Consider the following 52,535-nt stretch of genomic DNA (forward strand, 5'->3'; position numbering starts at 1 on the left):
TGGTCGGCCTGGTCGTGGGCGCGCTGGTGCTGGGCGGCGGCGGCTTCGCCGCGTGGAAGTTCCTCGGCGGTGACCAGGGCGGCCAGTACAAGGTCTCCGCGCCGCAGTCGCTGCCGGACGGCTACGTCCAGAAGTCGGCCAGGGAGGAGGCCGTCGACCCGAGCAAGCCCGAGGCGGCGAAGTTCGGCAAGAACCTCAACGCGCTGGCGGCCAGCTACAGCAAGGGCTCCGACGCGCTCGACACGCTCTCGGTGATCGGCGTCTACGGGGAGCTCAACGACCCCGACCAGATCATCGCCGACTCGAAGAAGGACAGCGGCGGGCTGACCTGGTCCACGCCGATGACGGACTTCCCCGCGAAGGACGGCCACAGCTCCTCGGCGAAGCTCGCCTGCGGTGTCGCCAGCGTCATCGCGGGCAAGGCCGGCCCCACGGTCTGCGCGTGGGCGGACAAGTTCACCACCGGCCGGGTCACCTTCAGCAAGATCAGCCTGACCGGCGACGCCCAGGGGCTCACCCCGGCCCAGGCCGCCGAAAAGACCCGGGCGATCCGCGACGCCATGGTCGTCGCCAAGTAACCCGGGCACCGTCCCCGCCACGTCACCACCACGTCCCAGCGCCGCCCGGTACCGCCGGGCGGCGCGTGGGCGTCACCGTCAGAAAGGCCCCGCGTGACCGAGCAGAACCCCTACGGCCCCCCGCCGCAGCCGGGGTACGACGCCCCGCCGCCGACCGCGCCCGGCTACGGCGGCATCCCGCCGCAGAGCCCGCCGCCCGGCTACCCGCCGGTCGGTGAGCCGGGTGCCTACCCGGGGTACGGCGCCTACCCGCCGGTGCCGCCACAGCGCAAGTCCCGCAAGACGCTCTGGACCGTGCTCGGCGTCGTCGGCGCCGTCGTGCTGCTGGGCGGCGGCGCGCTCGCCTACTTCGTCTACGACATGGCCAGCACCGCGGGCACCCAGAAGATCGTCCTGCCGGCCACCTTCAAGGACATGAAGAAGAGCGACGACCCCGAGGTCGCCGACACCATGGAGAAGGAGCTCGCCTCCAGCTTCGGCAAGGGCGACGGCAACTGGAGCCCCACCGGGGTGGGCGCCCTCTACCAGAACGCGCAGTCGGAGCCGCAGCTGGTCGCGGTCGGGGCCTACGGCAAGGTCCTGGCGCCGAAACAGGAGCTGAACCAGGCGTTCCAGGGCATCACCACCAGCGGTCAGAAACTCAGCGACCGGCACGTGGTGGACGCCGGCACCAAGGGCGGTGCGATGGAGTGCGCCGTGGCCGTCGACAGCGAGACCACGATGGGCATCTGCGCCTGGGCCGACAACAGCAGCATCGTCATGGTGATGCAGGCGGTCGAGCAGGGCACCCAACCGGACCTGGACAAGCTCGCCGCCGACACCCGCGACCTGCGCGCGGTCGCCGAGGTTCCCAAGTAGTCCGCCGGGAACCGCCGGTGGCCCTCCGCCACCCGGAAACGCCGAAGGGCCCCGCACCGGTCGGTGCGGGGCCCTTTCGGATGCGGCGGGCGCGGTCAGGCGCTCTTCTCGCGCCGCTCGCGCTTGATCATGTCGCGCGGGACGAGGGTGGGGATGGCGTGCTTGGAGACCACGTCACCGGTGACCACCACGCGGGCGACGTCCTGACGCGAGGGCACCTCGTACATCACGGACATCAGCACCTCCTCCATGATGGCCCGCAGACCACGCGCGCCGGTGCCGCGCAGGATCGCCTGGTCCGCGATCGCCTCCAGCGCGTCCCGGGAGAACTCCAGCTCCACGCCGTCCAGTTCGAAGAGCTTGCGGTACTGCTTGACCAGCGCGTTCTTCGGCTCGGTGAGGATCTGCAGGAGCGCCTCGCGGTCCAGGTTGTGCACGCTGGTGATCACCGGCAGCCGGCCGATGAACTCGGGGATCATGCCGAACTTCACCAGGTCCTCGGGCATCACCTGGCGGAAGTGGTCGCTGGCGTCCGACTCCCGCTTGGAGCGGATGTTGGCGCCGAAGCCGATGCCCTTGGCGCCGGCCCGGCCCTCGATGATCCGCTCCAGGCCGGCGAACGCGCCGCCGACGATGAACAGCACGTTGGTGGTGTCGATCTGGATGAACTCCTGGTGCGGGTGCTTGCGCCCGCCCTGCGGCGGCACCGAGGCGGTGGTGCCCTCCAGGATCTTCAGCAGCGCCTGCTGCACGCCCTCACCGGAGACGTCCCGGGTGATCGACGGGTTCTCGCTCTTGCGCGCGACCTTGTCGATCTCATCAATGTAGATGATCCCGGTCTCGGCCTTCTTGACGTCGTAGTCGGCCGCCTGGATCAGCTTGAGCAGGATGTTCTCGACGTCCTCGCCGACGTACCCGGCCTCGGTCAGCGCGGTGGCGTCCGCGATCGCGAACGGCACGTTGAGCATCCGGGCCAGGGTCTGCGCCAGCAGCGTCTTGCCGGAGCCGGTGGGGCCCAGCAGCAGGATGTTGGACTTGGCCAGCTCGATGGCGTCCTCGCGGCCGTTGCCGCCGCTGCGGCCCGCCTCGCCGGCCTGGACCCGCTTGTAGTGGTTGTAGACCGCCACCGACAGCGCCTTCTTGGCGAGGTCCTGGCCGACCACGTACTGGTCCAGGAACTCGTAGATCTCCCGCGGCTTCGGCAGCTCCTCGAAGCGCACCTCGGAGGTCTCGGCGAGTTCCTCCTCGATGATCTCGTTGCACAGGTCGATGCACTCGTCGCAGATGTACACGCCTGGGCCGGCGATCAGCTTCTTCACCTGCTTCTGCGACTTGCCGCAGAACGAGCACTTGAGCAGGTCGCCACCGTCTCCGATGCGTGCCACGAGGTGCTTCCCCTTCGCCAGGGGCCCCGCAGGGGTTCCGGGGCCTGGTGCTGTGGACCGTCAACGCCGACGGCGATCGGTCTCGCTATCCGACGGTACTCTGCCGGGCCCCTGATTCCGTCCTCTTCGCCGGGTCTGCCCTACGCCCTGGGCGAATTGATACCGAACAGATGCCGTTGCGGAGGCCGCCGACGACCCGGAGCGGAGCGCGCACGCAGGATGCGCGCCCCGCCTCGGAGGGTGCCGGCCTCAGGAGGTCAGCGAGGTCTTGCGGGTGGAGATGATCTGGTCGATCAGGCCGTACTCCAGGGCCTCCTCGGCGGTGAGGATCTTGTCGCGCTCGATGTCCTCGCGCACCTGCTCCACCGGCTTGTTGGAGTGCTTGGAGAGCATCTCCTCCAGCTGCTCGCGCATCCGGAAGATCTCCTTGGCCTGGATCTCCAGGTCGGACACCTGGCCGCGGCCGGTCTCGGTGTACGGCTGGTGGATCAGGATGCGGGCGTTCGGCAGCGCCATCCGCTTGCCGGGGGTGCCGGCGGCGAGCAGCACGGCCGCGGCGGAGGCCGCCTGGCCCATGCAGACCGTGGTGATGTCCGGCTTCACGTACTGCATGGTGTCGTAGATGGCCGTCAGGGCCGTGAACGAGCCGCCCGGCGAGTTGATGTACATCTGGATCTCGCGGTCCGGGTCCATCGACTCCAGGCACAGCAGCTGCGCCATGATGTCGTTCGCCGAGACGTCGTCGACCTGCGAGCCGAGGAAGATGATGCGCTCCTCGAACAGCTTGGCGTACGGGTCGTACTCGCGGATGCCCTGCGTGGTGCGCTCGACGAAGCGCGGGACGATGTAGCGACCCTCGGCGCGCATGTCCTCGACGCGGGCCTGGGCGGCCGACAGGCTGGGGATGTTCATGGGGGTTCTTGTCCTCCGGGGCGTTGTGGCTGTGGTCTCGTGGGCCGGGCCGAGGCTCAGGCGCCCGTGCCGCCGCCGCCGGGGACGTCCGCGGCACTGTGCATGATCGCGTCGATCAGGCCGTACTCCAGGGCCTCCTCCGGCGTGAACCAGCGGTCGCGGTCGGAGTCCCTGGTGATCTGCTCGAAGGACTGGCCGCTGTGGAAGGCGATCAGCTCGGACATCCGCTTCTTGGTGCGCAGCAGCTGCTCGGCCTGGATGCGGATGTCGGTGGCGGAGCCACCGAGGCCGGCGGAGGGCTGGTGCATGAGGATGTTCGCGTTCGGCAGCGAGAAGCGCTTGCCCTTGGCGCCGGCGGTCAGCAGGAACTGGCCCATCGAGGCCGCCATGCCCATCGCGATGGTGACGACGTCGTTCTTGATGTACTGCATGGTGTCGTAGATCGCCATGCCCGCCGAGATCGAACCGCCCGGGGAGTTGATGTAAAGGAAGATGTCCTTTTCCGGGTCCGCGGCCAGCAGCAGCAGCTGGGCGGTGATCTTGTTGGCGATGTCGTCGTCGACCTGCTGGCCGAGGAAGATGATCCGCTCGTTGAGCAGCCGGTTGTACACCTGGTCGCCCAGGCCGCCGAGCACGTCACCAGAGGCGGCGTGCGGCGCCATCGGGCCAGGCATCTGCATCTGCGGGAACGTCACTTAGCCACCTGCTCAGTCGATTTGGACGGTCGCTCCACGGCCGTCACGGTGTCGCACAGCTTCCGGGTATCACGTTGTGATTGTTGCTGTCCAAGGACCCTAACGCGCAGGCCGGGCCGCAGAATCCCTCACGCAGAACTGTTCGCTGTGAGCGCAGGGTCGGGCCCGCTCCGGGGGACGACGACGGGCCCGGACACCGTACGGCGTCCGGGCCCGTCGCAGACCTCAGGGGCTACCGGAGCACTCAGGCCCCGGTCTTCTCCTCGGCGGCGGTCTCCTCGGCGGCGGGGGCCTCGACGGTCTGGGCCGTCTCGTCCTCGTCGTCGAAGTTGATCTCGTTGCCCTCGGTGTCGGCGACCTTGGCGGCCTCGACCACGGTGGCCAGCGCCTTGCCGCGGGCGACCTCGCCGACCAGCAGCGGCACCTGGCCACCCTGGACGACCTGCTGCGCGAACTGGTCCGGGGTGAGACCCGAGCCGGCGGCGCGGCGGATGAGGTGCTCGGTCAGCTCCTCCTGGTTAACACCCAGCTCCTCGTCGGCGACGATCTGGTCCAGGACGAACTGGGTCTTGATGCCCTTCTTCGCCTGCTCCTCGATCTCGGCCTCCCACTCCTCGCGGGTCTTGCCCTGGGTCTCCAGGTAGGAGTCGATGTCGAGGCCCATCGGCTGGAGCTGGTGGTGCTCCAGGTTGTGCTTGCGGGTCTCGATCTCGTCCTTGAGGAGCTTCTCCGGGAACTCGATCTCGACCAGGCCGAGCAGGGCGTCCAGCACCTTCTCCTGGGCCTGGGTGGCCTGGTCGTACTCCTTCATGCGCTCCAGGCGCTTGCGGGAGTCGTCGCGCAGGGCCTCCAGGGTGTCGAACTCGCTGGCCAGCTGGGCGAACTCGTCGTCCAGCTCGGGCAGCTCCTTCTCCTGGACGGCGGTGACGGTGACGGTGACCTCGGAGGTCTGGCCCGCCTGGGTGCCACCCTTGAGCTCGGTGGAGAAGGTGGCGGTGCCACCGGCCTCCAGGCCGGTCACGGCGTCGTCGATGCCGTCGATCAGACGGCCCGAGCCGATCTCGTAGCTGACGCCGTTGGCGGTGCCGTCCTCCGGCACCTCGCCGTCGACCTTGGCGATCAGGTCCACGACCACGATGTCGCCGGCGGCCGCGGCGCGCTCGACGTCCTTGACCGAGGAGAAGCGCTCGCGCAGCTGCTCCAGGGACTTCTCGATGTCCTCGTCGGAGACGGCGATCGGGTCGACGGTCACCTCGATGGAGGCGAAGTCGGGAAGGGTGATCTCCGGACGGATGTCCACCTCGGCGGTGAACTTCAGGTCACCGCCATCGGCGATCTTCTCGACACCCTCGATGTTGGTGATGTCGGGCTGGCCGAGGACCTCGATCTTGCCCTCATCGACGGCCTGCGTGTAGAAGCGCGGCAGGGCGTCGTTGACGGCCTCTTCCAGCACGGCACCGCGGCCGAAACGCTGGTCGATGACGCGAGCCGGGATCTTGCCCTTGCGGAAGCCCGGAACCGTGACCTGCTGGTTGATCTTCTTGTACGCCGCGTCGAGGCTGGGCTTGAGCTCCTCGAAGGGCACCTCGACGGTGAGTCGAACCCGGGTCGGGTTCAGAGTCTCGACGGCGCTCTTCACGGTTTGGTCTCCTATGGGCTTGCGGTCAGGTTGCCTCCGCCCGTCCCTGCCGCCAGGCCGAAGCCGGTACGAAGTGGGTCGGGCGAGACGAGCGATGAGCGGTTGGAGCTGCATCTCCCGTGGGGGGTGGACGGTGAGCGTGACTCCTCGCCCTCGTGCGGTTGACCTGGGTTGAAGCCGCAGGGACGACCGCCAGCGCCCCATCCTACCGGTACCACGAAAGGCGGACGCCAGGCGCCACCGTCGGGCCCGAACAGAACAGGGCCCCGCCACGGTGGACGAGACCCTGCCGCACTGTCGGGGTGACCGGATTCGAACCGACGGCCTTCCGCTCCCAAAGCGGACGCGCTACCAAACTGCGCCACACCCCGTGGTGCCGAGAGGAAGCGTACACGTCGGGCCCTGGCGGCTCGCCGACATATTCGGGGGCGGTCCGAGGGAGCGCGCGGAGAATCCGGTGTGCGCGGAAGCGGCCGGACCAGGTACGCTGTTCCCCGAACTTCCGGCCGGCAACGACCGGGGGATCACGCGGGCGTAGCTCAATGGTAGAGCCCTAGTCTTCCAAACTAGTCACGCGAGTTCGATTCTCGTCGCCCGCTCATCGGCCCGGCCCCGGTGCGTCTCCACGCACCGGGGCCGTCGGCGTTTCCGGGCGGCCCGGCGCCCCGGCGGGGCCGGCGTCCGCGGGCGGAGTCCGGGAGGGCCGGTTCAGAGCCCGAGCCGGCCGGCCCGGGCGGCGGCCCGGTCGAGCAGCAGCCGGACGTCGACCTCCCGGGTGGTGGGGCGGTCGTTGTACTCGTCCGGGGAGTGCACCGGGCGGCCGGTCGCGTGCAGCACCTCCATCAGCTGGACCCGGGCGGTGCGGACGGTGGCCGGGGTGCCGTAGCCGTGCGCGAGGACGGCGGCCTGGGCGCCGAGCAGGCAGACCCGGCCGCACGCGTCCCACATCGCGCCCTGCAGCCAACCGTGGGCGCCGATGTAGCGGGAGGCGAGCCGCAGGTGGTCGGCGGCGCTGACCGGCACCGGGCGGGCCGGGCGGCGCAGCGCCCGGTCGAGCAGGGTGACCCGGGGGGCCGGGTGGCCGGCGCACCAGGACCGCACGGCGGTGCCGTGGGGGCAGACGTACGGCACCGGGTGGCGCGCGGAGGCGGGCAGCGAGGCGAGGTAGGCCTCGATCTCGGCGACCAGGCCGGAGCCGTCCGGGCCCGCCAGGAGCGGAGGGGGCACCGGAGGGGCCGTCAGGAGCGACGGCGGGGGCGTCGGGGCGGTGCGGGTCATGCGGGCTCTCCAGGCGGGCGGCAGGGCCCCGGCCGGCGGCCACAGGGCGGTTCCGCTTCCCAAAATGGTGCATTCAGGACATTCCCGCGACTGGAGGACCATGGAGGCCGGACGGTTTCCCGCCCGGCTGCCGGGCCGATAGCCTCGGCGGCGTTCGAGCGCAGTTCGAGCGCGAGCTCACCTGCCGCGCTCCGAGGTGGAGGAGTCCCGGTGGGTCCCCAGGAGCGGCTGGCCGTCATACAGCGCTGTGTGGTCCGGGAGATGGCACGCCTCGGACAGGAGTTCAGCGCCGACGGCGAGGTGGTGCGCGGCCCGGGAACGACGGCGGTGGCGGTGCGCGAACACCCCGGGAACGACGGCGCCGGCCACGTCGACCTCGGCTACGTGCTGCACCTGGGCCGGGCGGACGCGCCGGTGGTGTGGGACTGCGCGGCCGGCCTCGGCAAGACCGAGGAGGAGAAGCTCGCCAGCGCGGTGAAGATGTGGGCGACCACCACCGCCTCGGTGCTGGTCGAGCTGACGGACGGGCGCGGGGTGCACGCCGACCACGCGGACCACGCCGAACTCCCGGGCTGGCACGCCGTCCAGGGACCGGCGGCGGTGTTCGGCTTCGGCAACGAGCACCTGGCGGGCTGGCTCGCCGAGCACCGGGTGCTGCCGGCGCTCGCGCCCGCGCTGCGGCCGCAGTTGGCCGGGCCGGGGCCGGTCGGGGTGAAGCTCTTCCTGGGCGGGAAGGCGGGCGACGACGTCGCCGAGGTCCGGGTCGACGGCGAGGTGTCGGAGGCCGCGTCGGCGGCGCTGCGCGCGATGGACTGGCCGCGGGGCGAACGGCTGTGCTGGGCACGGCTGTTCGTGCTGTTGACGACCGAGCGGGCGGCGGCGGGGCAGGCCGCGGCGGCAGGTGCCGTGGCACCCGCACCGATGCGTGCCCCCACCCCGGCGGCGGGCCGCCCCCGGGGACTGTTCGCTCGCTGGCGGGAGGCCAGACGGGCCGGCCGGTGATCCCCTCGCGGGGGTTGCGGACGGCCCGGCCGGGTCAGCCGCCGGTGATGCCCGAGATGCTGTGGGCGAGGTTGGCCAGCAGGGAGTTGATCGAGCCCGCGACCGTGGTCTCGTGCAGCATGAAGCCGAACAGGGCGGCGATGATGCCGTGCGCGATCTTCAACTGCTTGTTGCGGATGAAGATGATGCACAGGATCGCGAACAGGACCAGCGCGGAGACGGAGAGTGCCACCCGGACTCACTTCCTCGTTTCATAGCGTGGTGCCGCCGCCCGGCGGCACCTGCGAAGCCGGACCCCGGCCTGTCCGACGGTCCCGAGGCGGAATCGCGGATCGACCGGCACACCACCGGCGAGGGAGCCCGGCGCGCTCGAACGATGTCTGTCGTGCCGCACGTGACGCCCCCTATCCCCCGAATCCTGAACAGTCCCGCCCGGACTCAGTGTGGTCGACCGTGCCGATTGCGTAAAGGTCTGACAGTCAGCCCAACGCCGATATCCTGCGATGCGAGACGAGTTTCCGCCGACCGGGACGATAGCGGAGCCGTTCTGACGAATCGTCGGCGGGGCGGCGCTGAGCGGCCGGAAGGCGGCCGGGGCCGGGTACCGGAAGCCGCAGGTCCGGTCAGTGGACGGGGCGGCCGATTTGGCCGAAGATCGGCTGCCCGGCTTGACAGCACGTGCCCGCGGCATGTGCCGATCCGTCGGGTGACGGACGGCCGGGGCGACCGGGCGTCAGTCGCGCCAGAGCAGCAGGACCGCGCGGTCGTCGTTGATGTCCCGGGCCACCGTCTCGATCAGCGCGCCCGCCGCGCCGGCCCCCGCGCCCGGACCGCTGCCGGGCACCAGCCGGTCCGCCTCCCCCATCAGCCGGTCCATCCCCTCGGAGAGGTCCCGGCCCGGCTCCTCGACCATGCCGTCGGTGCAGAGCATCAGCACGTCGCCGCGGTTCAGCCGGCCGCGCACCCCCTCGAACTTCGCGCCGTCGTAGATGCCGAGCAGCGGGCCCTCGGCCTCCTTGACCTCCCAGTGCCCGGCGCCCGCCAGCCGCTGCATCCCCGGCAGGTGCCCGGCCGACAGCAGCTCGTACTCGCCGGTGTCCAGGTCCAGCACCAGGTGGACGGCGGTCGCGAAGCCCTCCTCCCAGGACTGGCGCAGCAGGTAGCCGTTGGCGGCGGGCAGGAAGTCGTGCGCGGGCAGCGAGCCCACCAGACCGCCGAAGGCGCCGGAGAGCAGCAGCGCGCGGGAGCCGGCGTCCATGCCCTTGCCGGAGACGTCCGCGAGGACCACCTCCAGCAGCCGCTGGCCCGGGCCGGTGCGGGCGGCGACCACGAAGTCCCCGGAGAAGGACTGCCCGCCGGCCGGGCGCAGCGCCATGTCGGCGTGCCAGCCGTCCGGCAGGTCCGGCACCCGGCTCTGCACCCGCAGCCGCTCGCGCAGGTCGAACAGCATGGTCGAGCCGCCCCACCAGGGCACGCCGACCCGGGCCCGGAACTGGGCCAGCAGCAGGCCGCCCACCCCGGCGGCGCCGACCACCAGGGCCGCGCCCGGGGTGACGCCGTAGATGTAGGCCTCCGGGTTCTCGCTGGCCACCCGCTGGCCGGTGTGGATCACCGACTCGGCGGACAGGCCGAGCGCCGCCAGCGCGTACAGCACCACCAGGCTGCCGGGGCGCAGCAGCAGCGCGCCGGCCAGGATCGGCAGGACCAGCGCGGTGGGCGGGGCCCAGGCGGGGATCCAGATGTTGAGCAGGATCAGCAGCGGGACGAGCAGGGCGAGCGCGCACAGCACCGGCCAGTCGGCGGCGCCGCCGCGGAAGTAGTCCACACCGGCCGTGCGCAGCCTTCGGCGGACCCGGCGGAGCCTCCTGCGCAACCGGGCCGTCACGGGTCCGGACGCCGTGGCGGCGCCGGGCTTCGTCGCAGTCGTCTGGGGCGGTGCGCCCGGCGGTCTGCCAGCCATGGGGCCCGACCCTATCCACGGGCACCGCCCGGCGTCGACGGGCCGGACGCGGCCGGGTGCGCCGTGGCACGGGCCCGCCAGCCGGTTTCGGCCGATCGCCGCGACGGCGGGCGCGGCGTCAGGAGGCGTGCGCCGGTTGGGCGTACGAACCACACGGGCGGCGCACACGCCCCGCGCGCACCGGTGTCCGCGCGCCGCGCCCTGTGGCCGATGACACAGCCGTACGGACCCGGGAACGGCGGCGGCCGGCCGCGTGGAGCGTGCGGCCGGCCGTCGAGGGAGGGTGGACGGGGGGAGGGATCAGCCCTGCGGGTGGTGGGCCGGGATGGGCGGGAGCTCGCCGGTGGTCTCGTACTCGCTCAGCATCTCGATCCGGCGGGTGTGCCGCGGCTCGCCGCTGTAGGGGGTGTTGAGGAAGACCTCGACGAACTTGGTGGCCTCCTCCAGCGTGTGCATGCGGCCGCCGATGGAGACCACGTTGGCGTTGTTGTGCTCGCGGCCGAGCCCGGCGGTCTGCTCGCTCCAGGCCAGCGCCGCCCGCACGCCCTTGACCTTGTTGGCGGCGATCGCCTCACCGTTGCCCGAGCCGCCGATGACGACGCCCAGCGCCTCCGGGTCGGCGGCGGTGCGCTCGGCGGCGCGCAGGCAGAACGGCGGGTAGTCGTCCTCGGCGTCATAGATGTGCGGCCCGCAGTCGACCGGCTCGTGGCCGGCCTCCTTGAGCCACTCCACGAGGTGGTTCTTCAGTTCGTATCCGGCATGGTCTGAGCCCAGGTACACGCGCATGCCATGAGTGTGGCATGCGCGTGCGCCCGGGCCCGGCAGGGGGCTCACCGCTTCGCGGCGAGCTTCCAGACCAGCGGCAGGGCCCCGGCGGCGAGGACGGCCTTCAGCGCGTCGCCGACCAGGTACGGGTAGAGGCCCAGTTCGGCCGCCCGGGCGAGCGGGACGTGCAGCGACAGGGCCAGGTACGGGACGCCGACCGCGTAGATGGCGAGGCTGCCGAGGACCATGGTGACGGCGGTGTTCACCGGGGTGCGGTCGGCGCCGCGGCGGGCCAGCTCGCCGGTCAGACCGGCCGCCAGGACGAAGCCGAGCACGTAGCCGAGCGAGGGCATCGTCCAGCCGGAGGTGCCCTCGGCGAACCAGGGCATCCCCGCCAGGCCGGCCAGCAGGTAGAGGGCGAGCGAGGCGATGCCGCGGCGGGCGCCGAGCGCGGTGCCGACCAGCAGGGCGGCGAAGGTCTGGCCGGTGACCGGCACCGGCGAGCCGGGGACGTTCACCGACAGCTGGGCGGCCACGCCGGTCAGGGCGGCGCCGCCGGCCACCAGGGCCAGGTCGCGGACCTGGGCACCGAGGCGGGTGGTCGCGGCGGGCAGCAGGTCGGCGAGGACGGCGCGGCGCGGTATCGGGGTGGCGGCAGTGGCCATCGGGGGTCTCCTCCGTGGGATGCTCAGGTGAGTGAACACCTGTGAACCTACGCGGTGATCCACTGCGTCACCGCCACGGTTTCGGACAAAGCCCCACCCTCGACCGTTGTCGGAACCGGCCCATTCCGGCCCGTACCGACACTGCGTCACTACGCGATCCCGCCCCGTCACCGCATGGTCCGCATGGTGGGCCGGGGGTCGTCGTTCTTGGCATGAACAGAGGTGTCCCCGGATATTGGACAGCTCATGCCGCATTCCGCACAGTCTGGATCCATCCCTATGGCCCCCACCTCCGCGCCCCCGACGCCCGGGACCACCGACGCCGACGGTGACCCGGCCACCGGCCAGCAGCTCGCGCACGGCCTCAAGCAGCGCCACCTGTCGATGATCGCGCTGGGCGGGGTGATCGGCGCGGGCCTGTTCGTCGGCTCCGGCGCGGGCATCGCGGCCGCCGGTCCGGCGATCATCCTGGCGTTCGTCCTCTCCGGCCTGCTGGTCATGCTGATCATGCGGATGCTCGGCGAGATGTCCGCCGCCCGCCCCGCCTCCGGGTCGTTCTCGGTGCACGCCGAGAAGGAGATCGGCCCCTGGGCCGGGATCACGGCCGGCTGGATGTACTGGGTGATGCTGTGCTGCGGCGTCGCCGCCGAGGCCACCGCCGCCGGGAAGATCGTCAACGGCTGGGTGCCGGGCGTCTCCTCCTGGGTCTGGGTCGGCCTGTTCATGGTCTTCTTCTGCGCCAGCAACCTCACCGCGGTGAAGAACTTCGGCGAGTTCGAGTTCTGGTTCGCCACCATCAAGGTCGCCGCGATCGTCGCCTTCCTGGTCCTCGGCGGGCTCGGCATCGCCGGGGTGATCGGCCCCGGTGCCCCCGGCGCGACCAACCTGACCGGCCAGGGCGGCTTCCTGCCCACCGGGGTCAGCGGGCTGATCGTCGGCCTGCTCGCCTCGGTCTTCGCCTACGGCGGGCTGGAGACCGTGACCATCGCCGCCGCCGAGTCCGACGACCCCCGGAAGAACGTCGCCAACGCGGTGCGCACGGCGGTGTGGCGGATCGCGATCTTCTACATCGGCTCGATGGCCCTGGTCGTCACCCTGGTCTCCTGGAAGGACCCGGCGGTGGTCACCGACGGCCCGTACGTCACCGTGCTGCGGCACCTCGGGGTGTCCGGCGCAGGAACGATCATGCAGGTGGTGGTGCTGATCGCGCTGCTCTCCGCGATGAACGCCAACATCTACGGCGCCTCCCGGATGGCGTACTCGCTGGTCGGCCGCGGCCAGGGCCCCCGGGCGCTGGCCAAGGTCTCCGGCGGGGTGCCCCGCCGGGCCGTGCTGGCCTCCTGCCTCTTCGGCTTCGGCGCCGTACTGGCCGCCAAGTTCTGGCCGGAGACCGTCTTCACCTGGCTGATGAACACCACCGGCGTGGCCATCCTGGTGGTCTGGCTGTTCATCTGCGTGGTCCAGCTGCGGATGCGCCGCCGGCTGGAGCGCGAGGCGCCCGAGCTGCTCACCGTGAAGATGTGGGGCTACCCGTATCTGACCTGGATCGCGATGGCCGCCGTGGCCGGCATCCTCGCCCTGATGACCACCACCGAGGGCAACCGGCAGCAGCTGTACGCGGCCGGGGTGCTGGTCGCGCTGCTGAGCGCCGCCGGCCTGGTCAAGCAGCGCCGGGACGCGGCCGCCGCGCGCTGACCCCGCGACGGCACGAGGGCCCGGTACCCGGTCGGTACCGGGCCCTCGTGCCGTTCCGGCGCTACTCGAAGGACGGGCCCGCCGTACGGGTCCGCTTGATCTCGTAGAAGCCCGGGGTGGAGGCCACCAGCAGGGTGCCGTCCCAGAGCCGGGCCGCGGCCTCGCCCTTCGGGGCCGGGGTGACCACCGGGCCGAAGAAGGCGACCCGCTCGCCGTCCGCGCCCTCCACCGCGATCACCGGGGTGCCGACGTCCTCGCCGACCAGGGTGATGCCCTCCTTGTGCGAGGCGCGCAGGGCCTCGTCGTACGCGTCCGTGTCGGCCGCGTCCGCCAGCTCCACGGGCAGCCCGGCGGCCACCAGCGCCGCCTCGACCGTCTCCCGGTTCTGCGGCAGGCCCTGGTTGTGGAAGCGCAGGCCCAGCTCGGTGTAGAGCCGGCCCAGCACCTCGTCGCCGTGCTGCTGGGCGGCCGCGACGCACACCCGCACCGCGCCCCAGGCGTTGTCCAGCAGCTCGCGGTAGTTCTGCGGGAGGTCGCGGTGCTCGTTCAGCACCGACAGGCTCATCACGTGCCAGTTCACGTCCACCGGACGCAGCTGCTGGACCTCGATCAGCCAGCGGGACGTCATCCACGCCCACGGGCAGGCCGGGTCGAACCAGAAGTCGGCGGTCTTGCGCTCAGCGGCAGTCGTCACGGCTGTCGTCCTTCGTGAGGTGATAACGAGGCAGGGAGGTGTGCCACCCCCACCGCTCAACACCCGCCCTGCGCCGCTGATTCCGGCCCGGCCGAGACGGCCTGTGCAATGGTACTGGCGAGGGAGGGCGTGAAAGGATGCCCCTGCGGAGCGCAGCACACCGCGCGCCGAGACCGCACCACCCACAGACGCACCACCGTGCGTGCCGGACAAAGGAGTACCGCCGTGCCGGGCAAGAACCTGAGCCGCGACGAAGCCCAGCAGCGGGCCAGCATCCTGGCCGTGGAGGGCTACCAGGTCCGGCTGGACGTGACCTCCGCCCCCGACCCGGCGGCCGCCACGTTCCGCTCCACCACCACCGTCACCTTCCGCTGTTCCCAGCCCGGCGCCGCCACCTTCCTCGACCTGCTCGCCTCCGAGGTCCGCTCGGTCACCCTCAACGGCCGCGCACTCGACCCGGCCACCGCCTACGACGGCGCCCGCGTGCACGTCGACGGCCTCGCCGCCGAGAACGTCCTCACCATCGAGGCGGACTGCGCCTACAGCCACACCGGCGAGGGCCTGCACCGCTTCACCGACCCGGTGGACGGCGAGACCTACCTCTACACCCACTACGAGCCGGCCGACGCCCGCCGGGTCTTCGCCACCTTCGAACAGCCCGACCTGAAGGCCCCGTTCGGCTTCACCGTGACCGCCCCGGCCGCCTGGGACGTCTGGTCCAACGCCGTCCACGAGCGCGTCAGCGCGACTGGGCCCCTCCTGCCCGAGGGCGGGCAAGGAGGGAGCGTCAGCGCGACTGGGCCCCTCCTGCCCGAGGGCGGGCAAGGAGGGAGCGTCAGCGCGACTGTGCCCCTCCTGCCCGAGGGCGGGCAAGGAGGGAGCGTCACCGAGGAAGGCGCCGCCCGCACCTGGGAGTTCGCGCCGACCAAGCCGATCTCCACCTACCTCACCGCCGTCGTGGCCGGCCCCTACCACGTCGCCCGCGACCACTACAGCCGCGAACTCGCCGACGGCACCACGCTGGAGATCCCGCTCTCCGCGATGTGCCGCAAGTCCCTCGCCCCGCACTTCGACGCGGACGAGATCCTCAGCGTCACCAAGCTCGGACTCGACTTCTTCCACGAGGAGTTCGACTACCCGTACCCCTTCGGCAAGTACGACCAGGCGTTCGTCCCCGAGTACAACATCGGCGCCATGGAGAACCCCGGCTGCGTCACCTTCCGCGAGGACTTCGTCTTCCGCTCGAAGGTCACCGACGCCGCCTACGAGGGCCGCGCCAACGTCATCCTGCACGAGATGGCGCACATGTGGTTCGGCGACCTGGTCACCATGCGCTGGTGGGACGACCTGTGGCTGAAGGAGTCCTTCGCCGACTTCATGGGCTCCTACGGTCTGATCGGCGCCCGCACCCGGTACTCCTCCGCCTGGGTCACCTTCGCCAACCGGCGCAAGGCCTGGGCCTACCAGCAGGACCAGTACCCCACCACCCACCCGATCACCGCCGACATCCGCGACCTCGAGGACGCCAAGCTCAACTTCGACGGCATCACCTACGCCAAGGGCGCCTCCGTCCTCAAGCAGCTGGTCGCCTACGTCGGTTCCGAGGCCTTCTTCGAGGGCGCCCGCCGCTACTTCAAGCGCCACGCCTTCGGCAACACCGAACTCGCCGACCTGCTGGACATCCTGGAGGAGACCAGCGGCCGCGACCTCAAGACCTGGGCCGCCGCCTGGCTGCAGACCGCCGGGGTCGACTCGCTCACCCCGCAGGTGACCACCGACTCCGAGGGCCGGATCACCGAACTCGCCGTCCTCCAGGACGGCGATGTGCTGCGCCCGCACCGGATCGCGGTCGGCCTCTACGACCGGGACGCCGACGGCTCCCTGGTGCGCACCGAGCGGATCGAGCTCGACGTCACCGGCAACCGCACCGTCGTCACCGAGGCCGCCGGCCGCCCCCGCCCCGCGCTGGTGCTGCTCAACGACGACGACCTCACCTACTGCAAGATCCGCTTCGACGCCGAGTCCCTGGAGACCCTGCGCACCGGCCTCGGGGACATCCACGACGAGCTGGCCCGGGCGCTCGCCTGGTCCGCCGTCTGGAACCTCACCCGGGACGGCCTGATGCCGGCCCGCGACTACGTCGCCCTGGTGCTGCGCTTCGCCGGCCAGGAGGGCAACATCGGCGTGCTGCAGTCGCTGCACGCCCAGGCCAAGACCGCCGTCGACCTGTACGCCGACCCGGCCTGGTGCGGCGAGGGCGGCCGGCAGCTGGCCGACGGCGCCCTGCGCGAGCTGCGCGAGGCCGTCCCCGGCAGCGACCACCAGCTGGCCTGGGCCCGCTTCCTCGCCCAGACCGCGGGCGGCGCCGAGCACCTCGGCCTGGTCCGCGGCCTGCTGGCCGGCAGCGCCCGGATCGACGGCCTGGACGTCGACCAGGAGCTGCGCTGGTCGCTGTGGCTAGCGCTGGCCGCCGCCGGCCAGGCCGGCGACGAGGAACTGGCCGGGGAACTGGCCGCCGACAACACCGCCAGCGGCAAGCGCCAGTACACCCAGTGCCTGGCCGCCCGGCCCACCCCCGAGGCCAAGGCCGCCGCCTGGTCGGCCGTGGTCGACTCCGACGAGCTGCCGAACGCCCTGGTCGAGGCCAACATCGCGGGCTTCGCGCTGCCCGCCCACCGCGACCTGACCGCGCTCTACGCGGCGCCCTACTTCAAGCTGCTGGAGCGGGTCTGGGCCGAGCGGACCATCGAGGCCGCGATGCGGATCGTCAGCGGGTTCTTCCCGCGCGCCCAGGCCAGCGAGCAGACCCTGGCCGCGGCCGACGCCTGGCTGGGCGGCCACCCGCAGGCCGCGCCGGCGCTGCGCCGCCTGGTGCTGGAGTGCCGCGACGACCTGGACCGCGCGCTGCGGGCGCAGGCCTGCGACCGGGCCTGACGCAGTCGTGAGGGGGCCCGCCGTGCGCGCACGGCGGGCCCCCTTCGCATCGGGGCGTCAGCCGCGGCGCAGGCCGCGGTCCAGGGCGGCGATCGCGCTGCCCCGGATGTCGTCGCCGTCCAGCGACCAGACCATCACGCCGCCCAGGTCGTTCCAGCGCACGTACCGCGCCTTCTGGGTGAGCACCTCGGCGGTGTCGTAGCTGTAGAAGGTGGTGCCGTCGTACTTCCAGGACGCGCCGTGGTCACGGTCCACGTACACCTTGCCGGGCAGGGCGTTGACCTCCCGGTAGGAGAGGTCGGGGGCGGCGGCGGTGGCGCTCTGGTAGAGGCCGCCGCGCTCGCCGGGCGCGACGCCCGTCCAGCCGTGGCCGTACAGCGGGGCGCCGAGCACGATCTGCTCGGCGGGCAGGCCGCGCTCCCGGTAGTGGTCGACGGCCGCGTCGGCGCTGCGCCGGCGGGCGTCGGGGTCGGTCGGGTCGGAGTAGAGGTTGGCCTGGTGGTTGGCCGGGCCCTTGCCCTCCCAGGGGCCGTGCAGGTCGTAGGTCATCAGGTTGAGCCAGTCCACCGACTCGCTCAGCTCGGGCAGTTCGAGCCGGTCGGCGACGGTCTCGTTGGCGGCGACGGCGGCGGTCAGCAGGTAGTGCTTGCCCTTGTCGCCCTTCTTGCCGCCCTGCTTGCCGCCCTGCTTGCCGAGGTCGTCGAGCTGGCGGCGGAACTCCTGCATCAGCAGGGTGAAGTTGCGCCCGTCCTCGGGGCGGACCACGTTGCCCGCGTCCCCGCCGCCGCCCGGGTACTCCCAGTCGACGTCGATGCCGTCGAAGACGCCCGCGGCCGCGCCGGCGCCGCCTTCCGGGGAGCCGGGCAGGACCGGCACGTCGCCCTTGAGGTAGAGGTCGATGCAGGAGGAGACGAACTTCTTGCGGGCGGCGTCGGTGGCGGCCGCGTCGGAGAAGTACTTGGACCAGCTCCAGCCGCCGAGCGAGATGACCGTGCGCAGCTGCGGGTTCTTCGCCTTGAGCTTGCGCAGCTGGTTGAAGTGGCCCTTCAGCTTCTGGCCGGGGGCGTCGGCCACGCCGTCGACCGACTCGGCGGCGGTGAAGGCGCGCTGGTAGTCGTTGTGGGCGTCGCCCTGGCCTGCGTCGTCGGTCTCGTAGCAGGTGCCGTCGGCGGAGACGTTGCCGAAGGCGTAGTTGACGACGGTGAGCTTCCCGGCCTGGCCGGAGTCCTGGACGCGCTTGGCGGAGCTGTCGGCGCCCCACTGGGTGAAGTAGCCGACGCGCTGGCCCTTCAGCTTCGGGCCGTGCCCGCCGTCGGCGGCGTTGGCGGTGGCGGGGGCGGCGAGCAGCGCGGCGACGGTGGCGGCGGCGAGCAGGGCTGAGGCGCGAGTGGGCATACCGGACCTGTTCTCTGAATGAGCGTCAATTGGTCTGGACCAGATGGGATAGAGGTTTAGTCCATCGCGGCACGCCGCACAAGGGGCCGGGCTCAGGAGAGGCAGCATGCAAAAGAGGCCGGACCGCGAAGTGCGGTCCGGCCTCCCCTGAGGCTGTGCGGCAGGTCAGCCGATCAGCGAGCGCAGCACGTACTGCAGGATGCCGCCGTTGCGGTAGTAGTCCGCCTCGCCGGGGGTGTCGATGCGGACGACCGCGTCGAACTCCTTGTCACCGGCGACGACCTTGACGGTCTTCGGGGTGCGGCCCTCGTTGAGCTCGGTCACGCCGGTGAAGGAGAAGGTCTCCTCGCCGGTCAGGCCGAGGGACTCGGCGGTCTCGCCCTCCGGGAACTGCAGCGGCAGGACGCCCATGCCGATCAGGTTCGAGCGGTGGATGCGCTCGTACGACTCGGCGATGACGGCCTTGACGCCCAGCAGCGCGGTGCCCTTGGCGGCCCAGTCGCGGGACGAGCCGGAGCCGTACTCCTTGCCGGCCAGGACGACCAGCGGGGTGCCGGCGGCCTGGTAGTTCTGCGAGGCGTCGTAGATGAACGACACCGGGCCGTCGGCCTGGGTGAAGTCGCGGGTGTAGCCGCCCTCGGTGCCCGGCGCGATCTGGTTGCGCAGACGGATGTTGGCGAAGGTGCCGCGGATCATCACCTCGTGGTTGCCGCGGCGCGAGCCGTAGGAGTTGAAGTCGCGCTTCTCGACACCGTTGGCGGTCAGGTACTGCGCCGCCGGGGTGCCCGGCTTGATGTTGCCGGCCGGGGAGATGTGGTCGGTGGTGACCGAGTCGCCCAGCTTGGCCAGGACGCGGGCGCCGGCGATGTCGGCCACCGGGCTCGGGGTCTTGGCCATGCCCTCGAAGTACGGGGGCTTGCGGACGTAGGTGGACTCGGCGTCCCACTCGAAGGTGTTGCCGGTCGGGACCGGGAGCGACTGCCAGCGGTGGTCACCGGCGAAGACGTCCTGGTAGCCCTTGTCGAACATCGCCTCGTCGATGGAGCCGGCGACGGTGTCGGCGACCTCCCGCTCCGACGGCCAGATGTCGGCGAGGAAGACGTCGTTGCCCTCGGCGTCCTGGCCCAGCGCGTCGCGGGTGATGTCGATGTTCATGTTGCCGGCCAGGGCGTAGGCGACCACCAGCGGCGGGGAGGCCAGGTAGTTCATCTTCACGTCCGGGTTGATCCGGCCCTCGAAGTTGCGGTTGCCGGAGAGCACCGAGACGACCGCCAGGTCGGCCTCGTTGACGGCGGCCGAGACCTCCTCGGGCAGCGGGCCCGAGTTGCCGATGCAGGTGACGCAGCCGTAGCCGACCAGGTTGAAGCCCAGCTTCTCCATGTACGGGAGCAGGCCGGCCTTCTCGTAGTAGTCCATGACGACCTTGGACCCGGGGGCCAGGGTGGTCTTGACCCACGGCTTGACCGTGAGGCCCTTCTCCACGGCCTTCTTCGCCAGCAGGGCGGCGCCCAGCATGACGGAGGGGTTGGAGGTGTTGGTGCAGGAGGTGATCGAGGCGATCACGACCGCGCCGTTGTCGATCTCGTACTTCGACCCGTCGGGGGCGGTGACGACGGTCGGCTTCGAGGCCTCGGCGGAGTAGGTCGGCAGCGCCTCGGCGAACCGGGTGGCAGCCTCGGCCAGGACGACGCGGTCCTGCGGGCGCTTCGGGCCGGAGATCGACGGGACGACGGTGGAGACGTCCAGCTCCAGGTACTCGGAGAAGACCGGCTCGACCGACGGGTCGTGCCAGAGGCCCTGCTCCTTGGCGTACGCCTCGACCAGGGCGAGCTGCTGCTCGTCGCGGCCGGTGAGCTTGAGGTAGTTGATGGTCTCGGCGTCGATCGGGAAGATCGCGCAGGTCGAGCCGAACTCCGGCGACATGTTGCCGATGGTGGCGCGGTTGGCCAGCGGGATGGCGGAGACGCCCTCACCGTAGAACTCGACGAACTTGCCGACCACACCGTGCTTGCGCAGCATCTCGGTGATGGTGAGGACCAGGTCGGTGGCGGTGGTGCCGGCCGGCAGCTGGCCGTTGAGCTTGAAGCCGACCACGCGCGGGATCAGCATGGAGACCGGCTGGCCCAGCATGGCGGCCTCGGCCTCGATGCCGCCGACGCCCCAGCCCAGCACGCCCAGGCCGTTGACCATGGTGGTGTGCGAGTCGGTGCCGACGCAGGTGTCCGGGTACGCCTGGCCGCCGCGGACCATGATGGTGCGGGCCAGGTGCTCGATGTTCACCTGGTGGACGATGCCGGTGCCGGGCGGGACGACCTTGAACTCGTCGAAGGCGGTCTGGCCCCAGCGCAGGAACTGGTAGCGCTCCTTGTTGCGGCCGTACTCGATCTCGACGTTCTGGACGAAGGCGTCCGGGGTGCCGAACTTGTCCGCGATGACGGAGTGGTCGATGACCAGCTCGGCCGGGGCCAGCGGGTTGATCTTGGCCGGGTCGCCGCCCAGCTCCTTGACGGCCTCACGCATGGTGGCGAGGTCGACCACGCACGGCACACCGGTGAAGTCCTGCATGATCACGCGGGCCGGGGTGAACTGGATCTCCTGGCTCGGCTGGGCGCTGGCGTCCCAGTTGCCGAGCGCGCGGATGTGGTCGGCGGTGATGTTCGCGCCGTCCTCCGTGCGGAGCAGGTTCTCCAGCAGCACCTTGAGGCTGTACGGCAGCCGCTCGGAACCCTCGACGGCGGAGAGCTTGAAGATCTCGTACGACTCGTCGCCCACCTGCAGCGAGCTGCGGGCGTCGAAGCTGTTCGCGGACACGACTGACTCCTTCTGGGTGCTTCGTGCGGTATCCGGCCGCCACGGTGGTAAGGTCAGCCTTACTTAGGCTGACCTTGCCGCATCGCCGGCGGGCTCCGCTCGGCAAGTATCTTGATGTCGAGATATATCGTAAGGGGCAGTTATCTCGATGTCGAGATAAACCATAGTGCATGCCGTCGCCTTCACCACCGCAGGCATGCCCGGGTCGGCAAAAGCGCAGGTCAGCGCCCATTCGGGCCGCAGCGGCCGGCAAGAGCACTACCACCAGCTCACCACCGGAACCGCCGGTCGGCGACGGGACGGGCAGCGGTGCGCCCTCGCGGCCCGCTCACCTCCGGGCCCCTTCGGGGGTGTCCGTCGGCGCCCGGCGCCGTTGAGCAGGGCGTCCGTCACCCTGCCCGTGGAAGGCCCGCTGATGTCCGCACCGCTCGCCGCCGCCCTGCTGCCGCTGGCCCTGCTCGCCCCCACCGCCTCGCCGGTCTCCGTCGTCGAGGCCGCCTTCGACCCCGCGACGGCCTTCGTCCCGCCGACCGCCGTCAGCTACGCGAACGACCTCGTGCCGTACGGCGCGCACGCCCGGATCGTCACCGACCGCTCCACCGCGGGGCGGACGGTGCTCACCATGACGGTCACCGGGCTCGCCCCCGACCACGAGTTCCCGGTGCACCTGCACACCGGCACCTGCGGGGTCGACCCGGCCGCGTCCGGGCCGCACTACCAGGACGCCGTGGACCCGGTGCAGCCGTCCACCGACCCGGCGTACGCCAACGAGCGCAACGAACTGCGGCTGGTGCTGCGCACCGACGAGCACGGCGAGGGCGCCGCGACGGCCTCGGTGCCCTGGCAGCCGCGGCCGGGCGAGGCCCGCTCGCTGGTGGTGCACGCGGGCACCCCGGCCGGCCCGCACGCGGCGGGCGACCGGGTGGCCTGCGTCAAGCTGGAGAAGGAGGTCAAGCCGGAGAGGGCGGGGGCCTCCCGCTGATCAGGAGCCGAGGGTGGCGACCAGGACCGCCTTGATGGTGTGCAGGCGGTTCTCCGCCTGGTCGAACACGACGGAGTGCGCCGACTCGAACAGCTCGTCGGTGCACTCCAGCTCGGTCATGCCGGTCGCCTCGTACATCTGCCGCCCGAGCACCGTGCCGAGGTCGTGGAACGCGGGCAGGCAGTGCAGGAACTTCACGTCCGGGTTGCCGGTGGCCCGGACGGTGTCCATCGACACCTGGTAGGGCTTGAGCAGTTCGATCCGCTCGGCCCAGACCTCCTTGGGCTCGCCCATCGAGACCCAGACGTCCGTGTAGAGGAAGTCCACGTCGGCCACGCCCGCGGCCACGTCCTCGGTGAGGGTGATCCGGGCGCCGGTGGTCCCGGCCAGCGTCTCGGCCGCCTTCCGGACCTCCTCGGCCGGCCAGAGGGAGCGCGGGGCGACGATCCGGACGTCCATGCCGAGCAGGGCGCCGGTGACCAGCAGCGAGTTGCCCATGTTGGAGCGGGCGTCGCCGAGGTAGGCGAGGGCCGTCCCGGCGAGCGGCTTGGCGGTGTGCTCGGTCATGGTGAGCACGTCGGCCAGCATCTGGGTGGGGTGCCACTCGTCGGTGAGGCCGTTCCAGACCGGGACACCGGCGTTCGCGGCCAGTTCCTCGACGATCTCCTGGCCGTGACCGCGGTACTCGATGCCGTCGAACATCCGGCCGAGCACCCGGGCGGTGTCCCGGATGGACTCCTTGTGGCCGATCTGCGAACCGGACGGGTCCAGGTAGGTGGTGGTCGCGCCCTGGTCGTGGGCGGCGACCTCGAAGGCGCAGCGGGTGCGGGTGGAGGTCTTCTCGAAGATCAGCGCGATGTTCTTCCCGCGCAGCCGGGGCTGCTCGGTGCCCGCATACTTGGCCGCCTTGAGTCCGGCGGCGAGGTCCACCAGGAAGCGGAACTCCTGGGGCGTGAAGTCGAGCTCCTTGAGGAAGTGCCTGTTCCGGAGGTTGAAGGCCATACCGGGCTCCTGGGATGACGGGACGTACGGGAAAGGAGCAAGTCTATACGACACTCGGAATTTCTATACACAGCGGGGGTCGGAGAGGGGGAGCCCTGCCGCGGACTCCCCCACAACGCCCGGTCGGCCTACAGGCGCGGATCGACCGGCTCGGACTCCAGCGCGAGCACTGCGAACACCGGCTCGTGCACCCGCCACAGCGGCTCGCCGGCCGCCAGCCGGTCCAGTGCCTCCAGGCCCAGCGCGTACTCGCGCAGCGCCAGCGAGCGCTTGTGGCCCGCCGACCGCTCGCGCAGCCGGTCCAGGTACTCGGTGTAGTCCGGGCCGTAGACGATCCGCAGGTACTCCCGGCCGCGCACCTTCACCCCCGGCTGCACCAGCCCGCCCGGACGGCCCCCGCCGCGCTCCGTGCGCACCACCGAGGCCAGCGGCTTGACCACCATGCCCTCGCCGCCCGCCGCCGTCAGCTCCTCCCACCAGGCGGTGGCGGCCGCCACCGACGCCTCGTCCTCGGTGTCCACCAGGAGGCGGGCGGTGCGGTGCAGGACCGGTGCCCGGTCACCGGCGGCTGCGTCAGTGGCTTCGGCAGCGGCTTCGGACGTCGCTCCGGATGCCGCTTCGACAGCGGCTTCGGACGCCGCTCCAGACGCCGCTCCGGACGCCGCTCCGGCAGCGGCTCCGGCAGCGGCTCCGGACGCCGCTTCGTCGGCCGCGACCAGGCGGTCGATCCAGGCCAGGTGCTCGTCGTGCGGGCGTACCGCGAGGTTCGCCCCCTCGGCGGCCAGCACCTGGAACGGCGCCAGCCGCACGCCCGACAGCCCCTCCGTCGGCCAGCAGTACCGCCGGTACGCCTCGGTGAACGCCTGTGCGTCGGCCGTGCGCCGCCGCTGCCGGGCGGTCAGCTCCGCCAGGTCCAGCCCGCGCCCGGCCGCCCGCTCCAGCGCCGCCAGCGCCTCCGGCAGGGCGGCGCCCGCCGCCGCGCCGACCGCCGCGTACTGGCGGCGCAGCAGTTCCACGGCCTTCAGCGACCAGGGCATCAGCTCGGCGTCCAGCAGCAGCCAGCCGGTACCCAGCTCGTCGAACAGCCCCGAGCGCTCGGCGGCCGCCCGTACCCGGCCCAGCACCGCCGCGGTCAGGCCGTCGTCGGCGAGGAACGCCCGGCCCGTCCTGGTCCAGATCGCGCCCGGACCGGCCACGCCGAAGCGCCGCTCCCGCGCCGCGTCGTCCCGGGCGACCAGCACCACCGCGCGCGACCCCATGTGCTTCTCCTCGCACACCACGTGCCGCACGCCGTCCGCGCGGTAGGCGGCGAACGCCTCCTGCGGGTGCTCCAGGAAGCCGTCCCGGCGGGAGGCGGCGCTCGGCGCCATGGTCGGCGGCAGGTACGCCAGCAGTCGCGGGTCCAGCGCGAAGCGGCTCATCACCTCCAGCGCCGCCGCCGCGTTCTCCTCCCGGACGGCGACCCGTCCGTGCAGCCCGGTCTCGACGACCCGACGGCCCGCCACGTCGGCGAGATCCAGCGGACGGCCCTCGCGGCCGCCCGGCGCGTCCGTGACCAGCGGGCGCACCGGGGCGTACCACTCCCGCTCGGCCGGGACGCTCACCAGCTCCCGCTCCGGGTAGCGCAGCGCCGTCAGGCTGCCGCCGAACACGCAACCGGTGTCCAGGCAGACGGTGTTGTTGACGAAGCTCGCCGACGGCACCGGCGTGTGGCCGTACACCACCAGCGCCTTGCCCCGGTACTCCTCCGCCCACGGGTAGCGCACCGGCAGGCCGTACTCGTCGGTCTCGCCGGTGGTCTCCCCGTACAGCGCGTGCGAGCGCACCCGGCCCGAGTTGCGGCCGTGGTACCGCTCCGGCAGACCGGCGTGGCAGACCACCAGTGCACCGCCGTCCAGCAGGTAGTGGCTCACCAGGCCGCGCATGAACTCCCGCGCCTCGGCCCGGAACTCCTCGGACTCATCGGCCAGCTGATCCAGCGACTCCTGCAGGCCGTAGGCGACGTTGACCTTCTTGCCGTCCAGTGCCCGGCCCAGTTTGTTCTCGTGGTTGCCCGGCACGCACAGCGCGTGCCCGGCCGCCACCATGCCCATCACCAGGCGCAGCACACCCGGCGTGTCCGGGCCGCGGTCGACCAGGTCCCCGACGAACACGGCGGTACGGCCCGCCGGCGGCACCGCGTCCACCGGGCGGCCCTCGGCGTCCCGGGTCAGCGTGTAGCCGAGGCGGGGCAGCAGGGTCTCCAACTCGGAACGGCAGCCGTGGATGTCGCCGACGATGTCGAACGGGCCGGTCAGGTGGCGCAGGTCGTTGTAGCGCTTCTCCAACTCCACCTCGGCCGCCGCCACCTCGGCCGCGCCGCGCAGCACGTGCACCTTGCGGAAGCCCTCGCGCTCCAGGCCGCGCAGGGAGCGGCGCAGCTCGCGGTGCTGGCGCGGGATGACGTGGGCCGGCAGCTGGCGGTCCGGGCGGGAGCGGTTGCGCTCGGCGCACACGCCCGGCGGGACGTCCAGCACGATCGCGATCGGCAGCACGTCGTGCTCGCGGGCGATCCGCACCAACTGGTGGCGCGCCTCGGGCTGGACGTTGGTGGCGTCCACGACGGTCAGCCGGCCGGCCGCGAGGCGCTTGCCGACGATGTAGTGCAGGACGTCGAAGGCCTCGGCGGAGGCCGACTGGTCGTTCTCGTCGTCGGCGACCAGGCCGCGGCAGAAGTCGGAGGAGACGACCTGGGTGGGCAGGAAGTGGCGGCGGGCGAAGGTGGACTTGCCGGCGCCGCTGGTGCCGATCAGGACGACGAGGGAGACGTCGGTGACGGGGAGGCGGCGGGGGGTGGGGTGGTCCTGGGGCTCGGCCTGGGGCTCGTCCTGGAACTGGAGCTGCTGCTCGTCCTGGTGCTGCTCGGGCGTCGGGGTCGCTTCGTCGGTCATCGGGGTTCGCCTCCTTCGGGCGCCGTGTCGGTCGGGGTCCGCTCGGTCGCGGTCGGCTCGGCAGGGGTGGTGCCGGTCGCGGTCGGCTCGGCAGGGATCTGCTCGGTCTGGGTCGGCTCGGCAGGGATCTGCTCGGCCGGGGTGGTGCCGAGGCGGAACAGGGCCAGCTGGGTCGGCGCGCCGACCTCCCCGTCCTCCGGACCCACCGGGCGCAGCACCACCGTGTAGCCGAACGCGGCCGCGACCCGCTCGGCCCACGCACGGAACTCGGCGCGCGACCACTCGAAGCGGTGATCGGCGTGCCGGACGCCGCCCGCCGGCAGGCTCTCCCAGCGGACGTTGTACTCGGCGTTCGGCGTGGTGACGACCACCGCCCCCGGCCGGGCCGCGCCGAACACCGCGTACTCCAGGGCGGGCAGCCGCGGCAGGTCCAGGTGCTCGACCACCTCGCACAGCACCGCCGCGTCGAAGCCCTTCAACCGGGCGTCCGTGTACGTCAGCGCGCCCTGCGCCAGCGTCACCCGGGCCGCCTGCCGCTCCGGCAGCCGGTCCAGGCGCAGTCCGCGGGCCGCCGCCTGCAACGCCCGCGCGGACACGTCCACGCCGAGCACCTCGGTGAACCGGGCGTCCTTCAGCAGTTCACCGATCAACTCGCCCCGGCCGCAGCCGAGATCGGCGACGCGGGCCGCGCCCACCTCCCGCAGGGCGGCGAGGATCGCGGCGCGGCGCTGCCCGGCGAGGGACGGCGGCCTGGGCTCCGACGTCGCCCCGGTGGCGGCCTCGGGCTCCTCCGGCCGGTCGTCGACCGCGTTGTCGACCTCCTCGGGCTCCCGGTCGTCCGCCTCCGCCAGCCGGGCCAGCTCCAGACGTTCCATCGCCACCCGGGTCAGCGACCGGCTCCGGGACAGGTAGCGGCGGGTGATCAGGGCGCGCTCCGGGTGGGCGGCCAGCCAGCCCTCGCCGGCGGCGAGCAGCTTGTCCACCTCGTCCGGGGCGACCCAGTAGTGCTTGGCGCCGTCCAGCACCGGCAGCAGCACGTACAGCTGCTGGAGCGCGTCGGCGAGCCGCACGGCGTCCGAGGCCAGCGTGAGCCGCACGTACCGGGACTCGCCCCACTCCGGGAACGCCTCGTCCAGCGGGAGCGCCACCGCCTCGACCCGCCAGCCCAGCGGCTCGAACAGCCGCACCGTCATCGCCGGGCCGCCGCCCTCGCCCGCGCCGTTCGCGGGCACCGCGGGCAGCGTGATCCGCAGCGGGCGCGGCCGGTCCGCCAGCCCGGGCCGGGCCGGGCAGACGCCCTTCATCGCGGACTGGAACACCGTCCGCAGCGCCACCGCGAGCAGCGAGGACGCCGCGTACGGGCGGTCGTTGACGTACTGGGCGAGCGCGAAGTCCGGCGAACCGCCGCGCCCCTTGCCCCGGCCCTTGCGGACCAGCGCAATCGGGTCGACGTCCAGCAGCAGCGCCGCCGTGCAGACGTCGTCACCCGCCTCGGGGTAGAAGACGTGCGCCTCGCCGTGCGACGTCGCGAACCGCTGGACCTTGCCCGGATGCTTGTGCAGCAGGAAGCCGAGATCGGTGGCTGGGCCCTCGACGCTGCCGGTGGTGGAGATCGACATGAACACCTGCCCGAGTATCGCCGAGCACACCCCCGCTGAGCACCGGGTTTTCCGGACCGGCGGCCGTCCGCCGCAACCCGCCTGCGGCCGTGTACGCACGGCGGGGGCGTGCCGGCCGGGGGCCGCGTCCGCACGGTGGGCGTGTTCGGCAGCGGGGCCCCGCATTGGTTAACGTGCACGGTGTGACTGCTGAATCGACCTCCCTCCCGAACGGGGCCGTGGCCGCCGGCCTGGCCACCATCGCCGCCGACGGCACCGTCCTCGACACCTGGTTCCCCGCACCCGCCCTGGCCGCCGAGCCCGGCCCGGCCGGCACCGTCCGCCTGACCGCCGAGCAGGCCGAGGCCGAACTCGGCGCCGGCGCGGCCGAGGCGCTGCGCGTCGACGCGCGCCGCGGCGTCGAGGTGGTCGCCGTGCGCACCACCATCGCCTCGCTCGACGAGAAGCCGCTCGACACCCACGACGTGTACCTGCGCCTGCACCTGCTCAGCCACCGCCTGGTCAAGCCGCACGGCCAGAACCTGGACGGCGTCTTCGGGCTGCTCGCCAACGTCGCGTGGACCAGCATCGGCCCCGTCCCGGTGGACAAGGTCGAGCAGACCCGCCTCGCGGTCCGCGCCCAGGGCGGCCAGCTCGCCGTGTACGGCATCGACAAGTTCCCGCGGATGACCGACTACGTCGCCCCGTCCGGCGTGCGCATCGCCCACGCCGACCGCGTCCGCCTCGGCGCCCACCTGGCCACCGGCACCACCGTGATGCACGAGGGCTTCGTCAACTTCAACGCCGGCACCCTCGGCACCTCCATGGTCGAGGGCCGGATCAGCGCGGGCGTCGTCGTCGGCGACCACAGCGACATCGGCGGCGGTGCCTCGATCATGGGCACCCTCTCCGGTGGCGGCAAGCAGGTCGTCTCGGTCGGCGAGCGCTGCCTGCTGGGTGCCAACGCCGGCATCGGCATCTCGCTCGGCAGCGACTGCGTCGTCGAGGCCGGCCTCTACGTCACCGCCGGCACCCGGGTCACCACTCCGGACGGCGCCGTGGCCAAGGCCGTCGAACTGTCCGGCCAGGACAACCTGCTGTTCCGCCGCAACTCGCAGACCGGCGCCGTCGAGGTCATCGCCCGCTCCGGCTCCTGGGGCGGCCTCAACGCCGACCTGCACGCCCACAACTGACCTGCGGGACCACACCATCGGGGTTCGGAGCCGACCCGGGCTCCGGACCCCGAGTGCGTGCTACGGCTTTCGCTGGCGTCCGGGCCCCCTCCCTCCCCCTCCCCCCCTCCCCCTCCCCCCCTCCCCCTCCCTCCGGCCCTCTCGCCCTCTCGCCCTCTCGCCCTCTCGCCCTCTCGCCCTCTCGCCCGAAGCCTTGGCCCTCCCCCCGGCTTGCTCGGCGCCAGGCTTGCTCGGCGCCGAGCAAGCCTGGTGCGTCTCGTCCGCCTAGCCCAGGCCGCTTCGGGGCGGCAAGCCGGGCTCACCCGGGAGGCTTACGGCGTGTCGGAGTTGGACCGCATCGGGTGGTGCGCGGTGACCGGCCGCCGGAGCGGTTCGTTGGTTGCTGCAGCGGGGGCGTGTGCCTCGGTGGCAAGGCATCAGGCACCCCCGCTGCGCGGGCCGAGCCACCGTCGGCCGCTTCACGCCGCACCACCGATCCGAAGAGGTCCCGTCATGTCCGAACCAACTGCCACGCCGCAGCTCCCGAGCAGCCCGGCGGGCTCGGCCGCCGGTACCTCGCCCGGGCCCGCCGCGCAGAAGAGCCTGCTGGAACAGATGCAGGAACTGCTCGCCTCGGTGACCGCGGATCTCGCCGAGTTGCGGTCCTCCGGGATCCGGGAGGACGGCCCGGCCACCTATCCCACCGGCACGGACACCTCCTCCGATGCTCCGGCCACGCCAGGCACCCGATAGTCCGGCGCCTGCTCCTCGCCCATCGGCCCGCCCTCGTCCGGCGGGCCGAGCCGGACCACGAGTAAGGGCGAGCCCCGATCGGCCGGCGCCCCGCCGAGCACCGCGCTCTCCTCTCCCTCCAGCCTGCTCGCCGCCTTCCGCAGTCGCCCGGCCAGGTCCTTGCAGTCCGACACCGCGTCGACGCCGTCGATGCACGTCCAGTAGAGGCTCTCGGTGTCGGCCCCGCAGGCCAGCACCACCAGCGTCTCCCCGACGTCCCGCAGCAGCCCGTCCAGCGCCCCCAAGGTCGGTGCCAGCTCGCCGAGTTCGGCGAAGCGCCCGGCCCGGCCGCCGCTCAGCACGGCGGCCCTGACGACTGAGCGTTCCAGGCAGACCGCCACGTGCGCCGCGGCCTCGGCCAGTTGCTGCCCCAGCCCGGTGAGCTCCTCGTCGTCCAGCTCCGCCAGCCTGGCCCCCACCGCCTCGGTGAGCAGCGCGGCCTGCCGCGCCTCGGCCAGCACATCCGGTACGTGTCTGGCCTCGGCCAGGGCGTGCCGGGCCCTCTTGATCAGTCGCAGCGCCTCCATGGCCGCCACTCCTTTCGCTCGCTGTCGCCGTGGGACCACGGCCGCCGGAGGGGCGGTCAGGTGGTCACGGCGAAAGCGTGCGACGAAGTCGACGGGGCCGCATCCGCCATCGGAAAAGCTGTGGAAAAGTCCGGGGTTGTGGATAACTCCCGTCCCTCACACGGGTTGTTCGCCTGCATCCTGGTTGACGCCAGCCTTGTCCGGGGCGGCGACCACCGGTCCATCCGGCACCGGGAAGCGGAGTTCGTTCCGCTCGATCTTGGCCGCGAGGGCCTCCAGCGGATCCACCCCGACCACCGTGCAGAACTGCACCAGGTACGCGAGGACGTCCGCGACCTCGTCCCGCACCCGGTGGGCCCGCTCCGGCTCGGACATCACCGCGGCCGCCTGCTCTGGCGTCAGCCACTGGAAGATCTCCAGCAGTTCGCCGGCCTCCACGCTCAGCGCGGCCGCCAGGTTCTTCGGCGTGTGGAAGGGCTCCCAGCGCCGGGCCGCCGCGAAGTCCACCAGCCGCTGCCGCAGGTCGTCCAAGGTCGGCCCGGTGGGCCCGGCCGGTTCCCCCGGCCTCGTCACTCGTTCGCTCACCCGTCCAGGTCTACCTCATCCGCCGCCGGGTCGGCCCCGTCCCCGCGCCCGCACTGGGCCGGCACCCGGGCCGTCTCGGGCCGCAGCACGGTGTGCCCCGAGTCCGGGTCTCGCCGGCACTCGACGAGCACGGCCGCGCCCGACCGCGGTTCGGCCCCACCGAGCGCCTCCCGCGCCGCGGCGGGCTCCTGCAGGGCGGCGAGGACGCGCAGTTGGTTGCGCCCGGACATGTCCCGGGCCAGCCGTAGCAGTGAGGCGGTCTGTTCGGTGGCGAGCCCGGCGCCGAGGTCCTCGGCGAGCACGGTGAGCTGCCGGTGCGCCCACGGCACTTCGGCGGCCACGTCGAGGTCGAGCACCCCGGCCCCGGTGAGCAGCACCGCGGCGAACGCGAGGTGGCGCAGCATGCCGTCGGAGGCCTGGTCGGCCCCGGTGCGCCCGAGGACGCCTTCGTCGAAGACCACGAGGACACGCTGGTCGGGCCCATTGCCGCGGTGGGCGAGGGAGAGCCCGAGCAGCGGGTGCGGGGCGGCGGACTGGACGACGCGCAGGAGCTGCCCGTAGCGGCGCGGGCATTCGTTGCCGAGCCGGGCGATGACGGCGGAGATGTTGGCGGCGTTGCTGCGCAGCCGGGCCTGCGGGTCGGGCCGGGCCCAGCCGCGCATGAGGGCGGGGACGGGGTGGACGGGGAAGACCTCGCGCAGGGCGGTGAGCAGGTCCTCGGTGGCGGCGAGGACCTGGCGTTCGCCCGGAGAGGAGCCGGCCACCCGGAGCGGCAGCTGCGCGGTGATCATGGTGCCGCTGGGGAAGGGCGCCCGGATGTCGCCCTGGCGGGTGTCGTTGTGCCAGCAGACGTTGACGCGCTGCTTGCGGACGTCCTGTTCGCCGGTGTCGACGAGGGTGCGGCCGTCGAGGGTGAGCGATTCGCGGGCGATCCGGACCGGGCCGTCGGTGCGGACGACGACGTCGAGCCGGATGCGGCCGTGCGGGGAGCGGACGGTGCAGCCGAGGATGACGGCGTCGCGCCCGTGCGGGACGCACCCGTGCAGGCCGCCGCGGACGGGTTTGGCGAGCGGGCCGGTGCGGTCGGGCAGCCCGTCGAGGGAGTCGGCGATCTCCTCTCCGAGGGCGAGCCTGGACAGCACGGCCAGCGCGTCGAGGGCGTTGGACTTGCCGACGCCGGCGGGCCCGTGCAGGACGGTGAGCGGCGCGAGCGGCAGGACCGCGCGCCGGTAGGACTTGAACGAGGTGAGCCGGAGCTCCTCGACGGTGGGACGTGTTACGGAGGGCCGATCGGGCCCCGGGGCGCTCGGTCGGGGGTGGGCCGGCGCGGCGGGCCGGGTGGCGTCGCGGTTCACCCGTCGGACGTTAGCCGCAGGCCGGTCGGCAGAAACGTGCCTGCTCGGCAGATTCATCCCAACGTGGCGGCCGTACCCGGCCCGCGCCCCGACGTTCAGCGCCGGTAGGCGGCCACCGTCACGGAGGCGGTCACCTCGACCGGGTCCGGCAGGTCGGCGAGCGCGGCGGCCAGGCGGTCCGGGTCGGTGTGCCAGGCGCTGGGGCCCATGCCGACGACGGTGCGCACGTCGTCCGGGCCGAGCCGCAAGGTGAACTCGACCTGCCGCTGCCCGGCGGGGGTCAGGTAGGGGCCGAGCTTCTCGTCGATCCGCCGCTGCTTCTCCTCGTCAACCGACAACAGCCCCAGTGCGTCGACGAGTTCGCGCAGGTGGCAAGCGGTGGGCGAGACCAGCAGCAGGGTGGCACCGGGGCGCAGCACGCGGCGGATCTCGGGCCCGTTGCGCGGGGCGAAGACGTTGAGCATCAGCCCGGCGGAGGCGCCGCGCAGCGGCAGCGGCCGCCAGGCGTCGCAGACCACGGCACCGATCCGGGGGTGGGCCTTGGCGGCGCGGCGCAGCGCGAACTTGGAGATGTCGAGGGCGGCACCGACGCGGCCGGGCAGGGCGTCGAGGACGTGGGCCAGGTAGTGGCCGGTGCCGGCGCCGAGGTCGGCGACGAGGCCTTCGGGGTCGGCGGCCGCGGCGGCCTCGGCGAGGGCGTCGGCGATGGGCCGGTAGTGGCCGGCGGCGAGGAAGTCGGCGCGGGCGGCGACCATCTCGGCGGTGTCGCCGGTGCCGGTGTGGGCGTCGCCGGCGAGGAGGCTGACGTAACCCTGCTTGGCGAGGTCGAAGCTGTGACCGGCGGGGCAGCGCAGGGCGCGCTCGTGCCGGGTGAGGGCCTGCGCGCAGTGGGGGCAGGCCAGGTAGTGCTCGATGTCCTGCAGCAACGTTCCGTCTTCTCTCGCCGTTCGGCCCGGGCTCCCGGGCTCCCGGGGTCTCGCGGGTCCCCGGGCGCCCCGGGGTCTCGCTGGCCCGGTGGCCCGGTGGCCCTGAGCAGCCAGCCTAACGACCCCGCCCGGCCCGACGGCCCGCCCGACCTCCGCCCCTACCGGCACCACCGACCCCCGCCGGGCCCGCCGACCCCACCGAGCCCGCCCCGGGCCCGACGGCCCCGCCCGGCCTATCGGCCCCGCCCCTGCGCGGCGCGCCCGTGCTCCCCCGCGACGCGCAGGGCGAGGGCGGCGAGCGCCTCGGGCGCGCCGGGGCGGCCGCGGATGCCGGGGAAGGCGTTGACGTCGACGATGACGGGTTCGGCGGGCCCGTCGAGCAGGTCGACGCCGTAGATGTCGAGCCCGTACACCTCGCCGACGCGCAGGGCGAGGGCGGCCCGTTCGGCGGGCGGCTCCCAGCCCTGCCCCAGCCCCGGCACCTCCTGGTCGTCGGCGAGTTCGGACCGGCGCCGGGCGGCGAACACCTGCCGGTCGATCACCCACAGCTTCTGGTCCCAGCCGGTCCCCGGGACGAACGGCTGGGTGACGACAGGTTCGTCGGGCCAACGCGCGGCGAGTTCGCGCAGCCGGGCCGGGTCGTCGACCCGGGCGACCAGGTCGTGGCGCCGACTGTGCCGACTCTTGACGACGAACGGATAAGCAGGATCGGCGAGTTCAGCGAGGCGGCCGGCGTCGCGGGTGGCCGCGAAGGGCAGGTCGGCCGCGCGCGCGAGTTCGGCCATCCGCACCCGGTCCTGGCAGAGTTCGGTGGCCGCCGCGGAGTTGACGACGGGCGCACCACGCCGCTCCAACTCCTTTGCCAGCGAAAAGGCTTGAGGGCTATGCGTCTTGAGCAGGTAGACGTCGGCAAGCTCACCGGCCGCCCCGGCGGGGTCGACGCCCACCACCTCATGCCGGCGCGCCAGCAGGGCGGCGGTCGCCGCGAGCACCGGGTGGCCGAGGTCGGTGGCAATCAGGCCGATCCTCATATCGCCCCGCCGAATCCGGCCCCGCCGAACTCGCCACCACCGAACTCGCCACCGCCGAAGCCCAGTTGTCCGTACCCGGCGCCGCCCGCCGGCACCAGTGCGGGCGCGGGCGCCGACACGGCCGTCCCGCTGCGCGCGAGCCGCAGCACCGCCCGGGCGACCCTGGCGACCGCGTCCGGCACCTGGCGGAAGCTCGGGAAGTCGTTGACGTCGACGACCACCGGCCCGTCCGGCCCGAGCAGCACGTCGACGCCGTACAGGTCGAGCCCGAACACCTCGCCGACCTGCGCCGCGATCCGCGCGACCTCCCCGGACAACGGGACCTGCCGTTCGCGGACGTCCTGCCCGGGGTGGAGCGGGGAGGAACGTTCCGTCGCGAAGAGCTCGCCGTCGACGCAGTACACCTTGAGGTCGGTCCCGGAGTTGGGCACGTAGGGCTGGGCGATCAGCAGCCCCTCCTCGGCGAGTTCGGGGCCGAGGTCGAGGAGGTGGTCGGGGCTGGGCACGAGCCGGACGGCCCGCCCGGAGCTGCCGTCGGCCGGCTTGACGACGAGCGGGTACTCAGCGGCCGGGATCTCGGCGAGCCGTTCCCAGCGAGCGGCGGCGTAGGTCACGGGGACGGGCAGGCCGCGGGTGCTGGCGATGACGGAGGCGAGCGCCTTGTCCCGGACGCCGCGGATGGAGCGGACGTCGTTGACGGTGGTGAGGCCGACGGCGGCGGCCGCGTCCAGCAGGGTGAGCCCGGGCCCGCCGGAGACGGTCTTGAGCACCCAGGCGTCGTGACTGCCGGCCCGGATCGCCTCGGAGATCGCCATCAGCGAGTCCCCGGGGCGCAGCACGTCCACCCGGTGCCCCCATGCGGTGAGCTGGCGCGCCACGTCGAGCGGCATGCCGTCGTGCCGGTAGTGCTCCTCCACCAGAAAGCAGAGCCTCATGGGCCTGTCTTCCCCCCTTGCCGAGCCGAGTGCGGACGTCCGCCGTCCCCGTTCGGCAGAGCTGTAAAGGCATCAGCATGCCACGCGGTATACGCACAAGATCGCTGCGAGCCGGTAAGCGTTCGGCAACAATCAGGCGCCCGCAGCGCCCCTGCCCGTCACCGTCCCGGCGCGAAGCCCGGGAACAATCCGGTGGCAGACCGCCGACGCCCCTGCTTGGATGCACGCCGTGACTTCTGTCGACCATGCCCCCGACCACTCCCTCCTCGACGCGATCGAGCGCTACTACGACGCGGTGCCGCGCAGCGCAGCGCGGGCCGAGGACTTCGGCCCGCTGACCCTGTTCGTCCGCGAGGGCGTGGGCTGGCCCTACTACGCCCGCCCCACGCTCGGCCACGACGGCCCCGCCGCCACCGCCGAGGACGTCCTCCGGGTGCTGGCCCGCCAGCGGGAGCTGGGCGAGCCGGAGGCCTTCGAGTGGGTGGCCGAGCGGAGTCCGGAGCTGCGCGCCGCGGTGGAGGCGGCCGGGCTGGCGGTGCACGAGCACCCGCTGCTGGTGCTGGGCCCGCAGGACGAGCCGGCCCCGGCGCCCGAGCTGCCGGAAGAGGTGCGGGTGGGGGTGCTGGGCGCGGACGCGCCGGAGCTGGCGTCGGCGGTCGCCGTTCCGCATCTGGCGTTCGCCGACCCGGGCACCGGCGTGGGCGCCGTGGGTGCGACCGAACTGGCCGAGGCCGCCGGACGGTTGGCGGCGGAGGGCGCGGTGGAGCGGATCGCGCGGCGGATCACCGACGGCGCCACCGTGCTCGCCGCCGCGCTGGAGGACGGTTCGGCGCTGTGCGCGGGCCAGCACAATCCGGTGGGCGCGGTCACCGAGGTGGCCGGGGTCGGGACGCTGCCGGTCGCGCGGCGGCGCGGGCTGGGTCTGGCCGTCACCGCGGCCCTGGTCGCGCACGCGCGGGCGAATGGCGTGCGGACGGTGTTCCTGTCGGCCGCGGACGAGGACGTCGCCCGGATCTACCGCCGGGCGGGCTTCCGCCCGTTCGCGACGGCCCTGATCGCCGAGCCGGCCCCGGACCAGCCCGGCGACTGACCCGACGACCGGCCGACCCGACCGACCCCACCGGCCCCACCGGCCGCTCGGCCCGATCGACCGGCTGACCGGCCCGACGACCGCACCAGCCGCGCCGACCGGAGCGACCGGGAACGGACGACGAGGACGACGAGGACGACGACGCGACCGGGCGAGAGCCCACCCGGTCAGTCGTCGTCCTCGTCGTCCGCCCCGCTGACCCCCTCCCCCTCCGCCTCGTCGACGACCCACCCCGCCAGCCGTTCGGCGACCCCGGACACGCCGAGCCGCCCCTCCCGGATGGCCCGGGCGAGGCTGCGGACCTCACGGGCGGTGGTGGCGACGGTGCAGCCGCTGGCGACGAGGTAGGCGTAGGCGACGGCGGTCGCGTAGAGCTCGTTGGTCTTCTCCAGGGCCGGCACCCGGATCAGCTGGTGCATCAGGGCGGCAGCGCGGTCCTGCGGTTCGGGATAGACGTCGATGTCGAAGATCCCGGCCTGGTGCCGGGCGACGGCCGCGAGCAACGACCCGTAGTCGGTGACCTGCGGGTCACCGGGCGTGTACTGCTCGGCGGTCATCAGCAGCCACGAGAGGTCGACCTCCAGCTTCAACGGCGCACGTCCTTCAGGTCGCCAGGCTCCGCGAACTCGGCCAGGAAGGCCGTCTCGTACTCCTTCATGAACTGGGCGGCGGCGTCGACGAAGGCCCGCCCCGCCTCGCCCATGTCCTGCTGGACCAGGCGCTCGATGTACTGGTTCATGCTGATCCCCTGCTGCTCCGCCCGTTCCCGGGCCATCTCCGCGGTCGTGGCGTCCACCCGGACGTTCAGCTGCTTCTTACCCATGAACCTCAAGCTAGCGCTTAAGTGCTAGCACAACAAGGGCGCACGCACCCCGGACGGAGCGTCCACGCGCCTCCCGGCGGACGCATCCCCGGCAGACGCGCCCCGACGGATACGCCCCCGACAGACGCGGCTCCCGGCGAACGCCGGGCGGCCACGCCCGCGGCAGGGTGCCGCGGGCGTGGCCGCCCGAGCCGAGGGAGGACCGGATCAGAACTGGGTTCTGACCGTCACCCCGCTGAAGTCGGTGTTGGCGTAGAGGCTGATGTAGCGGTAGCCGGCGGTCGGGTTGGTGACGGTGATGCTCTGCGTGCTGCCGGCGTTGGTGGAGGAGGCGGTGAAGGCGTTCGGCGAGGCCCAGGTGTCCGCGTTGTAGTACAGGTACGCGGTGCCGGTGCCGCCGGAGGTGGTGACCTTCAGGGTGCTAACGCCGGCCGGCAGGTAGACGTACAGGTAGTCGAGGCCGCCGGCCGTGGCGGTGAGGTTGGACCGGGAGCAGTTCTGACCGAGCGCGTCGGTGCGCGGGTCGGTGCAGGTCGGCAAGGTGGTGCCGCCGCCGGCGCCGGCGGTGACGGTGGCCGAGGCCGGGGTGCTGGCGGTCTTACCGGTGTTGTCGGTGACGGTCAGCGCGACGGTGTAGGTGCCCGCGGCGGCGTAGGTGTGGGACGGGTTCCGCTGGTCGGAGGAGGTGCCGTCGCCGAAGGTCCAGTGCCAGGCGGTGATCTGGCCGGGGCCGGTCTGGACGGACTTGTCGGTCAGCGTGACGGTGGCTCCGTTGACGGCCTGGTCGAACAGCGCGGTCGGGCCGGCCGCGTAGCAGGCGCCGGCGGCGCAGGTGTTGAGCCAGGCGTCGAAGTCGGCGTCGTAGCCGGTGCCGATGCCGTTGTAGACCGCGTAGCCGCCCTGGTAGTCACCGGTGCGGAAGTGCCCGAGCATGGCCTGGATGTCGGCCGGGTGCTTCTCGAACATGTACCGGACGGCGAGGTAGCCCCACGGGTAGGTGCGCACCGAGTCCGAGTTGTCGTACGAGTTCTGGAAGACGGTGCTGAGCTTGTAGGTGTGCTTGGCGGCCTCGGCCATCGCCTGGGTGTCCGTGGTGCCGCGGTAGGCGTAGGACTCGTACTCGGCGACGCCCTCGATCCACCAGATGTCGGGCACGGAGATCTCGGTGGAGAAGTTGCCCTTCATGTCGTAGATGCCGTCGAGGTAGTGCGTGTACTCGTGGTTGAGGTTCCACACGTTGCCGGTGAAGCCGTCGTTCCACGACTTCTGGTACATGACGCACACGGCGTGGTTGTTCGGGTCGGTCGGGTCCATGACGGTCTGGCCGCCGTTGTTGGTGGAGTTCCCGAAGATCGCCCAGGAGTAGTTCAGGTAGTCGGCCTGGTTGGCGAAGACCGCGAGGGTGATGTTCTTGTCGTACTGGTTGACCGGACCGTTGTCCTTCACCAGGTTGTGGAAGAAGGTGTCCTCGCCGCGCAGGCTGGTGCAGACGGCGGCCAGGTCGGCGGGCGACAGCGCCTCGGTCTGGATGTTGCGGTTGTCGCAGACCAGCTGGTTCGGCAGCACCGCCGCGGTCAGCTTCGCCGGCAGGTCGCAGGTGCCGTAGTACGAGCACTGGCCGGGGTCGAAGGCGTTGGCCTGGTAGGCGGTGTGGACGTACAGCGGGCCGGTGGCGCCGGTGATCTGGGCGCCGTCGAGGACCGCCTTGACCTTCCCCTTGACCGCGGCCTCGACGACGGGGCCGTCGCCGGCCATCCGGCCGAGGTCGTTGCCGGCGTTGACGTCGAGGTAGGCGTTGGCGGTGCCGAGCAGGTCCTTGTGGTTGAGCGCGAAGTCGCCCAGGACGGTGCCGATGCTCGGGTCCGCGCCGACCGCGCTGACGAAGTCGCTGTTCCAGTTGCCCCGCCACAGCGGCGCGGACAGCACGGCGTTGACCGCCTTGAGCATCTTCGGGAAGGCGTTGTACGAGTTGTCGTAGCTGGTCAGCACCTGCTTGTAGACACCCAGGTAGCTGCCCTGCAGGTTGGCGCTGTCGGTGAGGACCAGCACCTCGTTGAGCACGGTGCCGTTGTTGTCGGTGACGTCGGTCCAGTGCCGGCCGGCGAAGAAGGCGTCGAGCCCGGCCTTGGAGGCGCTGGTGAGCGCCGCGTCGTAGGGGCCGACCGCGTCCGCGTTGTTGGACTGGACGTAGTACCCGGCCCGCAGGAAGAGCACGAGCTGCAGGATGCCGGTGGAGTTGTCCCCGGTGTAGTTCGCCGCCAGGCCCTGGTAGGCGTTGGCGACGGTGAGCATCTGGGATTCCTTGAAGATCCTGCCCGCGTCGGTGCCGGTGACGTTGAACAGCGTGTTGACGCAGTCCGTGGTCGAGCCCTCGAGGAAGGAGACCAGGTCGGCACCGCTGCGCCCGCCGAAGTCGGCGGGGGTGCAGCTCGGCGCGGCGGCGCGGACCGTACCGGCGGCGGCGCGGGCGGACGTGCCCGGCTGAGCCGCGGAGCTGCCCGGCTTGGCCGCGGGCGCGTGCGGCTGGGCCGGGCGGGGCGCGGTCTGCACGGCGGTGCCGGCCGGCTGGCCCATCACGACCTGGCCCAGCAGCGCCGGCGGCAGCGGCTTGGCGGCGGGGGCGACGGCTTCGGAGGGATCGGCCGCGAGGAAGGCCCCCAGCGGCTTCGGGAGGGCCGACGCGGCGTCGGCCGTCGCCGGGGCGGCGGCGGACGACCGGGCGCCGGCCGACGGCTGGGCGGCCGGTCCGGACGCGGCGAGCGCGGGGACCGGCAACAGGGTGGCTGCGGTGGCACAGCCGGCGACGACGCCGGCCATGAGCGTGGGGAGAGGTATGCGAAGGCGCACTGCTGGGTCCTTCTCCTGTGGGGGAGGTGGCTGGACGACTGCCGAGGCGTGGGGGAAGTCGACGTGATCCTGCCATCGGGCGACCCGCCAGAACAATGTCACAGGTCATATGACATCGACTGCGGCGGGCATAACACCGCCCCACCGGGACCGGCGGCCGGACCCGGCCTCCCCACCTCCGGACCCGATCCCCCTACGGCCGGACCGGCCGGTACGTCCGCGCCGCCCAGGCCTGGAAGGTCGGCGAGTTGGCGATCAGGTCCCGGTAGGCCGCGGCCGCCGCGCCGAACAGCGTCTCCACCACCTCGCCGCTCACCCCGGCGGCCCGCCAGGCCAGCAGGTGGCGGACCCAGATCGGCGTCCCGGCGAGCGGCTTGACGACCACTTCGGCGAGCGGCCTGGTGGTCGCCTGGACGACGGAGATCCCGAGCCCGGCGGCGATCATCTCCTGCAGCTCCAGCCGGCCGCCGAGGAACTCGTGGACGGTCGCCGGGGTGAAGCCCGCCGCGGCGCAGGCGCCGTAGAACACGCCGTGCCAGCCGGCCCCGTCGTCGGGGGTGAGGAACCAGTCCTCCTCTGCCAGGTCCACCAGGGCGATCTCGGTGCGGTGCCGGAGCCGGTGGCCCGCCGGGAGCGCGACGAAGGCGGGCTCGGTGACGATGCCGCGGTGCGCGACGGCCGGCGAGTGCCGCAGCTCCCGCCCCGGGTAGTCGACGGCCACGGCCGCCTCCGCGTCGCCCTGCTCCAGCAGGTCGACGATGTCCGACGAGCGGTAGACGGAGGTCACCGTGAAACGCTGGTCGGGCCGCTGGTGCCGGGCCCTGGTGACCAGCCCGGGCAGGATCGGCGAGATGGTCGCGGCCAGGCGCAGCTCCTGGAGGGCCGGCCCGCCGGGGGCCGCCGGGCGGCGGCCGAGCCAGTCGGCGCGGGTGAGGAGGTCGCGCGCGGCGGCCACCACCTCGACGCCGAAGCAGGTCGGCGCGACGCCCGCGGCCGTGCGCTCGAACAGCGGCGCGCCCAGGTGGCGTTCGATCCGGCGCAGTTGCGTACTGGTCGCGGGCTGCGAGGCGCCGAGCAGAACGGCGGCCCTGCCGACGCTCCCGGTGTCGGCGATGGCGCACAGCACGCGAAGGTGCCGCAGTTCCAGCTCCATGACCCTCCCCCTCACGCAAGGGCCGCACCCTCCCGGCCGACCGCTCCGGGCGGGAGGGTGCGGCCCCGGCGGTGGCTGTGCAACAGCACACATGACATGTCGGCCGCTCACCTTCGCCCCGCGCGAATCACCTCGTCAAGCCCCCTCCGAGGGCCGAACGGCGGTACCGGCACCGGCCTTTACCGGCGCATTGCGTCCCCCTGACCACTCCCTGACCCGCACCCCGCCGACCGCCCGGCCCGTACCCGCCACCCCGCCCGACGCCGGCCCCTCCGAGGCCACCCCGCCCGACGCCGGCCCGCCGGGGCGAGCGAGACTTGAAGAGTTCTTCACCTTCCGGGACTCTGAACTCTCCTGAGCGTTCCGCGGAGCGGCACCGACCGGTCTGGAGGCCGGCAATGACAGCCATGTTCGACCAGGAGTTGCGCGAGCAGCTCGCCCAGGCCCGCCGGGACCTCGCGGCGGCCCGGGCCGAAGGGGACGCCGACGGCGTCCAGGCGTACGAGGGCCGGATCGCCGGACTGCTCCGGCTCGCCGCCCAGCACGGGATCGACCTTCCGCACAGCGCCGACGAGGAGGAGCACAACGGGCCCTGACCGTCCCGCACCCGAACGGCAGAGGAGGCGGCACCCGCGTGAACGGGTACCGCCTCCTCTGCCGTCTTCTCCGCCGAACCCCCAGCGCCGGACTCCCAGCGCCGTCGGGCTCCCCCCGACCACGGTCAGAGCCCGTCAGCACCCGTCAGCGCCCGTCAGCACCCCGGAGGGCCGCCGGTCACGTCCCGATCGGTTCCAGGATCGCCACGCACTCGAAGTGGTGCGTCATCGGGAACAGGTCGAAGGCCCGCAGCGAGACCGGCCGGTAGCCGCCCTCGCGGAAGAACGCCAGGTCCCGGGCGAGTGCCGCCGGGTCGCAGGCGACGTACGCGATCCGGCGCGCCTCCAGGCCGGCCAGGAGCGCGACGGTCTCGCGCCCGGCGCCCGAGCGCGGCGGGTCCAGGACGATCAGGTCGGTGGCGGTGATGCCGGTGCGCGGCAGCAGCGTCTCGACGCGGTCGCACTCGATCTGCACGTTGTCCAGCGCGGCCAGGTTGTGCCGGGCGTCGGCCACGGCCTGCTTGGCGGACTCGATGCCGAGCACCGCGCCCTCCTCGCCGACCCGGTCGGCCAGCGCGCCCGCGAACAGGCCGACGCCGCAGTACAGGTCGAGCGCGTTCTCGCCCCACTGCGGGTCCAGGCCGTCCAGGACGGCGTCGACCAGGGTGTCCGGCGCCTCGGGGTGGATCTGCCAGAAGCCGCCGTTGCTGACCCGCCAGGTCCGCCCGGTCGCCCGCTCGCGCACGAAGCCGCGCCCGTGCACGCGGTGCACGTCGCCCTGCTCGTCCACCCGGGCGATCGACACCGGCTTGTCCAGCTCGACCAGCGGCAGCTGGGCGCCCGGGCGCGGGGTGAGCACCACCTGGCGGTCCGAGGAGCCGGTCGCGGCGACCACCTCGACCGAGGCGATGCCCGGCCAGTCGCGGCTCTCGACGCCCAGCTCGGTGACGCCCTCGGCGGCGATCAGGCAGCGGTCCACCGGCTGCACCTCGTGCGAGCGGTGCTTGCGCAGGCCGACCTTCCCGGTCTCCTGGTCCACGGCGTACTGCACGCGGGTGCGCCAGGCCGGCACCTGCCCGGCCGGCAGCTTGCCGCCGACCGGCTCGACGCTGCCGTCCCAGCCCGCCTCGGCCGGGGTGAGCCCGGCCAGCTTGGCCAGCTGCTCGGTCAGCACCTGCCCCTTGAGCTTGCGCTGCCCGCCCGGGGTGACGTGCTGCCAGTCGCAGCCGCCGCACTTGCCGGGCCCGGCGAACGGGCACGGCGGCGCGATCCGCTCCTTGGCGGGCTCCAGGATCTCGACCGCGTCGGCCCGCAGGAACCGGGAGGTGGAGGTGCCCTCGGTGACCAGCGCGACCACCTTCTCGCCGGGCAGCGCGTGCCGGACGAACAGCACCCGGCCCTCGTGCCGGGCCACGCAGTGCCCGCCGCCGTGCGCGACCGGGCCGACCTCGACCTCGTAGCGCTGACCGGCCAGCGGATCGCCGGACGGCGTCTCGGGCCGCGCGGCCCGCGGCGCGGCGCGCGGCGCCTTCGGCGGCCGCACCGCCTGCTTGCGCGGCCGCTCCCCCTGCGGGCGGGATCCCTGCGTGCGGGCACCCTGAGCGCGAGCGCCCTGCGCACGGTCGCCCTTCGGCGCACCGTCCTTGGAGCGTTCGGCCTTCTGGGCACGGTCGGTCTTCTGCGTACGGTCGGCCTTCGGCTTCCCCGTGTCGGCTTCCGCCGGACGCGCGGGAGCAGGCTCGCCCGGCGCGAGCGGCGCGGTCTGCGCGGTGAAGCCGTCGCGGTCGGTGGCGGCCGGGCGCACGGGCTTGCCCCAGCGCGGCCGGGCGACCTTGCCGGGCTTGGCACCGCCCTTGCGGGCGCCCTTGCCCGAGGAGCCGGAGGAGCGGGACGGGGTGTTGCGGGTCACTGGGCGGAGTCCTTGCTGCTGTCAGCGGTGGCGTCTGGCATAACGGGGACCTTCGACTTTACGGCCTTCGGCGCCCGCGGCTCGCCACGCCGGACGGCGCCCGGCGCCGACCAGGCCTTCTGCGGCTTGCGCCGCTCGGAGGACTCCAGCTGCCACGGCACCGAGGTGACCATCACCCCGGGCTTGAACAGCAGCCGCCCCTTGAGCCGCAGCGCGCTCTGGTTGTGCAGCAGGTGCTCGTACCAGTGGCCGACCACGTACTCGGGGATGTAGACCGACACCACCTCGCGCGGGCTGCTGCGACGCAGGTTCTTCACGTAGTCGAGGACGGGCCCGGTGATCTCGCGGAACGGCGAGTCCAGCACCTTGAGCGGCACCTCGATGCCGCGCTCGTCCCACTCCCGGCGCAGCGCCGCCGTGTCGGCCGGGTCGACGTTGACGGTGACGGCCTCCAGGGTGTGGGCGCGGGCGAGCCTGGCGTAGGCGAGGGCGCGCAGCGCGGGCTTGTGCAGCTTGGAGACCAGCACGATGGCGTGCACCCGGGTGGGCAGCACCACGTCGTCCGGTTCCTCGGCGGCGATGAGCTCCTCGGAGACCCGGTCGTAGTGGCGGCGGATGCCCTTCATCATCACGAACAGCACGACCATCGCGGCGATCGCGATCCAGGCGTGGCTGATCTTGGTGACCAGGACGACGATCAGCACGGCCATGGTCATCACCAGGCCGAAGGTGTTGATCGCCCGGCTGCGCTGCATGTGGCGGCGCTTGGCCGGGTCGGTCTCGGTGCGCAGCAGCCGGGTCCAGTGCCGGATCATGCCGGACTGGCTCATGTTGAAGGAGACGAAGACGCCGACGATGTAGAGCTGGATCAGCCGGTTGGGGTCGGCGTCGAAGGCGATGACGAACAGGATCGCGGCGATCGCCAGCAGGATGATGCCGTTGGAGAAGGCCAGCCGGTCGCCGCGGGTGTGCAGCTGGCGCGGCAGGTAGCGGTCCTGGGCGAGGATCGAGCCGAGCACCGGGAAGCCGTTGAAGGCGGTGTTCGCGGCGAGCACCAGGATCAGGCCGGTGACGGCGGCGACGAAGTAGAAGCCGGGCGTGAAGTTGGCGAAGACGGCTTCGCTGATCTGGGCGAGCGCGGTCTTCTGGTGGTAGTCCGGCGAGGCGCCGACGAGCTGCTCGGCCGGGTGCTCGGCCATCTGGACGCCGGTGAGGCGGGCCAGCCAGATGATGCCCATGAACATCACCACGGCGATGCTGGCCATCATCAGCAGCGTGGTGGCGGCGTTCCGGCTCTTGGGCTTGCGGAAGGCCGGCACGCCGTTGGAGATGGCCTCCACGCCGGTGAGCGCGGCGCAGCCGGAGGAGAACGACTTGAGCAGCAGGAACACCATCGCGAATCCGGCCAGCGAGTCGTTGCCGGGGGTGGCGGCGAGGTGGAAGCCGGAGCTCTCGGCGGGCATGTCCTGGCCGAGCAGGAAGTGCCGGACGAAGCCGTAGCCGACCATGCCGACGACGCCGATCATGAAGGCGTAGGTCGGGACGGCGAAGGCGGTGCCGGACTCCCGGACGCCGCGCAGGTTCATGCCCATCAGCACCACCACGACGATGACCGACAGGGTCAGTTCGTGGCCGCGCAGCGCGGGGACGGCGGAGACGACGTTGGCGACGCCCGAGGTCGTCGAGACGGCCACGGTGAGCACGTAGTCGACCATCAGGGCGCTGGCGACGACGAGTCCCGCGTTGGGCCCGTGGTTGACGGTGGCGACCTCGTAGTCGCCGCCGCCGCTCGGGTAGGCGTGCACGTTCTGCCGGTAGGAGGCGACCACCGCGAGCATCACGATCGCGACGACGACGCCGATCTGCCAGGAGAAGTGGATCGCCGAGGCACCCGCCACGGAGAGCGTCAGCAGGATCTCCTCGGGGGCGTACGCGACCGAGGAGAGCGCGTCCGAGGCGAAGACGGGCAGCGCGATCCGCTTGGGCAGAAGTGTTTCGCCCAATTTGTCGCTGCGCAGGGCGCGCCCGATCAGGATGCGTTTCGGTAGGTCAGTCGGCATAGGCACGTTAAGGAATCGTAGGGGCTTCCCGGGCCGGGCTCCGCCGTTTGTCCCCCCCTTCGTCGCGACTGCGTTCTATGGACCGGCTAGCGTGTCGGATACGAGTCGGCGGGCAACACTCACGTTGTGAGTCGGCGCCCCACGAGAACGCTCGCCCAGGGAAGCCGGGCGGGAAAGGGAGATGAACGGTGTTTGCGCAGGTCAAGAACCCTACGGGACGGGTGAGGTAGCGCCGGTGCACATCGTCATCATGGGCTGCGGTCGCGTGGGCTCGGCCCTCGCCAGAGCCCTGGAGAAACAGGGCCACTCGGTGGCCGTGGTCGACCAGGACCCGACCGCGTTCCGTCGGCTGGGCGCCGGGTTCAACGGGCGCCGGGTGACCGGCGTCGGCTTCGACCAGGACACCCTGCGCGAGGCGGGCATCGAGGAGGCCGGCGCGTTCGCCGCCGTCTCCAGCGGCGACAACTCCAACATCATCGCCGCACGGGTGGCCCGGGAGAACTTCGGCGTGGAGAACGTCGCGGCCCGGATCTACGACCCCCGCCGTGCCGAGGTGTACCAGCGCCTGGGCATCCCGACCGTGGCGACGGTCCGGTGGACCGCCGACCAGATGCTGCGCCGGCTGCTGCCGAGCGGCGCCGAGCCGCTGTGGCAGGACCCGAGCGGCGGCGTCCAGCTGGCCGAGGTCGCCTACCACCCGGGCTGGGTCGGCCACCGCGTCGGCGTGCTGGAGGAGGCCTCCGGCGCCCGGGTGGCGTTCGTCACCCGGCTCGGCGAGGGCGTGCTGCCCTCGCCCCAGATGGTGGTGCAGGAAGGCGACCTGGTGCACGTGATGCTGCGCCGGGCCGACCTGACGGCGGTCGAGGCCGCGTTCGCGCAGGGGCCGAAGGAGGAGGGTCACTGATGCGGGTCGCCATTGCCGGGGCCGGTGCCGTGGGTCGCTCGATCGCGGGCGAGCTGCTGGAGAACGGGCACGAGGTCCTGCTGATAGACAAGAACCCCAACTCCATCTCGGTGGAGCGGGTGCCGATGGCGGAGTGGCTGCTGGCCGACGCCTGCGAGATCACCTCGCTGGACGAGGCGGCGCTCCAGCGCTGCCACGTGGTGATCGCCGCGACCGGCGACGACAAGGTGAACCTGGTCGTCTCGCTGCTCGCCAAGACCGAGTACGCGGTGCCGCGGGTGGTCGCCCGGGTGAACAACCCGAAGAACGAGTGGCTCTTCAACGAGTCCTGGGGCGTGGACGTGGCCGTCTCCACGCCGCGGCTGATGTCCGCCCTGGTCGAGGAGGCGGTCAGCGTCGGCGACCTGGTCCGGCTGATGCGCTTCAGCCAGGGCAACGCCAACCTGGTCGAGCTGACCCTGGCCGCCGACACCGAGCTGGTCGGCACCCGGGTGGGCGACGTGGCCTGGCCGCAGGACACCGCACTGGTGACGATCATCCGCGAGGGCCGGGTGCTGGTGCCGGGCAAGGACCACACCCTGGAGGGCGGCGACGAACTGCTCTTCGTGGCCGCGCAGGAGCGCGAGGAGGAGCTGGAGGACCTGCTGTCGGCGTCCTCCGGCGCCCAGTAGGGCCGAAGGCTCGACCGGACACGGGCGAGGGCCCGCACCCACCAGGGGTGCGGGCCCTCGCCCGTCGCGTGCGGCCGACGAGATCCGCCGGACGGGCCCTAGCGGGCCGGCTCCTCGTCCTCGTCGAACTGCGCCTTGATCGGCGGCGGCGCCTTGAGCAGGATCTGCCAGGTGACGTACATCGCCAGCAGCATCGGCGGGATGCCGAGGGCGACCTTCAGCCAGCCGAGCAGGTTGACGTTGTGGGTGAAGTACAGCGGGAAGAGGATCACCGGCTTGAGGCCCATGATCACCACCCAGGCCCAGGTCGCCTTGGTGTAGGCGGCGAACCGGCCCGGGTTCTCCTTGCGCCAGGTGAACATCTCACCGGTGACCGGGCCGAGCATCACCCCGATCATCGGCCAGCGCACCAGGGCGGAGACTGCCAGGGCGATGCAGTAACCGACGTTCCACAGCAGGCCGGGCAGGTAGAAGTCCTCGGCGCGGCCGCTCTTCATCGCGATCCAGGCGCCGAGGGCGACGCCGAACACCCCGCTGAAGGCGTGCTGGACGGTCTCCCGCCGGGCCAGCCTGGTCACCACGAACACCGCGCACAGGCCCAGCGCGGCCCAGGCGGCGGAGCTGACCTGGTGGGTGATGTTGAAGGTGACGATGAAGACCAGGCCGGGCAGCGTCATGTCGATCATGCCGCGCACGCCGCCGAAGGCCTGCAGGATGGTGTCGGCCGCCTCCTTGGAGGCGGCGGCCTTGCGGGCGGCCTCCTCGGCCTCGCTGTCGACCGTGCCGGGCACGCCGCCGAGGGCCTGCTGGGCGCTGTCGGCGGCCTCCCTGGAGGCGACGGCCCCGCGGACGGCCGCGTCGGCCGCGGCCTCGGGTCCGTGCGGACCGGGCGGCGCGTGGTGGTTCGCGGCCAGGTCAAGCTGGGCGGCGGACTCGCCGCCGGGCTGGTTGCTCACGCTCATTCGCTCCCGTGTCCGACCGGACGCAGCTCATAGCGGGGGTTGAACAGCACGCGGCGCCCGCGTGCGTGGCTGATCCGGCCGCTGGCGACGAGCCGGCGGCCCGGCTCTATGCCCGCGATCGAGCGGCGGCCGAGCCAGACCACGTCCAGCGCTTCGGTGCCGTCGAAGAGTTCGGCCTCCAGGGCCGGCACCCCGGCCCGCGGGCGGAGCGTCACCGTGCGCAGCGTGCCCGCGACGGTGACCAGCTCGCGGTCCGCGCAGCCGGCGATCGGCGTGCAGCCCGACTCCGCCGCGCTCTCCTGGCGCAGCTCCTCGGCCTGCAGCTCCTCGGCCGAGGAGGTCAGCCGGCTGAGCATGCGGCGGAAGCGCCCCTGCGGCTGGTCGCTGCTGTTGTCACCACTCATGTCGGAAGGGTACCGGTTTCCGCGCCCCCGGCGGCAGGCCGTACGGCCACCGGGGGCGCCCTGGGGGTCAGCTCTCGAAGCGGTAGCCCATGCCCGGTTCGGTGATGAAGTGGCGCGGGTGCGAGGGGTCGCGCTCCAGCTTGCGGCGCAGTTGGGCGAGGTAGACCCGCAGGTAGTTGGTCTCGGTGCGGTAGGCGGGGCCCCACACCTCCTGGAGCAGCTGGGTCTGGCTGACCAGCCGGCCGGCGTTGCGGACCAGCACCTCCAGCAGGTGCCACTCGGTCGGGGTGAGGCGGACGTCGGTGCCGTCCCGGTTGACCTTCTTGGCGGCGAGGTCGACGGTGAAGCTCTCGGTGACGACCAGCGAGTCGTCCTCGCCCGCGACCGGCTCGGCGCGGCGTACGGCGGCGCGCATCCGGGCGAGCAGCTCGTCCATGCCGAACGGCTTGGTGACGTAGTCGTCGGCGCCGGCGTCCAGCGCCTCGACCTTCTCGTCGGAGGCGTGCCGGGCCGACAGCACGATGATCGGCACCCTGGTCCAACCGCGCAGGCCGCGGATCACCTCGACGCCGTCCATGTCGGGCAGGCCCAGGTCGAGGACGACCACGTCGGGATGGCGGGCGGCGGCCAGCTCCAGGGCGCTCGCGCCGTCATGGGCCGCGTCGACCTCGTACTTGCGGGCCTTGAGGTTGATCACCAGCGCGCGGACGATCTGCGGTTCGTCGTCCACGACGAGGACCCGGGTCATTTACGGGCTCCGCCTTTCAGGGCTGTCGGACTTACGGACTGTGGGGCTTGCGGACTACAGGACTTACGGACTGTGGGACTTGCTGAACATGCGACTTGCGGAAGCGAGGAACGGCAGGCCGGAACGGCACGCCACCGGCCGTCACGTGATCAGCCGCGACAGCGGATCGTGCCCGTCACCGGACGCCTCCCCCAGTTCCGGCGGCCGCTCGGCGGCGGGCAGGCTGACGACCATGGTGAGGCCGCCGCCGGGGGTGTCCTCGGCGGTGACGGTACCGTCCATCGCCTCGACGAAACCGCGCGCCACCGCGAGCCCGAGCCCCACCCCGGCGCCGCGCGGCGCGTCCCCGTAGCGCTGGAACGGCGCGAAGATCCGCTCCTTGGCGTCCTCGGGCACGCCCGGGCCGCGGTCCACGATCCGCAGCTCGACCCGCCCGGAACCGCCCGGCTGACGCAGCGCGTCGGCCTTGACCAGCACCTTGACGCCGTCCGGGCTGTACTTGACGGCGTTCTCGACCAGATTGGCCAGCGAACGCTCCAGCAGGCCGCCGTCGGCCCGGATCATCGGCAGCGTCTCCGGGACGTCGAGGCGCACCGACTCGGGCGGCACCCCGCCGAGGGCGAACGGCACCACCTCGTCCAGGTCGGTCTCCTGGATCAGCGGGGTGACGGTGCCGGTCTGCAACCGGCTCATGTCCAGCAGGTTGTTGATCAGGTGGTCGAGCCGGTCCGCCCCGGCCTCGATGCCGGCCAGCAGCTCCGCCTCGTCCTCCGGCGCCCACTCCACGTCGGCCGCCCGCAGCGAGCTGACGGACGCCTTGATCCCCGCCAGCGGAGTGCGCAGGTCGTGCGAGACGGCCGCCAGCAGGGCGGTGCGGATCCGGTTGCCCTCCGCCTCCCGGCGGGCCGCGGCGGCCTCCCTGGCCAGCCGGCGGCGCTCCAGCACCACGGCCGCCTGCGCGGCGAACGCACCGAGCAGGCGCCGGTCCGCCCCCGGCAGCACCCGGCCGCGCAGCACCAGCGCCAGGCTGTCCCCGACCGGGACGTCCACGTCGGCTCCCTCCGGCCGCTCCGGCGGGCGCGGCCCGGCGGTGGCGACCGGCACCCAGGGGCCGAGCGGCTCCGGGCGCTCCAACAGCGCGGCGCTCTCCTGCCCGAAGGTCTCCCGGACCTGCTCCATCAGCGCGGTCAGCACCCCGTCCCCGTTCGGCGCGCCGCGCAGCACGGTGCCGGCCAGCGCGCTGAGCGTCTGCGCCTCCGTCTGGCTGCGGGCCGCCTGGTGGGTGCGTCGGGCCGCCAGGTCCACCACGGAGGCGACCGAGATGCCGACCACGGTGAATATCGCCACCGCCATGATGTTCTGCGGCTCGTTGATGGTGAAGGTGTGGATCGGCGGCGTGAAGTAGTAGTTCAGCACCGAGGAGGCGACCAGCGCCGACCCGATCGCCGGCAGCAGGCCACCGACCAGCGCCGCGCACACCGTCAGCGACAGGAACAGCAGCATGTCGGTGGACAGGCCCAGCCCGCCGATCGCGGTCAGCACCAGCGCCAGCACCGGCGGACCGGCCAGCCCGATCAGCCAGCCCGCGATGGTGCGGGGGCGTCCCAGGTCGGTGATCCGGCGCACCGGCAACCGTCCGCGTCCGTGCCCGGCGTGCTCGTGGGTGACCATGTGGACGTCGATGTCCCCGGCCTCCCGGGTCACCGTGGTGCCGACGCCCGGCCCGTAGAGGTACTGCCAGGCCGGCCGGCGGCTGGTGCCCAGCACGATCTGGGTCGCGTTCACGCCCCGGGCGAAGTCCAGCAGCCCGGCGGCCGGATCGTCGCCGAGGACGGCGTGGAAGGAGCCGCCGAGGCTCTCCACCAGGGCGCGCTGCTCGATCAGCGTCTGCGGGGAGCCGGTGCCCGAGAGCCCGTCCGAGCGGGAGATGTGGACGGCGAGGAGTTCACCGCCGGAGACTCGGGCCGCGATCCGGGCCGCTCGGCGGATCAGCGTCGCCCCCTCGGGGCCGCCGGTCAGACCCACCACGATCCGCTCCCGGGCCTGCCAGGTGCCCTCGATGCCCTGCTCGGCCCGGTACTTCTGCAGGTACTCGTCGACCCGGTCGGCCGTCCACAGCAGGGCCAGCTCGCGCAGCGCGGTCAGGTTGCCCGGGCGGAAGTAGTTGGCCAGGGCCGCGTCTATCTTCTCCGGCGCGTACACGTTGCCGTGCGCCAGCCTCCGCCGCAGCGCCTGCGGCGACATGTCGACCAGCTCGATCTGGTCGGCCCGGCGCACCACCGCGTCCGGGACGGTCTCGCGCTGGCGCACCCCCGTGATGCCCTCGACGGCGTCGCCGAGCGACTCCAGGTGCTGGATGTTGACGGTGGAGATCACGTCGATCCCGGCCGCCAGCAGTTCCTCGACGTCCTGCCAGCGCTTGGCGTTGCGACAACCGGGGATGTTGGTGTGCGGCAGCTCGTCCACCAGCGCCACCTGCGGGCGGCGGGCGAGGACGGCGTCCACGTCCATCTCGGTGAACGCGGCCTCCCGGTGCACCAGCTGCTGGCGCGGTACGACCTCCAGCCCGTCGACGAGCTCCGCGGTGCGCCGCCGGCCGTGGTCCTCCACGAACGCCACCACGACGTCCGTGCCACGCTGCTGTCGCCGGTGCGCCTCGGCGAGCATGGCGTACGTCTTGCCGACCCCGGGGGCCGCCCCAAGGTAGATGCGCAGCCTGCCTCGTCCCATGAGCACCATTCTTGATCCGGCTCTGCCCGGGGGCCACCCCCGGACACCTGTTCCCCTTCCCTTCGAGACTACGGCGTGAGCGGCGATTTTCCGCTGATCAGTGCACTGATCATGCGGTTTTAGCGACATATTGACGGCGCCCACCCCTTCAGCCGGGCAGGCCCAAAAGCCTTCTGCCCGCTCTCCGGGAAATGCAAAAAGACCCCCTCCCGGACGGGAGGGGGTCTTTTCGGAATGATTGTTCGGCGGCGTCCTACTCTCCCACAGGGTCCCCCCTGCAGTACCATCGGCGCTGTAAGGCTTAGCTTCCGGGTTCGGAATGTAACCGGGCGTTTCCCTCACGCTATGACCACCGAAACACTATGAAACTGTCAACCGCACCAACCCCCGACATACAGGGGTTGGGGTCGTTGTTTCAGAACAACACAGTGGACGCGAGCAACTGAGGACAAGCCCTCGGCCTATTAGTACCGGTCAACTCCACCCCTCACAGGGCTTCCATATCCGGCCTATCAACCCAGTCGTCTACTGGGAGCC

The 52,535-nt window shown here is 72.5% G+C and carries 43 protein-coding genes, 2 tRNA genes and 2 rRNA genes (1 of these 47 only partly in view); 13 read left to right on the forward strand and 34 right to left on the reverse strand.

Features of this window, described 5'->3' with window-relative positions:
* Together ACIPLC_RS04970 and ACIPLC_RS04975 are read left to right on the forward strand one after the other, a co-directional pair.
* On the forward strand, positions 1–578 hold the 3' portion of the coding sequence (locus tag ACIPLC_RS04970; RefSeq protein ID WP_400471163.1) for a hypothetical protein. It extends 274 nt beyond the left edge of the window; the window shows 578 of its 852 coding nt (coding positions 275–852); its start codon lies beyond the left edge, outside the window; it ends in the stop codon at positions 576–578.
* 93 nt (positions 579–671) lie between these two features.
* Positions 672–1,436, forward strand: a complete 765-nt coding sequence (locus ACIPLC_RS04975; protein WP_400471164.1) for a hypothetical protein — start codon at positions 672–674, stop codon at positions 1,434–1,436.
* A 95-nt stretch (positions 1,437–1,531) separates the two neighbouring features.
* Here the strand turns inward: ACIPLC_RS04975 and clpX are convergent, their stop codons facing one another.
* From clpX to ACIPLC_RS05000, 5 genes are all read right to left on the reverse strand, one after another.
* A complete protein-coding gene (gene clpX, locus ACIPLC_RS04980) occupies positions 1,532–2,821 on the reverse strand; it encodes an ATP-dependent Clp protease ATP-binding subunit ClpX (RefSeq protein ID WP_063347569.1) in 1,290 nt (429 codons plus the stop codon).
* A gap of 249 nt (positions 2,822–3,070) precedes the next feature.
* Positions 3,071–3,733 (reverse strand): ATP-dependent Clp protease proteolytic subunit, encoded by a 663-nt coding sequence (locus ACIPLC_RS04985; protein ID WP_380651534.1) that lies wholly within the window; start codon positions 3,731–3,733, stop codon positions 3,071–3,073.
* Positions 3,734–3,789: 56 nt separating this feature from the next.
* Positions 3,790–4,407 carry an ATP-dependent Clp protease proteolytic subunit gene (locus tag ACIPLC_RS04990; RefSeq protein ID WP_360211667.1) on the reverse strand — a complete coding sequence of 206 codons (618 nt, stop codon included), beginning with the start codon at positions 4,405–4,407 and terminating at the stop codon, positions 3,790–3,792.
* A gap of 265 nt (positions 4,408–4,672) precedes the next feature.
* Complete coding sequence (gene tig, locus ACIPLC_RS04995; protein WP_400471165.1) at positions 4,673–6,067, reverse strand: trigger factor; 1,395 nt, start codon at positions 6,065–6,067, stop codon at positions 4,673–4,675.
* Between the two features lie 297 nt (positions 6,068–6,364).
* Positions 6,365–6,438, reverse strand: a tRNA-Pro gene (locus tag ACIPLC_RS05000).
* A 157-nt stretch (positions 6,439–6,595) separates the two neighbouring features.
* On the opposite strand from ACIPLC_RS05000, the gene ACIPLC_RS05005 reads away from it, so the two are divergent.
* Positions 6,596–6,666 (forward strand) — tRNA-Gly (locus ACIPLC_RS05005).
* A gap of 109 nt (positions 6,667–6,775) precedes the next feature.
* Here the strand turns inward: ACIPLC_RS05005 and ACIPLC_RS05010 are convergent.
* On the reverse strand, positions 6,776–7,345 hold the full coding sequence (locus ACIPLC_RS05010; protein ID WP_400471167.1) for a hypothetical protein: 570 nt from the start codon (positions 7,343–7,345) through the stop codon (positions 6,776–6,778).
* A 210-nt stretch (positions 7,346–7,555) separates the two neighbouring features.
* Here ACIPLC_RS05010 and ACIPLC_RS05015 point away from each other — a divergent pair, with 210 nt between their 5' ends.
* Positions 7,556–8,347, forward strand: coding sequence for a DUF6348 family protein (locus ACIPLC_RS05015; RefSeq protein WP_400471169.1), 792 nt, complete (start codon positions 7,556–7,558; stop codon positions 8,345–8,347).
* 34 nt (positions 8,348–8,381) lie between these two features.
* On the opposite strand, the gene ACIPLC_RS05020 is transcribed toward ACIPLC_RS05015, so the two are convergent.
* The 4 genes from ACIPLC_RS05020 to ACIPLC_RS05035 all read right to left on the reverse strand — a co-directional run bounded on the left by ACIPLC_RS05020 (position 8,382) and on the right by ACIPLC_RS05035 (position 11,737).
* Complete coding sequence (locus ACIPLC_RS05020; RefSeq protein WP_063347574.1) at positions 8,382–8,579, reverse strand: hypothetical protein; 198 nt, start codon at positions 8,577–8,579, stop codon at positions 8,382–8,384.
* Positions 8,580–9,080: 501 nt separating this feature from the next.
* Positions 9,081–10,172 carry a PP2C family protein-serine/threonine phosphatase gene (locus tag ACIPLC_RS05025; RefSeq protein ID WP_400471171.1) on the reverse strand — a complete coding sequence of 364 codons (1,092 nt, stop codon included), beginning with the start codon at positions 10,170–10,172 and terminating at the stop codon, positions 9,081–9,083.
* A 435-nt stretch (positions 10,173–10,607) separates the two neighbouring features.
* Entirely contained in the window at positions 10,608–11,093 is a 486-nt protein-coding gene (locus tag ACIPLC_RS05030; protein ID WP_400471173.1) for a ribose-5-phosphate isomerase, read from the reverse strand.
* A 44-nt stretch (positions 11,094–11,137) separates the two neighbouring features.
* Positions 11,138–11,737 (reverse strand): biotin transporter BioY, encoded by a 600-nt coding sequence (locus tag ACIPLC_RS05035; protein ID WP_400471175.1) that lies wholly within the window; start codon positions 11,735–11,737, stop codon positions 11,138–11,140.
* A gap of 279 nt (positions 11,738–12,016) precedes the next feature.
* On the opposite strand from ACIPLC_RS05035, the gene ACIPLC_RS05040 reads away from it, so the two are divergent.
* Positions 12,017–13,432: an amino acid permease gene (locus tag ACIPLC_RS05040; protein WP_400471177.1), complete on the forward strand. Its 1,416-nt coding sequence runs from the start codon at positions 12,017–12,019 to the stop codon at positions 13,430–13,432.
* 61 nt (positions 13,433–13,493) lie between these two features.
* Here the strand turns inward: ACIPLC_RS05040 and ACIPLC_RS05045 are convergent, their stop codons facing one another.
* Positions 13,494–14,126 (reverse strand): DsbA family protein, encoded by a 633-nt coding sequence (locus tag ACIPLC_RS05045; RefSeq protein ID WP_400471179.1) that lies wholly within the window; start codon positions 14,124–14,126, stop codon positions 13,494–13,496.
* 225 nt (positions 14,127–14,351) lie between these two features.
* On the opposite strand from ACIPLC_RS05045, the gene pepN reads away from it, so the two are divergent.
* On the forward strand, positions 14,352–17,060 hold the full coding sequence (pepN, locus tag ACIPLC_RS05050) for an aminopeptidase N (protein ID WP_400471181.1): 2,709 nt from the start codon (positions 14,352–14,354) through the stop codon (positions 17,058–17,060).
* A 57-nt stretch (positions 17,061–17,117) separates the two neighbouring features.
* On the opposite strand, the gene ACIPLC_RS05055 is transcribed toward pepN, so the two are convergent.
* Positions 17,118–18,455 carry a glycoside hydrolase family 18 protein gene (locus ACIPLC_RS05055; protein WP_400471183.1) on the reverse strand — a complete coding sequence of 446 codons (1,338 nt, stop codon included), beginning with the start codon at positions 18,453–18,455 and terminating at the stop codon, positions 17,118–17,120.
* 165 nt (positions 18,456–18,620) lie between these two features.
* Positions 18,621–21,266 carry an aconitate hydratase AcnA gene (gene acnA / locus ACIPLC_RS05060; protein WP_400471185.1) on the reverse strand — a complete coding sequence of 882 codons (2,646 nt, stop codon included), beginning with the start codon at positions 21,264–21,266 and terminating at the stop codon, positions 18,621–18,623.
* A 415-nt stretch (positions 21,267–21,681) separates the two neighbouring features.
* On the opposite strand from acnA, the gene ACIPLC_RS05065 reads away from it, so the two are divergent.
* Positions 21,682–22,248 (forward strand): superoxide dismutase family protein, encoded by a 567-nt coding sequence (locus ACIPLC_RS05065; RefSeq protein WP_400471187.1) that lies wholly within the window; start codon positions 21,682–21,684, stop codon positions 22,246–22,248.
* Here ACIPLC_RS05065 and argF read toward each other — a convergent pair whose 3' ends face one another.
* From argF to ACIPLC_RS05080, 3 genes are all read right to left on the reverse strand, one after another.
* On the reverse strand, positions 22,249–23,250 hold the full coding sequence (gene argF / locus ACIPLC_RS05070) for an ornithine carbamoyltransferase (RefSeq protein WP_400471189.1): 1,002 nt from the start codon (positions 23,248–23,250) through the stop codon (positions 22,249–22,251). It lies immediately after the preceding gene.
* 128 nt (positions 23,251–23,378) lie between these two features.
* Positions 23,379–26,180: a polynucleotide kinase-phosphatase gene (locus tag ACIPLC_RS05075; protein ID WP_400471191.1), complete on the reverse strand. Its 2,802-nt coding sequence runs from the start codon at positions 26,178–26,180 to the stop codon at positions 23,379–23,381.
* The gene (locus ACIPLC_RS05080) at positions 26,177–27,805 is read right to left on the reverse strand and encodes a 3' terminal RNA ribose 2'-O-methyltransferase Hen1 (protein ID WP_400471193.1); all 1,629 of its coding nucleotides are present in this window, start codon (positions 27,803–27,805) and stop codon (positions 26,177–26,179) included. Before ACIPLC_RS05080 ends, ACIPLC_RS05075 begins: the two co-directional genes overlap by 4 nt.
* A gap of 176 nt (positions 27,806–27,981) precedes the next feature.
* Between ACIPLC_RS05080 and dapD the strand changes: the two genes are divergently transcribed.
* Positions 27,982–28,971 carry a 2,3,4,5-tetrahydropyridine-2,6-dicarboxylate N-succinyltransferase gene (gene dapD, locus ACIPLC_RS05085; protein ID WP_400471195.1) on the forward strand — a complete coding sequence of 330 codons (990 nt, stop codon included), beginning with the start codon at positions 27,982–27,984 and terminating at the stop codon, positions 28,969–28,971.
* A gap of 492 nt (positions 28,972–29,463) precedes the next feature.
* On the forward strand, positions 29,464–29,703 hold the full coding sequence (locus ACIPLC_RS05090; RefSeq protein ID WP_400471197.1) for a hypothetical protein: 240 nt from the start codon (positions 29,464–29,466) through the stop codon (positions 29,701–29,703).
* Here ACIPLC_RS05090 and ACIPLC_RS05095 read toward each other — a convergent pair.
* From ACIPLC_RS05095 to ACIPLC_RS05120, 6 genes are all read right to left on the reverse strand, one after another.
* Positions 29,646–30,269, reverse strand: a complete 624-nt coding sequence (locus tag ACIPLC_RS05095; protein ID WP_400471199.1) for a DUF6099 family protein — start codon at positions 30,267–30,269, stop codon at positions 29,646–29,648. The two genes, ACIPLC_RS05090 and ACIPLC_RS05095, sit on opposite strands and share 58 nt — an antisense overlap.
* 156 nt (positions 30,270–30,425) lie before the next feature.
* On the reverse strand, positions 30,426–30,800 hold the full coding sequence (locus tag ACIPLC_RS05100; protein ID WP_400471249.1) for a nucleotide pyrophosphohydrolase: 375 nt from the start codon (positions 30,798–30,800) through the stop codon (positions 30,426–30,428).
* A gap of 50 nt (positions 30,801–30,850) precedes the next feature.
* Complete coding sequence (locus ACIPLC_RS05105; protein WP_400471201.1) at positions 30,851–32,209, reverse strand: AAA family ATPase; 1,359 nt, start codon at positions 32,207–32,209, stop codon at positions 30,851–30,853.
* A 95-nt stretch (positions 32,210–32,304) separates the two neighbouring features.
* The gene (locus ACIPLC_RS05110; RefSeq protein WP_400471203.1) at positions 32,305–33,135 is read right to left on the reverse strand and encodes a putative RNA methyltransferase; all 831 of its coding nucleotides are present in this window, start codon (positions 33,133–33,135) and stop codon (positions 32,305–32,307) included.
* Between the two features lie 233 nt (positions 33,136–33,368).
* Positions 33,369–34,166, reverse strand: a complete 798-nt coding sequence (locus ACIPLC_RS05115) for a RimK family alpha-L-glutamate ligase (protein WP_400471205.1) — start codon at positions 34,164–34,166, stop codon at positions 33,369–33,371.
* The gene (locus tag ACIPLC_RS05120) at positions 34,163–35,101 is read right to left on the reverse strand and encodes a RimK family alpha-L-glutamate ligase (protein ID WP_400471207.1); all 939 of its coding nucleotides are present in this window, start codon (positions 35,099–35,101) and stop codon (positions 34,163–34,165) included. Before ACIPLC_RS05120 ends, ACIPLC_RS05115 begins: the two co-directional genes overlap by 4 nt.
* A gap of 229 nt (positions 35,102–35,330) precedes the next feature.
* Between ACIPLC_RS05120 and ACIPLC_RS05125 the strand changes: the two genes are divergently transcribed.
* Positions 35,331–36,191: a GNAT family N-acetyltransferase gene (locus tag ACIPLC_RS05125; RefSeq protein ID WP_400471209.1), complete on the forward strand. Its 861-nt coding sequence runs from the start codon at positions 35,331–35,333 to the stop codon at positions 36,189–36,191.
* Positions 36,192–36,358: 167 nt separating this feature from the next.
* Here the strand turns inward: ACIPLC_RS05125 and ACIPLC_RS05130 are convergent, their stop codons facing one another.
* From ACIPLC_RS05130 to ACIPLC_RS05145, 4 genes are all read right to left on the reverse strand, one after another.
* A complete protein-coding gene (locus tag ACIPLC_RS05130) occupies positions 36,359–36,781 on the reverse strand; it encodes a fic family toxin-antitoxin system, toxin component (RefSeq protein WP_400471211.1) in 423 nt (140 codons plus the stop codon).
* Positions 36,778–37,014, reverse strand: coding sequence for a toxin-antitoxin system HicB family antitoxin (locus ACIPLC_RS05135; RefSeq protein WP_063347592.1), 237 nt, complete (start codon positions 37,012–37,014; stop codon positions 36,778–36,780). The genes ACIPLC_RS05130 and ACIPLC_RS05135 overlap by 4 nt, the downstream gene beginning before the upstream one ends.
* 207 nt (positions 37,015–37,221) lie before the next feature.
* Positions 37,222–39,861, reverse strand: coding sequence for a collagenase (locus tag ACIPLC_RS05140; RefSeq protein WP_400471213.1), 2,640 nt, complete (start codon positions 39,859–39,861; stop codon positions 37,222–37,224).
* A 193-nt stretch (positions 39,862–40,054) separates the two neighbouring features.
* The gene (locus tag ACIPLC_RS05145) at positions 40,055–41,014 is read right to left on the reverse strand and encodes a LysR family transcriptional regulator (protein WP_400471215.1); all 960 of its coding nucleotides are present in this window, start codon (positions 41,012–41,014) and stop codon (positions 40,055–40,057) included.
* A 398-nt stretch (positions 41,015–41,412) separates the two neighbouring features.
* Here ACIPLC_RS05145 and ACIPLC_RS05150 point away from each other — a divergent pair, with 398 nt between their 5' ends.
* The gene (locus ACIPLC_RS05150; RefSeq protein WP_400471217.1) at positions 41,413–41,610 is read left to right on the forward strand and encodes a hypothetical protein; all 198 of its coding nucleotides are present in this window, start codon (positions 41,413–41,415) and stop codon (positions 41,608–41,610) included.
* 178 nt (positions 41,611–41,788) lie between these two features.
* Here the strand turns inward: ACIPLC_RS05150 and ACIPLC_RS05155 are convergent, their stop codons facing one another.
* Together ACIPLC_RS05155 and ACIPLC_RS05160 are read right to left on the reverse strand one after the other, a co-directional pair.
* Complete coding sequence (locus tag ACIPLC_RS05155; RefSeq protein WP_400471251.1) at positions 41,789–43,084, reverse strand: class I SAM-dependent RNA methyltransferase; 1,296 nt, start codon at positions 43,082–43,084, stop codon at positions 41,789–41,791.
* Positions 43,085–43,515: 431 nt separating this feature from the next.
* Positions 43,516–45,585: an APC family permease gene (locus ACIPLC_RS05160; protein ID WP_400471219.1), complete on the reverse strand. Its 2,070-nt coding sequence runs from the start codon at positions 45,583–45,585 to the stop codon at positions 43,516–43,518.
* Between the two features lie 229 nt (positions 45,586–45,814).
* Between ACIPLC_RS05160 and ACIPLC_RS05165 the strand changes: the two genes are divergently transcribed.
* Entirely contained in the window at positions 45,815–46,483 is a 669-nt protein-coding gene (locus ACIPLC_RS05165; RefSeq protein WP_400471221.1) for a potassium channel family protein, read from the forward strand.
* The gene (locus tag ACIPLC_RS05170) at positions 46,483–47,154 is read left to right on the forward strand and encodes a potassium channel family protein (RefSeq protein WP_400471223.1); all 672 of its coding nucleotides are present in this window, start codon (positions 46,483–46,485) and stop codon (positions 47,152–47,154) included. Before ACIPLC_RS05165 ends, ACIPLC_RS05170 begins: the two co-directional genes overlap by 1 nt.
* 98 nt (positions 47,155–47,252) lie before the next feature.
* On the opposite strand, the gene ACIPLC_RS05175 is transcribed toward ACIPLC_RS05170, so the two are convergent.
* The 6 genes from ACIPLC_RS05175 to ACIPLC_RS05200 all read right to left on the reverse strand — a co-directional run.
* Positions 47,253–48,110 (reverse strand): DUF3159 domain-containing protein, encoded by an 858-nt coding sequence (locus ACIPLC_RS05175; protein ID WP_400471225.1) that lies wholly within the window; start codon positions 48,108–48,110, stop codon positions 47,253–47,255.
* Positions 48,111–48,112: 2 nt separating this feature from the next.
* On the reverse strand, positions 48,113–48,520 hold the full coding sequence (locus ACIPLC_RS05180; protein WP_063347599.1) for an OB-fold nucleic acid binding domain-containing protein: 408 nt from the start codon (positions 48,518–48,520) through the stop codon (positions 48,113–48,115).
* Positions 48,521–48,587: 67 nt separating this feature from the next.
* Positions 48,588–49,268, reverse strand: coding sequence for a response regulator (locus ACIPLC_RS05185; RefSeq protein WP_033351413.1), 681 nt, complete (start codon positions 49,266–49,268; stop codon positions 48,588–48,590).
* A 141-nt stretch (positions 49,269–49,409) separates the two neighbouring features.
* A complete protein-coding gene (locus ACIPLC_RS05190) occupies positions 49,410–51,998 on the reverse strand; it encodes an ATP-binding protein (protein WP_400471227.1) in 2,589 nt (862 codons plus the stop codon).
* A gap of 240 nt (positions 51,999–52,238) precedes the next feature.
* Positions 52,239–52,355: ribosomal RNA gene (gene rrf / locus ACIPLC_RS05195) — 5S ribosomal RNA — on the reverse strand.
* A gap of 87 nt (positions 52,356–52,442) precedes the next feature.
* Positions 52,443–52,535: ribosomal RNA gene (locus tag ACIPLC_RS05200) — 23S ribosomal RNA — on the reverse strand; the annotation flags it as partial.

The sequence above is a fragment of the Kitasatospora sp. NPDC086801 genome (assembly GCF_044745805.1).
GTDB lineage: Bacteria > Actinomycetota > Actinomycetes > Streptomycetales > Streptomycetaceae > Kitasatospora.

Coding starts and splice junctions, on each gene's coding strand:
- ACIPLC_RS04985 (WP_380651534.1), bottom strand. CDS start 3,733: ATGAACATCCCCAGCCTGTCGGCCGCCCAGGCCCGCGTCGAGGACATG.
- ACIPLC_RS05090 (WP_400471197.1), top strand. CDS start 29,464: ATGTCCGAACCAACTGCCACGCCGCAGCTCCCGAGCAGCCCGGCGGGC.
- ACIPLC_RS05170 (WP_400471223.1), top strand. CDS start 46,483: ATGCGGGTCGCCATTGCCGGGGCCGGTGCCGTGGGTCGCTCGATCGCG.
- ACIPLC_RS05120 (WP_400471207.1), bottom strand. CDS start 35,101: ATGAGGCTCTGCTTTCTGGTGGAGGAGCACTACCGGCACGACGGCATG.
- ACIPLC_RS05185 (WP_033351413.1), bottom strand. CDS start 49,268: ATGACCCGGGTCCTCGTCGTGGACGACGAACCGCAGATCGTCCGCGCG.
- ACIPLC_RS05150 (WP_400471217.1), top strand. CDS start 41,413: ATGACAGCCATGTTCGACCAGGAGTTGCGCGAGCAGCTCGCCCAGGCC.
- ACIPLC_RS05145 (WP_400471215.1), bottom strand. CDS start 41,014: ATGGAGCTGGAACTGCGGCACCTTCGCGTGCTGTGCGCCATCGCCGAC.
- argF (WP_400471189.1), bottom strand. CDS start 23,250: ATGGCCTTCAACCTCCGGAACAGGCACTTCCTCAAGGAGCTCGACTTC.
- ACIPLC_RS05065 (WP_400471187.1), top strand. CDS start 21,682: ATGTCCGCACCGCTCGCCGCCGCCCTGCTGCCGCTGGCCCTGCTCGCC.
- ACIPLC_RS05135 (WP_063347592.1), bottom strand. CDS start 37,014: ATGGGTAAGAAGCAGCTGAACGTCCGGGTGGACGCCACGACCGCGGAG.
- ACIPLC_RS04990 (WP_360211667.1), bottom strand. CDS start 4,407: ATGCCTGGCCCGATGGCGCCGCACGCCGCCTCTGGTGACGTGCTCGGC.
- ACIPLC_RS05115 (WP_400471205.1), bottom strand. CDS start 34,166: ATGAGGATCGGCCTGATTGCCACCGACCTCGGCCACCCGGTGCTCGCG.
- ACIPLC_RS05095 (WP_400471199.1), bottom strand. CDS start 30,269: ATGGAGGCGCTGCGACTGATCAAGAGGGCCCGGCACGCCCTGGCCGAG.
- ACIPLC_RS05190 (WP_400471227.1), bottom strand. CDS start 51,998: ATGGGACGAGGCAGGCTGCGCATCTACCTTGGGGCGGCCCCCGGGGTC.
- ACIPLC_RS05040 (WP_400471177.1), top strand. CDS start 12,017: ATGGCCCCCACCTCCGCGCCCCCGACGCCCGGGACCACCGACGCCGAC.
- ACIPLC_RS05055 (WP_400471183.1), bottom strand. CDS start 18,455: ATGCCCACTCGCGCCTCAGCCCTGCTCGCCGCCGCCACCGTCGCCGCG.
- ACIPLC_RS05030 (WP_400471173.1), bottom strand. CDS start 11,093: ATGCGCGTGTACCTGGGCTCAGACCATGCCGGATACGAACTGAAGAAC.
- ACIPLC_RS05010 (WP_400471167.1), bottom strand. CDS start 7,345: ATGACCCGCACCGCCCCGACGCCCCCGCCGTCGCTCCTGACGGCCCCT.
- ACIPLC_RS05180 (WP_063347599.1), bottom strand. CDS start 48,520: ATGAGTGGTGACAACAGCAGCGACCAGCCGCAGGGGCGCTTCCGCCGC.
- ACIPLC_RS05075 (WP_400471191.1), bottom strand. CDS start 26,180: ATGACCGACGAAGCGACCCCGACGCCCGAGCAGCACCAGGACGAGCAG.
- ACIPLC_RS05035 (WP_400471175.1), bottom strand. CDS start 11,737: ATGGCCACTGCCGCCACCCCGATACCGCGCCGCGCCGTCCTCGCCGAC.